Genomic DNA, 57671 nt, shown 5'->3' with positions numbered 1-57671 from the left:
CCATTGCTGGGGCGCGCCGTGAGCCTTCATTTACAACGAGTGTTTTGAGAGGAGACGCTAGTTGCAAGATTCAACACTAAGATCAGTCGGTGATAGATTCTGGAGGTAGCGGCTCAAATACCCGTGCCAGTAATGCAGTGGCATGCCTAATAGCTTTTTCACGGAAAATGCTGCTGACATTAATTCCCTCGGCGTGGATAAAGGTTAGGCCGTGTATGCCAAGAAACAAAAGCACCTGACGTAGATAAGGTTCTTGGTAATCCGAGCTGTCATCAGCATGAATTCCGCCTTGGACGGTTAGGATGATTGCGCGTTTACCGGTTAACAAACCTTGGGCGCGCGCGGGTGTGTATTTGAAAGCCACGCCAGCTCGGATCTCATGGTCTAAACAAGCTTTAAGAGTGCTGGGAAGAGTGAAGTTGTACATGGGTGATGCGATGAACAATACGTCAGCCTTTACTAGCTCGTTAACCAATTCGTTGGAGCGCTCCAAACAAGCCTGTTCACTTTCACTGCGCTGTCCAGCAGGCTTCATCCAACTACCTAGCAAGTTTGCATCCATGTGGGGTATGGGGTTGAGAGCCACGTCACGAATGATTATTTGATCTGTAGGATGGGCGACTCGCCACTGACTAATAAATTTCAGGGTCAGTTGGCGAGAAACTGACTCTTCTTGACGGATGCTGCTTTCGATGATGAGAACATTGGACATGATTTTTATTCACTATCGTCTTAAGTCGATAGGTCGACATTAATCGCTTTCACATCATAAAAAAGCGCAAAAATAGCTGTTACTTATCTACAAATTCGTTTTCATGCTCATAGTTGTTATCCAGTCGTTTGCCCAGGCATCAGAGCATTGGAGAGCGGGGCATTATTAGTTAGCGTCCAGTGAACCCCCCTTTGCTTTCTGGCATTCGAGAGGATGGTATCGGTCTGTGTTGAGTAGGCATTATTCCGTTCAATGTCAGGGTGCCGATGCCACTAGCGAATGGCTATATCTTCACCACGACTACTCCGATTCAAGCGTTACAAATTTACCGGATCTGTTAAATGTGTAGGTGAGTCTTCGCATCAACTCCAGCCTTCCAGGGTGAAGACCATGAATATCAGATCCAAGGAATCAAAACGACCACTGCAATGGGAAGTGCCACCGCTGCAAGCAACGTTTGACTGGCAATTATCCCTGCCATCAGTGGTGCATCCCCGCCTAGCTGTCGCGCCATGATGTAGGACGACGAAGCTGTAGGCAGTGCCTGGAAAAGCAATGCCGCGATTGCTGCTTTGCCGTCCAATCCAAACACATGACATGCGCACAGCGTGGTCAGCGGCATGATCATGAACTTGACCACCGATGAATACGCGACGGGTCGAACCCAGCTGTGCACAGAGCCCAGCTCAAGTGCTGCCCCTACACACAGTAAGCCAAGTGGTAAGGATGCTTGTCCTAAAGCCTTGATCACCGGCTCAATGCCAGCAGGCAGGCCCAATCCTAATGCCTGAAGCAATATCCCTCCGAAACAGGCGAGTACTAGAGGGTTAAGTGCCAACTGCTTGGCAACCTTGCCCAAAGACATCCTGCCACCTGTGCCATAGCGTGCGAACACCAATACGCAAAGGATGTTTACGGTCGGCACTATTGCAGCATTGGCTACGGCAGCCAGAGCGATGCCCTGAGCACCGAACAAACCGGCCACCACTGAGACGCCCACATAATTATTAAAGCGCACCCCTCCTTGGAAGACGGAAGTGAACGCCGCGTCGTTACCCTTAATGATCCGACGGGCGCCGACCATCAGCACAGCGACCATGACCGTCGAGAGTACAAGCGCCATGATCATCCCTTGGACTGGCACGTTGTCCAACTTGGCGGTTGCCAGACCATGCAAAAACAGCGCGGGCAGAAGAACGTAGTAGCCTAGGCGCTCGGCCTGTGCCCAGAAACTGTCTTCCAGAAACCGGCTGCGCTTGAGCCAGGCGCCCATCACAATCAGCACTGCTATGGGCGCAAGCGCAATCAAAAGTTCGGCGGTCACGAGTATGCCTCTAACGCACGAACCAACCGCTTGCATCCTTCAACCAGGGTAGCTTCGTCGGTGGCGAAGGAAAGGCGTAGATGTCCCGGTAGTCCAAAAGCACTTCCGGGAACCGTTGCAACGCCGACTTCGAGCAGATCTAACGCGAGAGATTGATCGTCAATGCTCGTTTTGAACTGAGGAAGCAGATAGAACGCACCCTCGGGGCATGATACCTCCAGTTTATCGCTCGCTTGGAGGACTTGAAGTGCGGCGTCTCGGCGCTGACGATAGATCGCGTTGCGCTCAGCAAGAAAACCTCGTGGCCCTTCAAGCGCAGCGACCGCAGCGAGCTGGCTCAAGGTGCTGGTCTGCGTACAGTTTTGAGATTGCACGGTAGTGATTGCCGAAATCAGCGACCTCGATCCGCAACCCCAGCCTACGCGCCAACCTGTCATGGCGTAGGCTTTGGATACGCCGTCGACGATGAGGATACGTTCTGCCAGGTCTGGCGCTACCGACGCCAATGTCAGACAAGGGCCTTGAGTGAATCGGATTTCCGCGTAAATATCGTCGGACAGCACCATCACATCCGGATACTGGCGCAGAACTTCAGCCAACGCTTGCAAATCGGTTTCTGAGTACAAAGAGCCGGAGGGATTACCTGGTGCATTGAGAATCACCCACTTGGGCGATTTTGCCAGGCGCAGACCTGCTGCCAAGTGCTCCGCTGTCAATCTGAATCCTTCCGAAGCGGTGGTCGGCAGAATGATCGGTTGGGCACCGCACATCTTAATCATGGCGGGATAGCTGGCCCAGTAAGGCGCCGGGACGATAACGTCATCACCGGGCTTAAGGGTCGCTTGGAAGGCGTTAAAGATGATCTGTTTTGCGCCACATCCAACCGCGATTTGATCATCGCCGAAATCTAATCCCCGGTCTTCCCTTACTCGCATACGGATAGCACTGCGGAGGGGCTCGATACCGTTCGATGGGGAATACGTCAGACGGCTGCCTAACGCTAGATGCGCAGCGTCGAGGACATGCTCAGGGGCATTGAAATCAGGTTCGCCGAGCGTTAAGTCAATTACATCCCGCCCCTCAGCGCGCATGGTGGCAGCAAGTTTGGCCATAAGCAGAATGGGCGATTGGAAAGCACTAGTTGGAGTTTCGTTGTTGTGCATGGTGCCCTTCAGAATGCGTTTGGATGGGCACCACGATAAGGAGTCGATACCTAAAGTAAAAACGATTTAAAATTGGTTGTTCAACAAGTTTTACTCATCGGTCGTTACGTGGGGGCGTGCTTTTTGACAGCCTCCGCCAGGGCGGTTGCTAGCCGTGCAAGTGGCCTTTCTTCTTGCTCCAGAAGCACAACACGACGCGTTCTTTGCGGTGATCCGAATGGCTGGACTTCTAGGTGCTTGAGTTGTTCAAGGTTCTGGCTGGATAGCGGAACCACTGACACCCCCAAACCGCTGGCAACCATCTGAATAATCGCATCCTGGCTGTCCAACTCCATACTGGTTTGCACATGCAGCCGCAGCCGGCGAAGCTCCCGATCTATGGTGCGCCCGGCCCAAGCCCTGCGGTCAAAGCGGATAAACGGTAGTTGTTGAAGTAGCTGTCGAAAATCTAAGCCTGCGCATGAACCGGGAGCAATGATCCAAAAGCCTTCCTCGTAGAGTGTTGTACTAACCAGACCATAAGGGTGCGGTTTCACAGGTTCTGTGGTGATTGCGACATCCAGCTCTCCAGCCTCTACGCGCGTGGCCAATTCGGCAGACATGCCCGAGGCTACGTTTATCCTTAGATGAGGGTGCTCGGCGGCCAGGCCGGCCAGGGCCAAAGGCAAGGCACTGGCCAGCGCAGTCTGGATGGCTCCAATTTTCAGTCGACCGCGCAGCTCGTTTTCACCACCAATGTCCGAAGCAATGCTGTCGTAAAGTGCAACGATCTCGCGCGCCCGCTCCACGGCCAAATGACCTGCATCTGTTAATACGGGCAATCGACGCGAGCGGTCAAACAACGAAGCGTTGAACTCCTCTTCAAGTGACTTTATGTGAAGGCTCACTGCCGATTGTGTGAGATGAACGGTGTCTGCGGCTCGCGCAAACGAACCGTGCTGAGCGATAGCGATTAAGGTACGAAGCGCGCGCAATGACATAGTGATCTCTCCTGCGTTGCATTCGGCAAGCAGGTGACTGGATTGATTGGAAAGTTGCTTTTTTAGGCAACTGGTCATGGCCTTCAACGGGGCCCTAGCAACCTTGATCAGCCATCGATGCTATTGGATTGCCAAATCACTTAGTGATGCGCGGTGATGATACACCCGCTAGCATCGTCTCAGACTATTGGTGCAGTGTCAGATAGCTATATGCAGACCGCTCCCCTGCACGTTAAGAATGCAATGATCCAAATGGCCGTGGACTTCACGAAGCAGGCAGAAGCACTTTCTGGGATGGCAAAAGGTTAGAGCCTTTATCTAAGGCACGCACCTTAGTGGGGGCGTGTCGTCCAATATCAACCAGATGGATATTGATCCAGCCTTCATTACTCTTACAGTCAGCAGCCAGTCGAAGATTTCCCCGGCAACATTGCTAGCGCGACACCGCCCAATACGATGCCTGAGATTAATAGTAGGTGCAGTGATATAGGCTCGTTCAGAATCAGTACGCCTGCGAGCGAAGCAATGATTGGAACGCTCAACTGAAGGGTGGCGGCTTGCTGGGAACTGATATGCCTGACAGTGCTGTACCAGAGCGCATAACCGCAGCCTGATGCCAACACGCCTGATGCAAGCGCGTACATCGCCCCAGTAGGGCTCATATGAAGGCCGCTTCCAAAAAACTTTACTGGAGCCAGTAAAAGTAAGAAAGGGAGACACCTCGCAAAGTTGCCTGCGGTTTCCGTCAGCGGATTCACAGCTGCTTTTCCGAGCAGCGAATAGACTCCCCACGCTACCCCTGAAATTGTCATCAGCACTGCGCTACTCAAGGGCGGCGAATTAGCGCTGGGTAGCAATAAGGTAAGTAAACCACCTGTTGTCACTAACATGCCTATCACCACTTTCTTTTGAAAGCGCTCACCTTGCGCCCAAGAAAACATAAACATTGTGATCTGCACCGCCCCGAATAAAATCAGTGCTCCCATTCCTGCGCCTAACTGAACGTAAGCGATAGAGAAGAGATAGGCGTATAGAAAGAGTGAAAGGCCTCCCTTCCAGCTTCCACGGATAGCGGCTTGAGGATTGCGAAATCTGATCAACAGCAGCAAAAATAACCCGCCACTGAACAAACGAATCACGGTGAATGACTCGGGATCGATTTGACCCTCCATCAGCGCCCGCCGGCAAAAAATTGAATTTGCCGCGAATGCCATCAGGCACAAGATTACTTGGAACACCCAGCGTGATCGCCTGGCACAGTCTCGATTAGCGGTTGATTGTATTTTCACCACAGATGAACCTAAGCGATAAAAAACGTTACTGAATCTCAAGGCCGCAGGAAGACAACTGAGAACTACTCACGGTTGGACATTCCAGGCCTGCCTCATTCACCCAAATCAGGTGAGGCGCAGTGGTGACATCCGCGAAGGTTTAACCCACGAATAACCAGAAACCAGAAGGAGCCCGTTCGGGCTCCTAAAAACTAACCGTTACACGTTTATGCCGAGAGGTATTCGTCCACAGATTTAACGGTGGCGTAGCCAAACTCAAATGCGGCCATCATCGCCGCATGCACTTGAGCGGCAGGCACGTTCACCCCGTGAAATGAGAGATCTAAGGTGGCGCAGGCATCATGCACCACAGTAACCGGATAACCCATATCCGCTGCAGCACGCACTACTGCGTCGATGCACATGTGGCTCATAGCACCTATCACCACGATATCCTGAACATCGAACGCATCCAGTTGCTTCTTGAGGTCAGTGTCTCTGAAGGCGTTGATGTGTTTTTTAACAATCACGGGCTCGTCACCCTCAGGAGCTACCTCTGGCTGAATCTGCGCGCCGCTGGATCCTTTGACGAAAATCGGGACATTCGCATCATCGGATTCGTGCCGTATGTGAAAAACAGGAATACCTTTATTTCGCGCATGGTCGATGACCCGACGAGCATTCGCAACAGCTGCCTCGATGCCACTCAAAGGTAATTTGCCAGTGGGCAAGTATTCGTTTTGCAGATCAATTACTACTAGACCTTGTTTCATGAACGATCTCCAATCAACTTTTCAATGTAATGTTGTTGTGAAGGCTGAGACGGCATTTGGGTAAGCAAGATGCCTTTTGCCCATGTCCAGCAGGGTTTGTATCAGTACTCCAGCGAAGCGCCGTCTTCCGGTATATCGACACGACCCTCGATACCTTGCTTATTGACGTAATTGCGTAACTCTTCACGGGTCAGGGACATATGGTTCACAGCGTCCATGTGCACCGCGACAATTTTTGCGTCTTTCGCGGTCTGTGTAGCACGCAGGACATCTTCCTCGCCCATGATGATCGCCCCCTCGAATCCCGTCATTTTTGCTTTCCCTGCGTTGAGCACGATTACTTCAGGGTGGTATTTCTCGATGGCTTGGTCGACCTCTTTACGCCAGATGGTGTCACCGGCGAGATAGAGAGTTTTGTAGCCTGGCGCTTGAAACACTACACCCATGGCTTCGCCTAGCGGTTTTGCGAGGGCTGGTACGGCATACATTTCGTCAGTGCCATGCTGCCCACCGGTCTTGGTTATTTTGACGCCGCCGAACTCAGCTTCGTCAGTCAGCACACGTACATTCTTGAACCCCTGGGAACGAATCAGCTGTGCATCGTCTTCGTGCTGAGTGAACAGTGGGATGTCTTTAGGCAGCGCTTTTTGTGCCGCATCATCCCAGTGGTCAAGGTGTGTGTGCGTGACGATGACAGCGTCCACACCGGAGATAACGTTGTCTGGGGTTTCGGGTAGATCAACCAGTGGATTGCGGAGGTTGCTTCGGTAGGTATTTTCAAACCCGGGGTAGGCACCTTTTTTAGCCAGCATGGGATCGATCAAGAACGTAGTGCCACCGTAGGTGATCTTCACCGTTGCATTGCGAACTTGCTGCAGATCCACTTTATGGGTTGCATCAGCCGTCTGAGGGGCGTTTGAGCCCGCAAATGCCTGTGTGGTGGCCACAGCGCAAGCAATGCTGAGGGCGAGAGAAAGAGGTGTAAAATTCATAGTGTTAATCCAGTAAATGCATCGAATACACCATTCTTGCCCAAAGCGCTAAAGCCTGATAGCGGCCTAAATGACATATTTCGATATAATCGGGCCAAATGTTCGAGGCTGCCAGATGAAACCCATACGTGTAGCTGTTCTAGCTTTTAACGGCGTGAGTCTGTTCCATCTTTCGGTGCCGGGAATGGTATTGGGGACGGCTCAATCCGAACCTGGCGAACCTCAATACGAGGTCAGCTACTGCACAGAGACGCCTGGAATGGTTAGCTGCGACCAAGGCATCGACTTAGCGGTTGCTCATGGCCTGGAACTCATGGAGGCATCTGATTTAATTGTCATTCCATCGTGGGGCGAACAATTGGTCGCGGCCTCGACACCGCTTTTGAGAGCCCTTCAGCAGGCGAATGCACAAGGCAAGCTCATCGTAGGGTTATGTTTGGGAGCATTCGTACTTGGAGAAGCCGGACTGCTTGATGGTAAAGAGGCGACCACTCACTGGGCAGGCAGAGACGAGTTTTCGCGACGCTTTCCTGAGGTTGGCTTCAGGCCCGATGTGCTCTATGTCAGTGACGGCAACATCATGACCTCGGCTGGAACGGTGGCGGCAATCGATTGTTGCCTGCATTTGGTGCGTCAGCGGCTCGGAGCTGATGTGGCGAATCGCACCGCGAAGATGTTGGTTACCCCACCGCACAGGCAGGGAGGTCAGGCTCAATACGTGGAGCATCCTGTGCCGAAACTCTCTAGCGAGACTCATTTGTCCGATGTGTTGGCGTGGGCTCGAGTGAACCTGGCCAGTGATCTATCGCTCGACGTCATGGCAGACAGGGCGAAAATGAGCAGGCGTACTTTTACCCGGCGGTTTCGGGAGGCCACTGGCAGTACCGTCTCTAAATGGTTGAATGCTCAGCGAGTCGTCAGGGCGCAAGAACTGCTTGAAACGACTGATTTACCTATTGAATGCGTTGCCGGCGAGGCCGGTTTTGGAACCCCCTTGTCCTTGAGGCAACAATTTGGCGCTCAGCTTGGAACGTCACCTTCAGAGTATCGACGAATGTTCTCTCGCGAAACGATACCGGGCGGCAAGGCAAGCGGCAGCTAGCATTAGACCTAACCGCTTATTCGCACCAAGGTTTGACGCTCAACGATGTGCTACTGGTCAGGCCGGAGCATTCCTGACTACCGCGAGTAGCGCCTGCAGCGGATGTAGAACAGTTACACTCTCTTTTTGCTTACCTGGCTTCGGCAAGAATAGCCATAAGCTAATAGCCGGCCTGAAACATTCATTTTTGTTACTAGTGGGCCCCAGGGTTGTTTGTAAATCACTTTAGACATCTCAGCATTCGTAGTCTCATATCCATAGGTATGGAAAGTGTATGGCCCAAGCGTAATATGGAGGTGTCTTGTTGCAGGTGCAAGACAAAGTCATGAACACTCTGCGGGACAGTGGCTTCATCGTCCCCGCTGAACCCAATGAGGTTGAAGCCCGATGTGGGTGTTTCTGGAATTTCGGGGAAGTATTCAGCAACGCAGTGCCAGTCGATGTCCTTCATCGCAAGCATCAGGACTTTGGAGTCAACTGTCTCAATCTATAAAGGCTTGAGCTGCATCAGCGCTTTTGCGTCGCGCAAAGCATCCATAAAACCTGCATAGCGCACGTTTACGAGGATCGAATACTTCGTGATAGGCAAGACGTTTAGCTTGGCCTCGACTGAAGCTCAGCGAGCCCTTAGAACCACACAATACGCTGTTAATGTTGAAGCTATCCTCTTGCTCGCGGAGATGTGCAAGGTCATAGCCGGTGAGGCAGCGGTTAAGTTTGGGAAGATTTGCGCAATAAGATAGGCTTGGTTGTCTGCAATACCGACTGCGCAGCGGTATACCTTACCGATCCGATCGCGACGCGCTGTTTCTTGCTCCAAAGAGCCTTTTTCCGATGGCGAGCTGTGGAGTAACTCACCACCCAGCAACACTGTGGGAATCTCTAGCACGTGGTCATGGGTTTTGCCGTAAGTGCCGCTGCCTTGGCCACTGGCATCAGTGTTGATCATCTGCCAATCGCTGCTCGGTTGGAGGTGGATGATTCAGGCGCGAAGAACAGCCCATAAGGTTTGAGCACCGTATTTAATTGATCTTTCATCACGCCACTTTGGACGCGCACCCACCGCTCTTCGGCATTGATCTCAAGAATGGTGTTCATGTGCCGTCACAGGTCTACGACGATGCCATCAGTCAACGACTGACCATTGGTACCTGTGCCGCCGTCGCATGAGATGAGCGCGACCTGCCGAAGCTAACTAACCTAATGCGTGATGCTACAGGGAAAATTGAGAGCTTATTGTCGTTGGGTGTAAAAATTGAATCATGATGTATTGTTTAGTTCTTTGTCGTCGGACTTGACTTGAAACGTGCTCGATACTCACCGGGTGTGACTGAATAGTTTTTTATAAAGCTACGGATTAAAGTTGATTCATTACGAAAGCCACACTTGCTAGCCACTGTTTTGAGTGGGGTGCTTGACGTGGCAAGTAAGTGTCGAACTGCTTCTAAACGGAGCTGTTCAACCATTTTGCTCGGCGTACTGCCTGTGCTTTCACTGTATTTTCTCGCAAAGGTTCTGTCACTCATGTTCATAAAACTGGCTAACGTAGAGACCGATAAGTCGCCACTGAGATTGTTGTTCAACCAAGCGTGAAGGTCTGAAAATTGACTGCTTTTGGATTGTAGGGTCAAGGATGAACTGAACTGATTTTGATCGCCGGGACGTTTCAAAAAAACAACCAAATGACGTGCAACTTCAAGTGCAGCCGAATGCCCCAAGTCGACTTCAACCATTGCAAGAGCCAGGTCGATTCCGGAGGTAACTCCAGCGGAAGTCCATAGGTCTCCATCGTTAATGAATATAGGCCCGCGCTTTACACTGACGGAGGGAAAGTCATGCTCTAGCTTGTCATAGGCAGACCAATGGGTGGTAACGCTTCGACCCTTCAGCTTTCCAGCGGTCGCTAGTGCAAATATCCCAGTGCACACGGAAACGAGACGCTTGGATTTTTCAGCGTGACTCACAAAATGAGTAAAGAACTTAGGATGCTCACAAAATGCATGTATTCCCGGCCCACCAGGGACGATAAGAGTATGTGCGGGAGAGGTGTGTGCGGCTAAAACTTCAGCGTTTAATGAAAGATTTGAGAGTATTTCAGTCGTTGGGCTTAGCGCGAGAATAGAGAAAGAGTAGGGCGGATGATCGGGGTGCGCAAAATGGTTAGCCGCCATAAAAACATCTAAGGGCCCGGCTAAATCGAGCAGGCTAACTTCAGGGTAGGTAATGAATTGTATGGACTTGGCTGGCATTTCAAATGACTCCTCCCAGGAGAGCACCTCCTGGATGACGATGAGTTTGGCAGAAATTGTCAACGTTTTGTCCTGTTTTTTTGTCAATGTAAACTTATTGTAGTTTTAATGTTGAATGCTCCAGGAACGCTCGGTGTGACATTGGTGGATACAGGTGTTGCTGAAAGCGCGCAATGAGCATTTTTACTAATAGTATTAACGTGGAGTTAATGAAATGTCGGGTCTTATGAAAAGCACAATGGGATTCGAAGTTGATATGGACGATGATTTTGAATTCAGGATTTCTAATATCCTTAATCAGGTGGAGCGAAATTTTTCAGGTGTCGCTAGGTGTGAGCTAAGAAGGGTTGCCGAGTCGAACAGCTGGATAATTGAGTGTTTTTGGAACGACCGACAAGCAATGCATGCTCATTTTTCCTCATGCCAACTGCAAGATCTGGTAGGAGTGTTGGTTTCTAGATCCCGTAAAATCGTATTTGAGTGCGATAATGAATAAGAATAAGTGTGTTTTCGGACTAAGTGCGCTTATGTATTCGAAGTCATGGCCGGTACGGGATTCAACATTGCAGGTATCTCTAAAACCACACTATAACTATCCGGTGCTGAATCTGCTGAGGCCAAATTGGCCTCAGCAATATTCCATATCAAAAATCCACTGTCACTCCGGCGTAAAGCGCGCGGCCATCACCTGGAGAGTGCAGTGATGCCTGAGCACCGTCTGGATCGTACCAAACGTATTCATAATATCGGTTTGTAAGGTTTTTTAACTGTAGATCGACGCTCACAGACGGCGTCACCTTGTAGATTGCACCGAGGTTCATTAGCACGTAACCACCATAAGTCCCCGTCGTGTTTTCTCGCTCCAGATAATAGTTGGTTTGGCCATTCATCCATGCGGTGAGTTGTAAGGCAGGTGTTGCCTCATAGCTGATCCCGGCGTTGTAAAGATGATGGGGGATGTGATCGATTTCCTGACCTTTGCTGTTAGGCAAAGAGGCACTCGGCTGGAGTATCTTAGAATACTGCCAAGAGTAGGCCATCCATATTTCAGTGCGCTCGTCCGGATGCAGGTTCATCTGCAAGTCATAACCCCACCGCCGGGTCTCACCCACGTTATCGGATTCGCCACTCGGGTCATTCAGTCTGCGACTGACCTCACCTGATGCCTCTTGCTGCCAATAGGCGACCCGGCCATCAACCCAGTCAGCCGGCGTGAACTTGATACCTGTCTCCCAGCCTTCGTTGATCGAGGGTGCGAGGTTTGCATCCCTAGGCGGGATCTTGTAAGCAGCAGCCCCTGTGCCCACTTGAAAGGTACGCCCCCAGTTTGCGTAGATGCTGGCGACGTCCCATGGGGAGTAGACAATACTGATCTTCGGTTGTTTGATCAGCCCGTAGTTGTTTATGTCGTAGTCCGTGCGGGTCAGTTCATTGGTGAAGTCGCCCTCAATCTTGTCAACCCGGTAGGCCGGCACGATTCTCAGTGACTCGAAAGGTTTGATCTCAGCCTGGACATAAGCGCCATAGGTGTCGAAGTTGAATTTTTGATCGCGAGTAGTAGCCAGACGTGCACGGTCTTTGGTGCGATACCGCTCACTCTTATTTTGCTGCTGTTGTATGTCTGCACCACTTTCTACGGCGAAGTCATAGAGCCAGCTAACTTCTGGCCGCCATGTCAGCGAGGTGAGGGCTCCGTACTGGGTTTCGTAGGTATCACGCTCTTGTTGAGAACTGGTGCTCCAATATTGTGTCCAGCGTCGGTCATCGAAGGTGTTCATGTAGGTCTTCGCTGACCAGGCCAGCGTATCAGTCAGGTCTGTATCGAAATGCAGACTGACTTGATTCATGCGCCGCGTGCCCTTGTCCGTAGCGTTAAAGCTATTGGTCATTTCTGGATGATGATGTGCATCGTCTTTAGCCAGATAACCTGCCTCCTGAGCTTCAGCCTCGTAATGACGGGCAATCAGACCGATACGGTAACTGTCATCATCGGGCGTGTAGAACCACTTGCCGGACATCGAATATCGGTCGGCTTCGGCATGATCCCGATACCCATCGGCCTTTTGGTAAGCGAAGAAGTAGTTTTGCGTCCAATTACTATTTTCGATGCCCTTTGCAAGTTGGGTTTCTCGAGTATTAAAACTGTCGTAACGGATGCGTGCCTTACTGTAATCGCCGCCTGTACGGGTCAACATATTCACGTTGCCAGCGATGTTATAGAGGCCGTAACGAGCATCACTGGTGCCACGCACCACCTCAATGCTGTCCAGCTCCATGGGGAAAATCATGTCCAAGAACGGCATGTTGCCGTCATTGCTGTTGCTCGGAATGCCGTCGATCAGCAGCTTCACTGCGTTGACTTCACCTTCGCCGTTGAAGCCGCGAAAGGAAATCTTGCCGGATGTGGTGCCTTGATTGAACTCAGTCAGCATGACTCCTGGTGCGCGGCTAAACAGCTCCCAACTGTAGTTGACTGGCATCTTTTCGAGGATATCTCCCCCTAGGATATCAACCGAGCTGAGAACGTTGCTTGCGTTCAACGGGCCGCCAGTCGAGCCCTGCACGTTAACCGCGCCCAAGGTTAGGGTTGAGTTTTCGGTTTTGCTGGCTTCAGCCAATGCATAGGACAAAGGGCTTATTGCAAACAGGCCAAGCGACAGCAATGGCCATAGTGAGCGGGACACAGACAAACACTTTGCGTGAGGCAAAGTAAATGGAGCAGGCATAGCACGAACTTCCTGATGATCAAGAAACTTTAAGGGCGTTTAAAGTCCATAGCTGGACGTTAAAAGGATTTAAAGAGGGCGCACCGGACATTGTCAGCGGTGTTGTGATCAGGTAAGGGGAGAGGCTCGTGGGCTTAGGCTGGGCCAGCGAATTCTTGGATGTCGTGTTGGGAAATCAGGATTATCAAGGGTGGTATTTGATGTGTACTGCGGTAGGAAATGCCGATAGTAATTGGAGGGTAATGCTGCTAATCCGGCATGACCACAGCAGCAGTCGCCGTGTTGCATGACAGATTTCGATTGGGCTATCTGCAAGGCATCAATCACCTTGCTGAGATCTTTAGGCAGGAGATTTGATTGTCCACTTGAACAGAACCCCCCCCAAAGCATCAGGCGCACGTCCGGCGTCTGTATCGCATGACTTAGCGGCATGGCGAACATGTTTAGCAAGACGGCCAGGCAGGCAATCCAGTGGCTGGTGCGTTTCAACGAACCCATAAAGGAAATGGCCGCAAAGGGGGGCGCTATTTAGCCCGCGTTAACGAATGATGTAAATTTTTCGAGAGTGCGCTATTTCGCCGCAGGTAAAGGTGGAAGAGGGCCAAAGGGGGCTTGATCTAAGTCTTCAGTCATCGCTCTCAGAGCATCTTAGATTCTTCAAGTCCGAAGGGAGTATCAATCATCGGGTGATGCCTGGCTAAGCTTGAAAAGTTACGTAGTACATCGAACATCTTGAGGAGCCGACTATCATCTTTCGTACTCCAGAGCTCGTTTGCAGCGGTGTCATTTCATTGGTCGTCCCGTCTGAAGCCACTCCAAGTAGGCTTGCAACACCGCTTGTACGGACGATTTTTGAATAAAGGTTCCAAGTACTCCTCCCTGATCACATAGTCAGACAGGTGAATACACCGATGATCATTAATGTTTTTGCTATACGAGGCCATCATACTGCGACAGCCTGTCGCAGGCTGGGCAAGAATTTTTTGGCGTAAATTATCAACGTTTGGGCCGGTTAGCTCTAACGATCTAAATTACAATCATTGCAAGGACTGCCCCAATTAAGTGGAGGCATAGAAGAGGTGTTCCTAGCCGTGTCTACAGCACGCTTCATTAGAAAGTGTATTGCGTCCATCCAGTGCTTGAGCGTCCGAGCGAATGCTCATCAGTCCGTTTTCGAATCTGATTGTCCTAAATACTAACTGATTAACCTTATCTTAATAATTGAACCGACAACTAATATTGCTATCCTAGCGATCAGTTTGACTATATACCCTTGATGACGCCTCGAACCTGAGCCCGGTGCTTTTACGCCTTTCGAGCTTGCTAGATCGTCACCTGAATTTAGCTAGAGGCTCGAAATGCATTCTTGGCAACGCTGGACATTAGGCATCCTTACAATTGGCGGCGGCGTGACAGGAATTGCTCTAGGTATCACATTCCTGGACGTTAGTATTTCTTGGCTCCCCGGGTTAGTTTCGGTCGTTTTCCTCACTCTTTATTTGTGGGGAACTTGGTGTGGCATAAAAATTTTAAAAGGCTCACCAGAAGCGCTACGCAGCAGCATGCCCTTTTGGTCAATCCAGATCCCGGTCATCCAGTCTTCTTTAGCCAGCTACATCTTCTCCAACGGAGCTTTTGCGGGAGTATTGTTGAAGCCAACAGAACACAGGTTCGATCTCCAAGTCTGGATCGGGAGTCAAGCGGAGATATCCGTTATGACTGGCAAGCCGCTAACTCTCGGGATCAATGTATTCGCTCTGTTTGTTGTTGTATGGTTATGGCGTTTGGTACGTGTGCAAGCCTCTACTACTTCATTAAAACCAGAACTGCTTTAAGGTTGAGCCAGCTTAGGCACAACATTTTTACGGGCTGTCCTGTCTGTGCCGATTGGCTCAAGTTGGCCAAAAGCGGACGTTCGCGAGTGACCGCTTTCGACGCACAGCTGCCTGTAATGTTAGGCTGATTTCAATCGATCGCCTTACTAACTGCGGCGCCAATAAGTGCGAACGGCGCCAGCACAACCACGAAGACTGTCATCCAGGCTCCCGTATAAGCCTCGTCGATCTTCTTTCCCAACTCTGATGTCGAGGAAGCAGGCTTTTCACGCTTGGAAACACTCAGTACATAACGATAATGCTCGGCCTGGTCACCATGGCGAACGCGGCATGGTTGTTGACTCACGTTTACATAGCGTCCTCTCGCTTTGTCACCTTCTCTTACCGACTGGTCGATTGTACTGTTATAGCTGTCGATGTCTTGTTGCAGGTTCTTCATCTGCGCCTTGAGGTCGGATTCACATTCGTCCTCGCTGGTGAATACGTGGCTATCCTTGTTGATCACGCTGGGACGATTTTGGCTATCCAGATAAACGTTAATTTCACCGCCGTACCCATCATCGCGTTGAAACACCCTGGCCCCCTGGAGTGTCTCGAAACCAGTTTTGGTGAGCGCGTTGAGTTCATCGCCGGAGAGCGGCTTATGCAAGGTATAGCCGTAGACCTGTGGCCCGATGATTCCCGTCTTCTTTGAAGGTGTGGAACACGCCGTTAATGATGAAGCAATAATCGAAAAGCATAGTGCGACACAGATCATCCTGTTCATGAATTCATCCGTTGAATTTTTGTATCACCAATAATCAGGGGTAGGGTACCTGACGTCTACACCAGCATGGTATGTACGAGTTGTTGGTTAGGGCATTATTATTCCAATAATACTGGGCGACGAGCTTGGACAAAATGATGGTGTCGGCGTTGGTGGCCTGCGAGCGCGAGTTTATCAACGCTCGCCACTGACTACTTAGCGTGTGAAATTTTGGGCAGCAACACTCCTGCGCCTCCTTTACACCATAGGGCCCTGCTAGCTAGGCAGGGCGATAACGCACTCAACCTGGCTACCGTTTCTCGAAATTGGTAGGTTCATCTCTGAGGTAGCGATGCAATTTTGCCGAGACCTCGGATAGTCCATGAACAGGATCGCTCATTACAACGTCCCCATTGGACGGGCGGATCATGAAGTTGGAAATGGACAGATCGAAATCAATGTCATGCAGATACTCAGGGAGTAAGCTACGCTGAACGACGCAATGTGCTGGCCGAGCGCGTGTTCAAACTACCCGACCAAAACCTCGACTCTGCAACCGCCGCCGGCGCACTGTTTCGTGGACTCACAGCCTGGTATCTCGCCACACGTTTGAAAGACATCAAGGCCGGTGATTGGGTGCTGGTACACGCAGCAGCGGGTGGGGTAGGTCTGATTTTGACCCAGTGGCTCTCTCATCTTGGGGCCAATGTGATCGGCACCTGCGTGGGTGACGAGAAGGCCCACATCCTCAAAGAGTACGGCTACGCCCATCCCATCAACATCGAAAAGCTCGATTTCCTCGAAGAAACCAAACGATTGACTGATGGCAAGGGCGTCAGCGTCGTCTACGAGTCCATCGGCAAGGACACCTTCGAAAAGTCTCTAGATTGTGTGCAACGCTTCGGTCTGGTGGCCTCCTTCGGCTGGGCGTCCGGTGATGTACCGCCCATAGATCTGGCCTACCTGCGCAACAAGGGTTCATTGTTCATCACCCGACCCACCATCTCGCATTACGTGGCAGAGGCGGCTGACTTCCAGCACGGCGCAGGAGAGCTGTTCGACCTGGTGAAGAAAGGTGCTTTACGCATTCGCATCGACAACGCTTATCCGTTGAAAGAAGCGGCTACTGCGCACCAAGACCTGGCGGCTCGTAAAACCAGCGGGTCGGTGATTCTCACTGTGTGACCGCGACGCTTTCTCCACAAAACAAGAACAAGGGAGAACACCATGTTACTTAAAGGCAAGACCGCCATCGTTACCGGTGGCGCCTCGCTGAGAGGCATCGGCTGGGCAACTGCCAAGTGTTTCGTCGAAAACGGTGCGCGTGTTGCACTTATAGACCTTGATCAGAGCGCGACCGACGCGGCGGCTGCTGAGCTCGGGAACGGTTGTATCGGATTGCAGTGCGACGTCCGTTCCGCGGACGCCTGCCAGCAAGCCGTAGATGCGGTTATCGATGTCTTCGGCCATGTAGACATCCTGATCAATAACGCCGGCGTAAGTCAGCCGTTCAAGCTGATGGCCAGCACGCTTGAAGACTACGACTTGGTCATGGATGTCAGCCTGCGCGGGGCATTCAACATGTCTCGAGCTCTTGTTTCACATCTTCGGGCCCGGCGCAGCGGTGCGATCGTCAACATGGGGTCGGTAGCTGCTCAGCGCGGTGGCGGGGTGCTTGGTGGGCCGCATTACGCCGCAGCAAAGGGTGGGGCGCAGACTTTGGCAAAGGCCATGGCGCGGGAACTGGCCATCGACGGTATCCGAGTCAATGCGATCGCCCCCGGCTTGGTCGATACCGAGCTGCTCATTGGAAAGCTCACTGATGAGGGGCGCCAGGCTGCATTGAACGCGACGCCTCTTGGCCGTCTGGCCATCCCCAAGGATATTGCCGACGCCTGCCTGTTCCTCTCGTCTGACCTTTCGAGCTACGTGACAGGCGTAGTTCTGGACGTCAATGGCGGGCTGCACATCCACTAGGTTGATGCCGCCATTGACGGCTTATATGGGAGATACCGATATGTTGCTCAAGGATAAGGTAGCGGTTGTCACGGGTGCGGCATCGCTCAATGGCATTGGCTGGGCCATCGCCAGTCGATTTGCGGAGGAGGGCGCAAAAGTAGTCTTGCTCGATATCGCAGCCGACAAACTCGAGATTGCCAAGGAAAACCTCGGTGATCCACATCAGGGATTGGTATGTGATGTCCGCCAACCGCCCTAGCAATTCCAGCTTTTAAAAGGCCATTTGTTGTCACCCCCTAAAAAATCCCCCCCCCCGCCTCAAGCTTAAGCCGAACCTTAACAGTATAGCTTTCTTGTACTCACTCCTTAAATTTACGATCTGTCAATAGAAAGCCCAAATAAATACGACGATCGGTCGTTGACCTCTCCGCAAAAAACAATGAGCATGTATTGACACCAGACAGCCCCAGGACGTGCGAAAGGTGAAACCTATTGACTTTAAAGGGTATTTTTATGCGCTTGCCACAAAATAGCGATTACGTCCCGGCTAAAGAAGCTGCCGCAATTCTCGGCCTGTCTCCTGAGACCCTTCGCTTTTGGCGGTACACCGGCAAGTACAAAGACATGCTGCCACCATTTATGCACATCAGCCGGAAGATCTTTTACAAAAAAGCTGATGTACAGCGATTTTCCGAAAAAAGCATGAGCGCCGCCTAACACCAGCCTGGTGTTTTACTCGCGGTAGAAAATAAGGTGCACCGTCTTTGGTTGAGGCGGTGCGCCTTTTCTTTTGCGCGATCACCTCTCCTACCTCATCACCAAAGATCCACTTGGAAGCCGCTTGGGAGCTGCTCGCTTGCCGCTTGCCAATAGAGACTGGCGATCAATCAGGAGCTTCTGTGGCTGGCGGGAGCTTATGTGGGCGGTGCGTAGCTTGCTGGAGATTGGACTTTTGAGCGCTGCGGCTCCCTAATAGCTCCCAAGCGCTGAGCTGTATGGACTTGGAAAGTATTTTACAGAGAGGAAATCGCTTCAACAGGCTGATTTAATTGAGGTTTTTTTGATTTTTTGTAACGCGAAGGGATGATGGGGGTTGACCCCCGGGGGATTTTAAGTCCCATGCGTCTACCAATTTCGCCATTCGGGCGGTAGCGCTGTAAAGCGGGTCAGGAAGGAAGGTGCTTTAACCAGTAAAGTACTCAGTGCCTGCGTGACAGGTGGACGAATATATAGAGCCTGCGCCGATGAGGCAAGTTCGATAGCGGTCATTTGTACACATTTTTTTGCTCGGTGACGGGATAAAACCGTCGAAAAATCATAGATATATGGAACGGGCTTGGTTTAATCCCGATAAATCGACCGTTTCGTGGGAGTCATGCCTATTGCTGTTTCGGCTTATGTTGCCGGGCTGGGCTAGGATGCTTGCACGACTGTTACAGAAGTGGGTGTGATGAATACAAGTGTGATTTACGCATTGGCAGCTGCCGCGCTGTTTGGCGCCAGTACTCCGTTGGCCAAGGTGCTGGGCACTGAAGTGCCGCCTGTGATGCTGGCCGGGTTGTTGTATTTGGGCAGTGGCTTGGGCCTGCTGCTGGTGCGTTGCATTCGCGACCGCGGCTGGTCAGCGTCTGGCTTGAGTGCAAGTGAGTGGCCCTGGCTGGTCGGTGCGATTGTATTTGGCGGAATTCTGGGGCCTGTGGCCCTGATGTTCGGTTTGACGCTCACCAGCGGCGCGACGGCTTCGCTGATGTTGAATCTTGAGCCCGTGCTGACTGCATTGTTGGCGTGGGTGGTGTTCAAGGAAAACGCTGACCGGCGGATTGTGCTGGGGATGTTGGCGATCATTGCCGGGGGCGTTGTGTTGTCGTGGCCCTCGGAGGCGGCAGCGGGGGAGTCGCACTCCTGGTTGGGGCCGCTGGCGGTTGCCTTTGCCTGTTTGTGCTGGGCGGTTGATAACAATCTGACGCGCAAGGTGTCTGCCTCTGACGCGCTGTTTATCGCCGGGGCCAAAGGCTTGTTCGCGGGGCTGGTGAACTGCACGATTGCATTCACGCTAGGGGCCAAGCTTGTGCCGCTAGCCGTGCTGAGCCCGACACTGCTGATCGGGTTTTTAGGCTATGGCGTGAGCCTGGTGCTTTTTGTGCTGGCATTACGCGGCCTGGGGGCTGCGCGAACCGGAGCGTATTTTTCGACAGCGCCTTTTTTGGGCGCGGCGATTGCCATTCTGGTGCTGGGGGAGTCGGTATCGCTGCTGTTTTGGCTGGCAGCAGCCTTTATGATTTTCGGGGTCTGGCTGCATCTCACGGAACGCCATGAGCACGAACATGAGCATCTGTCGCTCGAGCACACTCACCGCCATACCCACGACGAGCATCATCAGCATGAGCATGCCGAGGATGTTTCTGTGGATGGGCCCCACAGTCATGCGCATCAACATGTCGCGATCAGGCACAATCACCCGCATTTTCCGGATATTCATCATCGACATCGGCATTGAGTCGCGGTGTACAGGACTGCACCAGATGGACGCTTAACCCACTGATTTAAATGGAGCTATAGATCACGCATGTTTGAGCACATCGACTTCAATTACTTGCTGGCAACCTATGGCTATCTGGCCGTCTTTATCGGCTGTTTGCTGGAGGGTGAAACCATTCTGATCCTGGGAGGGATGGCTGCGCACCAGCATGTGCTCAAGCTCTTGCCAGTGATCGGTTACGCCAGCCTGGCGGGGATGCTGGGCGACCAGTTGCTGTTCTGGGCTGGCCGATATTTTGGTGCTCGACTATTACCGCGGCTGCATAAACAGCAGGCTGCCATTGATCGTGTGACGCAACTGATCAACCAGTACCCGACCGTGTCGATTTTCTCGGTGCGTTTCTTGTATGGCATGCGTCTTGTTGGGCCTATGGTGATCGGTGCGTGCAAGGTCTCGCCATTGAAATTCACCTGCATCAACGCCTTGGGCGCTGCCGCATGGGCAACGCTGTTTGCCAGTGCCGGGTATTGGGCCGGGGAGTTTTTGGAAGGTGTGCTGGGCGACCTGAAACCGTATCGTTTGCCTATTGCACTGGGTGTAATTGTGCTGATGGCGGTTGTAGCAATGGCCCGTTACTACAGAGCGAAAAACCGCACCGTCAAATCACTCTGACATGGCTGCTCAAGCATTTTGCGTTCATCTTTCCATGAGCGAGCGATCTGGACCGCAGTTGCAAAAAACAAACATGGAAGGCAAAGTCCGAGTACCCGGTTGCGTGACTGGGCCCTTGGCCTAAGCTCTGAATGACAGGCTCAACGCCAAGGGTTTCAAGGCATTGGCAATACGCTCGCGAAGCCGGTCCGATAATAAAAGGAGGTCTGGATGTTTATCCGTTTATTGATCCTCGCCAGTGTGCTGGTGACTGGCACAGTGCAGGCCGTTGAAGTTCCCAACCCCCTTGAGCAGGACCGCGGCAAGTTTCGCCCGCTGGTCATCGTTGCCCGTGCAGATGCCGATCCAACGCTGGTGACCCTCAAAAAAGCGCTTGAAGACCCCGCCACCAAGCAGGCGTTTAACGAGCGCAATATGGTGCTTTATACGATTGTCGGGATTACCGGCAAGCGTGATGGCAAGGACCTTGAACCCCAGAGCACGATGTCGCTGATTCGCGGGCTCAAGCCGGGGATGATCATTGATAAGGCCAAGGTGATCCTGATCGGCAAGGATGGTGAGAAGAAGGTCGAGACGGTCGGCGACGTTGACCTTAACGAGCTGTTTAAAACCATCGATGCCTTGCCAGTGGCTGAAAAGGAAACGCAGGCCCCGGTGGCTGTTGAGACTCCAGCCAAAGGCGTTGCGGCGGGCAAGTCGGCCAAGCCGGTAAAACCGGCGAAACAGGTCAAGTCCCTGGACGATTGAAGGCCATTAAAAAGCGCTCAAAAAAAGGCCCGCTGGGGGGAGCGGGCCAAATGGGATTCATTAAAGGAGTGGGGCCAATCTAGACTTGATGATGTGAACGTGACGTGAAAAGGCTGTCGTAAAAACGCAATCCACTTTCAATGTGTGCGGTAAAAATAGAGCCCATCTGTAGCGCTCTGCCAAGCCGGTAATCCTATAGGGTGAGTTCACCGCTCCTCTGACTGCCGGATAATCCCATGCCGTTTTCCCTCGAATTGATTTCTGCCTTCGCACTGTTTGCGTTTGTGTCCTCCATCACCCCCGGCCCCAATAACACCATGTTGCTGGCCTCCGGGGTCAACTTCGGATTCCGGCGCACCATTCCCCATGCCCTGGGTATCAGCTTTGGCTTCATGTTTCTGGTACTGGCGGTTGGTCTGGGGCTGGGCGGGGTGTTCAAGGCCGTGCCCATGGCCTATACCGTGCTGCGATACCTGGGAGCGGCGTACTTACTGTATCTGGCCTGGAAAGTTGCGACCTCGGGGCCGGTTTCCGAGTCGGATTCGGCCCAGGGCAAGCCTTTGGGCTTCTGGGGTGCGGCGGCTTTTCAGTGGGTCAACCCCAAAGCTTGGGTAATGGCCATCGGTGCAATTACCACCTACACCCCGTCCCAGGGTTATATCGCCAATGTGTTCATCATTGCGCTGGTCTTTGCCATCATCAATTTACCCAGCGTGTGCGTCTGGGCGGGCTGCGGCAGTGCGCTACGCAACGTGCTGACCAAACCCAAATGGTTGCTGGCTTTCAACCTGACAATGGCGATTCTGTTGGTGGTGTCGCTGTATCCGATTCTGTTTGAGGTTCATTGAGCCATTCCTGGCTAAGGGTGGCCGTATCGCCAAGATACTCCAGCAGCCAGCTCATGGCCGGGGAATGATTTTTTTGCGACCAGGCTATGCAGGAAGGACTGGCCGGGAAGGGGCGTTGCAAGTTCAGGGCAACCAGTTTGCCTTGCTCGATCAAGGGCTGCGCCAGATGGGCAGGCACCATGCCGACACACAAACCATCGCTGAGGCAGGCCAGCCCCGCGCTCCAGTCGGGCACCATCATTCGGCGCTGGTTGTCCAGGGTCCAGGTGTCACGTTTGGGCAGGTTGCGTGAGGTGTCATCCATGCACAGCGCGGGGTAGGGACGTAGATGATCATCCCCGAGCAACCCGGCAACCGAGGCCAGCGCATGCTGTGGGCTGGACACACACAGCCAGTGCATAAAGCCCATGTCGCGAAAGGCGAAGCTGCCCGTCACTGGCACCGCGCGCGTGGCACCGATGACTATGTCGGTACGACCGTCGACCAGCGCATCCCACACTCCGTTGTACACCTCGTACTGAACGATCAGCTCCACATCCGGAAAGTGACGATAGAAGTCGATCACCATTTGCTGGCATCGCGGATGCTTGATGATCGAGTCCACAGCCACTCGCAACTGGCCGCTCCAGCCGTTTGCAACCTGCTGGCACAGGCGCCGGGTGCCGAGCATTTTTTTCATCACGTCGCGGGCTTCCTTGACAAACATCTGCCCGGCGGGCGTCAGCTCCACATCGCGATGACGACGAACAAACAACGGCACCGCCAACCACTGTTCCAATTGGCGCACGGTGTAGCTGACGGCGGAGGGCACGCGATGCAGCTCCTGAGCCGCACCACTGAAACTGCCGTGGCGAGCCACGGCATCAATTACATCCAACGAGTATTCAGACCACATGGGTTTGCCTTCAAAATATTTGATGCTAGTTGGCAATTATTATCGCTTCACAAGCAAATCCTCAGCCGGATAATACGCGCCAGTCAACAAATTGTTTGATGGCAAGTTTTTGGGTGCACATGAAGAACTCTTTTGGTTTTACCTGTTATCTCGCGGGGCTCAGCATGCTGGGCTATCTGGCGATGGATATGTATCTGCCGGCATTCGGCACGTTGCGCAGTGAATTAGGGCTGTCCGCCGGTGCAGTGGGGGCGAGTCTAAGCATCTTTTTGGCCGGTTTTGCCTTTGGCCAGTTGCTTTGGGGGCCGCTGTCGGACCGCCTTGGGCGCAAGCCGGTGCTGCTGGCAGGTTTGTCGCTGTTCGCGTTGGGGTGTGCCGGGATGTTCTGGGTCGATAACACCGTGCTGTTGCTCAGCTTGCGGTTTATCCAGGCCATTGGTATTTGCGCGGCGGCTGTGACCTGGCAAGCGCTGGTGATTGATCGCTATCCGGCCGATAAAGCCAATCGCGTGTTCGCCGGGATCATGCCGCTAATGGGGCTATCACCGGCCTTGGCCCCTCTGCTGGGCGCCGTGGTGTTGAGCCACTTGGGCTGGCAGGCGATTTTCGCGGTGTTGCTGGGCCTGGCGGTGTTGCTGATCGTGCCCACGCTGCTGCTCAAGGAAAGCCCCCGTTCAACGCCAAAAGCTGTTGCACAGTCGAAGGTGAGCTATTGGCAGATCCTGCGCTCGGCAAATTTCAGCGGTAACGTGATGATCTTCGCTGCGTGTTCGGCCAGCTTCTTTGCCTGGTTGACGGCATCGCCGTTTATTCTCGGTGACATGGGCTACAGCCCAAGCGATATCGGCTTGAGCTACGCGTTGCCGACTCTGGCGTTTATGGTGGGTGGTTACGGCTGTCGCAGTGCCTTGCAGCGGATCAGTGGTCGCACACTGTTGCCCTGGTTGCTGGTTGCCTACTGCGCGAGCATGGTGGGGCTGTACCTGGTCGCGACTCAGACCGAGCCAACGTTGGCCACCTTGCTGATTCCGTTCTGTCTGATGGCGCTGGTGAACGGTGCGAGCTATCCGATTGTGGTCGCCAATGCACTGATGCCGTTTTCGCAAAACTCCGGTAAAGCAGCGGGTTTGCAGAATACCTTGCAGCTTGGGTTGTGCTTTCTGGGCAGCCTACTGGTGTCGACCTTTATCAGCCAGCCACTGTTGATCACCGTTGAGGTGATGCTGGCAACTGCGCCACTGGCGGTACTGGGGTACTTGATTCAGCGCCGCAAGGCCAATGCCCAGGCATTAGCCACCTCCTGAATGTAGCCGCTGGGGGCCGCAGCGGGGTCGCTGCGGGGTCGCTGCGGACCCCAGCGCAGCCAGCGGCAGCGGCGACAGGTGAAGGGGGATCAGGCGATGTCCACCAGCACGATCTCGCTGTCTTCAATCGCCGTTACCCGCAGCACCGACTCGTCTACTGCGGCCACGCCGTCCCGGGCGCTGGCTCGCAGGCCGTTGACCTCGATCACCCCTGTGGCAGGCACCAAATAGGCACGGCGACCGCTGTCCAGTTGGTACTCGGCGGTTTCTCCGGCTTTGAGGTTGGCTGCAACCAGTCGGGCGTCAGCGCGGATGCGCAGGCTTTCATGGTCGCCATCCTTGCCGCTCGCCAGGGTCACGAAGCCTTCGCGCTGACCTTTGGGGAAAGGCTTGGCACCCCACGCCGGGGCATCGCCTTGCTGATTCGGAATGATCCAGATCTGGAAGATTTTGCTCGGCGACGACTCCAGGTTGTATTCGCTGTGCGCAATCCCGGTACCCGCACTCATGACCTGAACATCGCCTGCTTCGGTGCGGCCCTTGTTGCCCAGGTTGTCTTCGTGGCTGATTGCGCCTTCGCGGACATAGGTAATGATCTCCATGTCGCGGTGCGGGTGCTTCGGGAACCCGGTGCCAGGGGCGATGATATCGTCGTTCCATACCCGCAGGTTGCCCCAGTTCATCCGCGCTGGATCATGGTACTCGGCGAACGAAAAGTGGTGATGGGCGTCCAACCAACCGTGGTTTGCGCCGCCCAGGGTGGCGAAGGGTCTGAGTTCAAGCATGATAGGTCTCCTGCGTGGGTCGTGAACGGCTACCCGGTTGATGATGGAATGATTCTCCAGCATCAACATATCGATAAAAAGCTTAAAAAATGCGTTAAACCAATCTAGTTAATGGATGTATTCGAGCATCAGTAAATCGCTATTTACCTTCACTGCATGCTCTAAACGGCTGATGCTCAAGCAATTAGCTAGATCTCAACGCACAATGCGGCGACCATAGCCCATCCGCCCGGACAGCCTCACACCCTGGAGTCAGCGTGCCGCAACACAATCCCGATCTGCCTGATGAACTTGCCCCCATTACCCAATTGCCCTTGCTCAAGCGTCTCGCGGCGCGATTGTTTGGCAGTGGTTTAAGCCGCTTGCGCGCACAACATGCGGCGTCCTGGCTACAGGGCCAGGCTGACGGGTTTCGCAGCGGGCATAGCGCCGGGGTTGATTACGGCTATGCCGAGGGCCATGTCGAAGGGCTGGAAGAGGGCCGCCAGGTGCTGTTTATCAGTGACACGCGTGCGCAGGAACTGCGTGCCCCCGGTATTGATGACAACCTGTTCGATGACTGGCGGCTGCCGCTGGGCCCCGAGCTGAAAAAACAGATCAAGGCCGATGTTGCCGCGATCCTGCCCGAGCACGCTCAGCCCAGCGCGGCGCAGTGGAAGATGATTTTCAGCGATACGCCGTCGACCTCGGTGGTTGCCGGCGCTGGGGCAGGCAAGTCGACGTCGCTGGTGTTGCGGATCTTGCTGTTGACCCACTACCTGGGTTTTGAACTCGATTCGATGACCGTAGTGACCTTTACCCGCGAGTCGCGCAAGGACTTCATCAAGAAGCTGCAGGAAATCTTTGCTCTGTGGGGCCGTACGCTGTCACTCAAGGAAGCACGTGATGTGGTGCGCACGTTCCACTCGCGGATTCTGCCCATGGTGCGCAGCTTGCCCGGATACGCTCAATTGCAGGCATTCGAGACCCTGAATACGCGCAGCTTGCTCAACGACGACGATACCGACAGCAACCCGTTTGACTTGCGCATCAACGATGCTCAGCGTCAGCAGCTCAATGCCTGCTTTCACGAGCTTTACAGTGGCGATGAGCGCTTCCGCCAGACCCTGGCACCGCTGCGCATGCACGCCTTGCAGCTCAAGGAGCTGGAGCGCGACCACCCCGATGTGCAAAAGCGCATGGCCGTGACCGAACTGGCCGCCAAGCGTGACGAAGAACTCTGCGATACCCTCGAAGACCTGTGGTTTGCCGCCGGGGCGTGGCCGATCAAAGGTATCGAGCCCAATCGCGAAACGGTCGAGATCAATGGCTCGCAGTTCCATTGTCACGGCTATATTGCCGAGCTGGATGCGTGGGTGGTGCTGGGCTTCGACCCGCGTGAGAATCCGCAGATCTGCCGTCCCGGAGCCAAACTCAGCGTGCGCGCCGAGTGGGCGGTCAAACGCACCCTGTTTCAAGCTTTCTGTAATAAGCCATTGATTTGGTTGGAAAATTACGATTCTGCAAAGCGTGTTGTAGGCTCGCTGGCCGGTGATGCCAGCGCCGGTCCGGGGTTTGATTACAAACTCAAGGGCGAGTTGGGTTCGGCGCCGTTGCTCGACAGTTTTGTCGCGGCGGCAAGTTTTATCGAAAACCTGGGGCTCGACGTGGCAGCTGCCGTGGCCGATATGCGCTTTGCCAAGGATGACCCAGATCGCTTTTTCTTCGAGGCCCTGAGCCTGTACTGGCGGGCGCTCGAAGCTCACCTGCTGGCACAGACCCCGCCGGTCATGACTTACAACCGCATGTTCTCGTTGTTTGGCGAGAACACCCCGCAGAACTTCAAATTGCTGAGCCATGCACAACTGCGCCCGCTGTCGCACTTGATGATTGACGAGTTTCAGGACGTCTCGCCGCAGATCGTATCGTGGCTGCGCGCCAGCTTGCGCGAGATCCGCAGCCGTGGCCCGGCGATGCATGTGGGGCGCGGGGCCCAACGCTCGTCGTTGTTGTGTGTAGGGGATGACTGGCAATCGATCTACGGCTGGCGGGGCAGTTCGCCCAAGTACTTTATGGAGTTCAACAAAGAGTTCCCGTCGCCTGCCACCACTAGGGTGATGCTCAGCGACAACTTTCGTAGCCATCAACACATCATCGATGCCGCCGAACATATCGTCCGTGCTGCGCCATCGATCCCTGGTAAACGGGCCAAGGCCAGCGGCGAACCCAAGACTCCAGTTCCGGTGAGTGTCTTGCACCGCGACGATCAGGGGTTGGCTGCGCGCTTGATCGAGCATTACAACGCAGGCGATAGCATCTTAATGTTGTATCGAAAAAGCAGCGATAAGTTATTGATAGAAAAGGATATACAGTCTGTAGTTAATGTAGATTCGAGATTGGCACCAGAAGACCGCAGGTTAAAACAACTGACCTATCACAGCTCCAAGGGCTTGCAGGCGGATGCTGTTTTCCTGTTGGGTGACTGTCAGCATCTGACATCGTCCCCGTACAAGAATCAGGTGTATCGCATGGCGGGCCTGGGCAAGGACGGTGACCCCGAGCCGTATGACAATGCGCAGAAAGACGAAATCCTGCGCCTGGCCTATGTGGGTATCACCCGGGCGGTAAAACATTGCTACTGGTATCTGGAAAGTCAGGATGCCCAGGGACCGAATATCCCCAAAGCCTCGGACCGCGTGCCCCAGGGCAAAGCGTTTTTTGATGATTTGCGGCTAAATAACAACAATCAGTAGAAGGAACTCGTTTTGATTAACACCCTGCTTACCAAAAACAATAGTGCCCGTGTGATCGGTTTGGCAGCGCTGGCCCTGTGGATGGGAGGGTGCAGTAACGAGCAGCCGCCGCAGCAGAAAACCGCCGAATTGCCACCTGCGCCCGAGATATCCTCGGGTTTTCGCTCCGACATGATCCCTGTACACGCAACCCGACACATGGCAGCGGCAGCGAACCCTCTGGCAACCGCCGCCGGGCAACAGATGCTGCGAAAAGGCGGGTCTGCGATTGATGCAGCAATAGCCATGCAAGCAGTACTGGCACTTGTAGAGCCCCAGGCCAGTGGCATTGGTGGCGGTGCTTTTATTCTGTACTGGGATGGCGAGCGGGTGCAGGCCTTTGATGGTCGTGAGACGGCCCCGGCAGGTGCCGGCACCGGTATGTTTCTCGGGGCAGATGGCCAGCCAATCCCCTTTGCGGATGCCCAGATAGGCGGGCGTTCAGTCGGGGTGCCAGGGGTGCTCAGAGCACTGGAAATGGCCCATCAGCAACATGGCAAACTGCCTTGGCATGACCTGTTCCAACCGGCTATTCAATTGGCTAGCCAAGGCTTTCCTGTGTCCCGCCGATTGCACGGCCAAATCGCCGCCGACAAATTCATTGCCGACTCCCCGGAAATGGCCAAGTACTTCCTGACCCCTCAAGGGCAAGCTCTGCCAGTCGGTACATTGCTGAAAAACCCGGAACTTGCACGTACCCTGCAAGCCATTGCCACTCAGGGCGCGGACGCGTTTTACCAAGGGCCAGTCGCCCAGGCAATGGTGGACAAGGTCAGGTCCCACGCCCGTCCCGGTACACTGTCCCTGGCCGATGTGAGTGGTTACCAGGCTCAGGAGCGCAAGCCTGTCTGTGGTGACTATAAGCAGTGGCAAGTTTGCGGCATGCCGCCGCCGTCTTCGGGTGGTGTCGCCGTGTTGCAGACCTTGGGCATTCTCGAAGCCCTGCAGAATAAATCGCCAGCGCTGGATCTGGCTGCGATGCCGCCCGTGCCAAGCAACTCTGGCGCAGGTCTGGAGCCTTCGGTGTCTGCGGTGCACCTGATCGCCGAGGCAGAACGTCTGGCCTACGCGGATCGGGCGCTGTATCTGGCGGACAGCGCTTTCGTGCCCGTCAATGTGAAAGGGCTGACTGATAAAGCCTATTTCAAGACACGGGCTGCCCTGATCGGAGACAAGAGCATGGGGCGCGCCAAGGCGGGGGTTCCAGCGGGAATCAACCTAGCACTGGCTCCCGATCGATCCCCATTGCGTATATCCACCTCGCAGATAGCCGCGGTCGACGACCAGGGCGGGGCCATATCGATGACCACCTCGGTTGAAGCTGCGTTTGGTTCCCATGTGATGACCAATGGTTTCATTTTGAACAACCAGCTGACTGATTTCTCGTTTGTGCCTGAGGAAAATGGCAAGCCGGTGGCCAATCGCATCGAACCAGGCAAACGCCCACGTTCTTCAATGGCCCCGACCTTGGTGTTTGACCGTAAAAGTGGCGAGTTAGTCGCAACCATTGGCTCGCCTGGCGGCTCTCAGATAATCGAATACGTCAACAAGGCGGTGGTAGGCCTGCTGGACTGGAAACTGAACCCGCAGGACGCCATCAGTCTTGCCAACTTCGGCAGCCGCAATGTCGGTACGGAGCTCGAGGCGGGTCGTGTCAGCCCGGCGCTGGTGCAGCAGTTGCAGGACCGCGGGCATGAGGTCTCGCTTATCGAGATGACCAGCGGTACGCAGATCATTGTGCGGGATAAAGATGGCTGGGCAGCCGGCGCTGATCCGCGCCGCGAAGGCACTGCACTGGGGGATTGAATACAGCGCCTGTAGCAGCTGCCGAAGGAACGAGGCTGCGTTCGGCGGCGAAGCAGTCGTAAAACCTGAGTCCGCGATTTTACTGATAAGCCACGATTTCAGGTTTTACGACGGCTGCGCCGCCGAACGCAGCCTCGTTCCTTCGGCAGCTGCTACAGGACTTATGTATTCAGGCCTGCGCCTGCCACGTCATCGGCGGCACAAAGCTTTCGAGTTCGTCTTCAACGGACTGGATGATGCGGCCCACTTGGCCGGGCGTCATGACCACCGAGCAGGGGATGCCGGCGACGGCAATCAGGGTTTCACCACTGGCGCGGTCAAACAGCCTGGCGACCATGCTGCTCGGTGCGTCCATGGTTGCCTCGAAGCCCATCGGATGGAAATGCCAGCGCATCAGTTGGCAGGCGTTCGGGAAGGTGACCTTATTGATGTTGCCTTGAGTATTCATAGAGCGATTCCTTTAGCTCAAATTGTGTCAGCGGCTTGATTCTGGCCGCGTGTGTTGACGACTCCTTCGTGATCCAAGCTAGCATCCAAGACTGATAGCGCTAAGCCTTTTTTTGCCCCGCCCTCGGTTGTTTGTCCAGACTTTGATGTGAATCATGTACTTAGGCTGTTTATCTACTGCACGTGCCCATTGAAGGTAGCGCACAAACTCGGCACTCTCTGTTTTTTGCCTTCGAGCGTTCCATGTCAACCCCAGACGACGGCCCCGAGCACACCCGCGCCACTGGCGAAACCGTGATGCGATATCACCTGTGCTGGAAGCATCGGGATCTTGACGGGGTAATGGCGCTTTATCACCCGGATGTGACCTACAACGACTTCTTTCAGAATCGGATCATGCGCCTTGATGAACTCCGCGAGTACGTGCAGTCGTCCATGCCCAGAGAACCGGACGAAGCACTGGAGCACAGTGATCGCATTCGTCTGGATGGCAATACCGCGTTTATTCAGTACCGCATGACCTTGCGCGGCAGTCAGGGACTGGTGGCTTTCCGCGCCAGCGAGGCCATTACCGTGCGCGACGGCCTGATCTGGCAGGTCAACGAATACGCCTCGCTGGTACACGAAGTTGCCGCTAACCCGGCGCGTCAAGGCCCGCTGCGGCCTGCAGTCAGTCGTCTTGGGCTGTCGGCCCGGCAACTGAGTTTTATGGCGCAAGACCTGCAAACCTACTTCGAGCGCCAGCAACCCTGGCTCGACCCCGAGTTGGACTTGCAGCAAGTGGCCAAGGCCTGTGGCTATACGCGCAATCAGATGTCGTATTTGTTCAATCAGGTGCTGGGACAAAGCTTCTATCGCTATGTGAATCAAGCGCGGCTGCGCCATGTGCTGGCCGCGATGGATGTAGCCGAGGTCCAGGTCAAAGTCGATGAAATGGCTTTTTCGGCGGGCTTTAACTCGATATCGGCGTTTTACAGCTGTTTTCGCCAACACACGGGGCAATCGCCCAAGGCTTACGCCAAACAAATTTCTTTGCGGGCACGCACGCAAGACGCGCCATAACGCTAACGACTAGGATCGAGCCATTCTTGGATCGGTGTGGAGTCGGTAATGCCAGCATGGCGCTCAATCAGTTTATGGATGGACCAGCTTGGGGAGGAGCTTGCGCCCCGGCCGTCCCTTGAGCACGATTTGGATGTCGATGTGGTCATTATCGGCGCCGGTTATACCGGGCTGTGGACCGCGTACTACCTCAAACGACATGCGCCTGAACTGAGTATCGCCATCGTTGAAGCGCAAACGGCGGGCTTTGGCGCGTCAGGGCGCAACGGTGGCTGGTTGATGGGCAACCTGCTGGGCGAGGATCGCTTGCTTGCCGGCTTGTCTGCAGAGCAGCGCCGCGAATCCTTCGACTTGCTGCACGGTATTCCCGATGAAGTGAAGAACGTCATCGATCGTGAAGGCATCGACTGCGATTACCGCAAAGGTGGTGCGTTATATTGCGCTGCGCGCTATCCCGAGCAAGAGGTCAGCTTGCGCAGCTATCTGGCCAGTCTTTATGGCGAAGGCTTGAACGAATCTGACTACCGCTGGCTGAGCCCGTCCGAACTGGCGCAGCAAATCCGCGTCGCCAAGCCTTATGGCGGGATTTTCACCCCGCATGTCGCAACCATTCACCCCGCCAAACTGGTACGCGGATTAGCCTGCGCCGTTGAGCGCATGGGGGTGAAGATTTACGAGCAAAGCCCGGTCACAGAGTGGCGTGCCGGTTATGCCCGCACCGCCAAGGCTCAGGTGCGCAGCCGTTGGGTGGTGCCTGCCGTGGAAGGTTATGCCAACACCCTTGCGCCTTTGGGGCGTTATCAATTGCCTGTGCAGAGCCTGATAGTGGCTACAGAGCCATTATCCCAGGCCATTTGGGATCAAATAGGCTTGTCCCACGGCCAGGCCTTCAGCGAAAGCAGTCGTCAGGTCACCTATGGCCAGCGCACCGCGGACAATCGCTTGGTATTCGGGGCTCGGGGGGGGTATCAGTTTGGCGGACGCCTGCGTGAGAACTTCGACCTCAGTACTGACGAAATCGAACTGCGCCGCTACCTGTTTGGTGAACTGTTCCCACAACTGAAAAACGTCGAAATCAGCCATGCCTGGGGCGGCAACCTGGGAATGTCGCGACGCTTTCAGCCGCACATGCTGTGTGATCGCCAACAGGGGATAGCGCTGGCCGGTGGCTACGGTGGAGAGGGCGTAGGGGCCAGTCATTTGGGCGGGCGCACCCTGGCCGACCTGATTTTGCAGCGCGACACCCTTGAAACAAAACAACCATGGGTGTTGACCGAAGGTGGCCTGGGCGCGCTCAAGTCCTGGGAGCCTGAGCCGTGCCGCTGGCTGGGCTACAACGCGATCATTCGTAGCTTTGTGTACGAAGACAAAACCCTGGCCAATCCGGACAGCCCGCCCTGGCGTCGGCAATTTGCCAGCCGCATGGCGGGGTTTATGGAAAGTTTTATGCACTAACCCAACACTTGCGCTTAACAGGAAGCATTCCATGAGCATCACTCAGTTCAAGAACACCGCCCACGTGACCTTGCAAGAGTCTTTCCCGGTGGCCGTACCGCTTGGTACGCCGGTGGCAGTGACGTCGGTGACCTGCGTCGAACGTAACGACGGCGTCGAGACCGGCATCTGGGAATGCACCCCAGGGCGTTGGCGTCGGCAGATCATGCAGCAGGAGTTCTGCCACTTTATTCAAGGCCGCTGCACCTTCACCCCGGATAATGGTGAAACCCTGACCATAGAAGCAGGCGACGCACTGATGTTGCCTGCCAACAGCACCGGAATCTGGGATATCCAGGAAACCGTGCGCAAGACCTATGTATTGATCCTTTGATCGCCGAAACCTGCCAATAAAAACAGCTGCCCAAAATATGCAAGGAATCGACTCATGATCCGTATGACCCTGTTGCCCCTGATGCTGGCCGGTACGCTGTGTCAGGCCGCCGAAACTGTGAAGGTCTATAACTGGTCGGACTACATTGCCCCCGACACGATGAAGAACTTCCAGCGCGATACCGGTATTGCTTTCAGCTATGACGTGTTTGACAGCAACGAGACGCTGGATGGCAAGTTGATGACGGGTTCGTCCGGTTATGACGTGGTGTTTCCATCCAACCACTTTATGGCGCGGCAGATCCAGGGCAAGGCGTTGAAGAAACTCGACAAGAGCCAACTGCCGAACTGGAAAAACCTCAACCCGGTGCTGCTCAAGGCATTGCAGGTCAATGACCCGGGCAACGAACATGGTTTTCCTTACCTGTGGGGCAGCACCGGGATTGGTTACAACATCGCCAAGGTCAAGGCCGTGCTGGGCGACAACGCACCGGTGGACTCCTGGGATCTGATCTTCAAGCCCGAAAACATGGAGAAGCTCAAGTCCTGCGGGGTGGCGATTCTCGATAATGGCCCGGAAATCTTGCCGGCAGCGCTCAACTACCTGGGCTTGCCCCATCACAGCAAGAACCCGGCCGACTACAAGAAAGCCGAAGAGCTGCTGCTCAAGGTCCGCCCTTATATCAGCTACTTTCACTCATCGAAGTACACCAGTGATCTGGCCAACGGCAATATCTGCGTAGCAGTCGGTTTTTCGGGAGATATTCTGCAAGCCGAAACCCGGGCCAAAGAGGCCAATAACGGCGTCGAAATCGGCTATGCGATTCCCAAGGAAGGTGCGGCCATCTGGTTTGACATGGTTGCCATGCCCGCCGATGCGCCAGACGAAAAAGCCGCTTACAGCTTTATGAACTACCTGCTGCGCCCGGACGTGATGGCCGGGATCACCAACCATGTGCATTACGCCAATGGCAACGAGCAGGCCGATGCCTTGGTCAGCCCTGAAATCAAGGCTGACACCAAGGTCTACCCAACCCCCGCAATGATGGACAAGCTGTTTGCGCTGGAGGCCATGCCGCTGAATATTGATCGGGTCCGCACGCGGGTGTGGACCACGATCAAGGCCGGCCGCTGATCAGCGCAATGCTTGCGGGTTAACCAGGTTGGCCGGGCGAGCACCGGCCAATGCCGCCAGCAGGTTCTCTACGGCGCAGCGGGCCATGGCTTCACGGGTCTCAAAGGTGGCCGAGCCGATATGCGGCGTGGCCACTACATTATCCAGTTGCAGCAAGGGCGAGGTCAGCTCCAATGGCTCGCGCTCGAACACGTCGAGCCCGGCGCCGCGAATCTGGCCTTGTTGCAAGGCGTTAATCAGCGCCGCTTCGTCCACTACCTTGCCGCGAGAGATATTGATAAAGATGCTCTCGGGGCGCATCAAGGCAAATTGCTCGGCACCGATCAAACCTTCGGTTTGCGCGGTCAGGGGCAGGGTCAGGCAGATAAAGTCAGCTTGCTGCAACAGCTCATCCAGGCTGCGGTACTGCGCGTTGAAGCGTGCTTCGACCGCAGGCTTGGGTGAGTTGCTGTGGTAAATCACCGGCATCCCGAAGCCAAAGTGCCCGCGTTGGGCCAAGGCCTCACCAATACGGCCCATGCCGATAATGCCCAGGGTTTTGCCATGCACGTCGGTGCCGAAGTGCTCGGGACCGACGTTTTTTTGCCATTTGCCGTTACGCACCATATTGGCCAGCTCCACCACCCGGCGGGCGCTGGCCAGAACCAGGGCAAAGCCTGTGTCTGCGGTGGTTTCGGTAAGTACGTCGGGGGTATTGGTCAGTTGGATCTTGCGCTCGGTCAGGTAGTCGATGTCGTAGTTATCGACACCCACCGACACGCTAGCCACCGCCTCCAGATTTGGCGCCAGATCCAGCAACTGGGCATCCAGCTTGAGGCTTGCACCCAGAATGCCCTGGGCCTGGGGCAGGGCAGCACGCAGTTTGTTCATGCCCTCGGCGTCAAGGCGCTCGATCAGCGTGACATTGGCGTGAGCTTCAAGGCGCTGCATCAGCGCCGGGGACAGTTCTTTGTAGAGCACGACATTCTTTTTCAAGGGAATCACCAACGTTGAATTCAAGAGTGGGCCAGACGTTGCGAAGTGCTGTGTTGCGGCGCAGCAGGGTCTTTGGCAGCGGGTTTGAGCATCAGTGTCAGGAGTACCGAAATCATCAGGGCGCCGCTCATCAGCAGGAAGGACGCGGCTGTTGAGCCGGTCGAGCTGTTCAGATAACCGACCAGGTACGAGCCGGCAAAGGAACCCAACGCGCCCATGCTGTTAATCAGCGCCATGGCGCCACCGGCTACGTTGGATGGCAGGATTTCCGGGATGATGGCGAAAAACGGGCCATAAGGTGCGTACATGCAGCCACCGGCAATCACCAGCAAGGCGTAGGACCACCAGAAGTGTTCGGCACCCAGCATGTAGGATCCGTAGAAGGCGATAGACGCGATCAGCAACGGCGGCCAGACGAAACGTTTCCGCTTTTGCAGTTTGTCCGAGCCCCAGGACACCGCCAGCATTGCGATCACTGCAGCCAGGTAGGGCAGGGCCGAGAGCCAGCCGGCTTCGATCATGTCCATCTGCGCGCCTTGCTTGAGAATTGACGGCAGCCACAGCACAAAACCGTAGACCCCGATGCTCCAGCAAAAGAACTGCAGGGCCAGCAGGATAACGGCAGGGGTACGGAACGCTGCAGCGTAGTTCTTCACCGGCTTGAGGCCCACTTGCTCGGCATCCAGCGCACTTTGCAGGTCCTGTTTTTCCTGGTTGCTCAGCCATTTGGCTTCGCTTGGGCGGTCATCGGCCAGACGCCACCAGATAAAGGCCCAGAGCACAGCAGGCAGGCCCTCGACGATAAACATCCAGCGCCAGCTGTAGTGCTGCACCAGATAGCCCGAAACGACGGACATCCAGAGCATGGTCACGGGGTTGCCCAAGATCAGGAAGGTATTGGCGCGGGAGCGTTCGGCACGGGTGAACCAGTGGCACAGGTACACCAGCATCGCAGGCATCACGGCAGCTTCAACCACCCCGAGCATAAAGCGGATGACGATCAGCCAGTAAGCACTGGAGACCACGCCGGTCAGCGTGGCGAGGCTGCCCCAGAGGATCAGGCTGACAAAGATCAGTTTTTTAACACTGTTTCTCTGCGCATAAATCGCCCCGGGCACTTGAAAGAAAAAGTAGCCAAGAAAGAACAGCGCCCCCAGCAACGACGACAGGCCGGGAGTGATATTGAGGTCTTCGGCCATCCCGGAGGCGGCGGCGAAGCCGTAATTGGCACGGTCAAGGTACGCCAGGCTGTAGGTGATAAACACGATCGGCATGATGTACCACCAACGACGGGCGGCGAGTTTTAGCGATTGCATAGGTGGTGCTCCTGAGCTTGTTTTTGTTTTTACGCAGCAGGTGACGGATCAAGCAGATAAAGGGATTTCAAGGGACGCGGGCAGCGCGTGGTAGGCGTTGAGTTCGGCGCGGGTTGGCAGGCCCTCCATATCGCCACGGCTCTGTACGGCACGACTGCCGATCCAGTTGCCGCGCTCCACGGCCTGGGCAAAACCGAGGTTTTCCAGCAAGGCACTGACCACCCCGACGGCAAAGCCGTCCCCGGCGCCGACGGTGTCGATGACGTTGGCGACCGGCACGGCCGCAACGAACTGTTCAATCTGGGCCGTGCGATAGAACGCGCCTTTGGCCCCCAATTTAATAACCACCGCCTCAGCACCTTGGTCGAGGTAGAACGCGGCGATGTCGGATGGGTCGTCGTAACCGGTCAGCAAACGGCCCTCGCTCAACCCCGGCAATACCCAGTGGGCATGGGCGGCGAGGGCGTTGATGTCGCGAATCATCTGTTGTTCGCTGGCCCACAGTGAAGGGCGCAGGTTGGGGTCGAAGGACACGCTGTTGCCCGCGGCGCGCATCGACTTCATCAGCTCAAAGGACAATTCGTTGCAGCTTGCCGAGAGCGCAGGCGGGATGCCGGTAGCGTGCAAATGCCGGGCACCGAGCAACTCCGGGGTAAGTGCAGAGCGGTTAAGGTGGCTGGCGGCAGAGCCGCGGCGGAAGTACTCCACCTGTGGGTCGCTGCCATCGTCAACCCGGGATTTGAGCTGGAAACCGGTCGGGTGTTGCGGGTCGACTTCGACATGCTGGCAGTTCAGCCCTTCGGCTTGCAGCGTATTGAGTATAAAGCGGCCCAGGGAGTCCGCACCCACGCGACTCAACCAGGCCACATTGAAACCCAGACGCGCCAGGCCAATGGCGACGTTGCTGTCAGCCCCGGCGATACGTTTGTGGAATTGCTCGACCTGCGCCAGATCGCCAGTGTGTTCGGCGACCAACATGGCCATGGTTTCGCCAAACGACAACACATCAACTTTAGACATGGCTCAACTCCTGCTGTTGTTGGCTCAAGCGGGCCAGCACGGCAACGTGTTCCAGGGTCAGTACGTCGAGGTTCGACCCCTGCAACGGATATTCAATTGCGCGGGTCAGGCCATGGGGCATATGGGTCATCAGGTGTTGCCACTGCTGCAAGTCGGTGGCAGTCGGTGGCGTGGCAATCAGTTTGCCGTCCGCGCGACGGCTCACGCCTTTGCAGTGCAGGTAAGTGACGTAGCGGCCCAGCAGGCGGGCGGCGGTGCTGGCCGATTGGTCTTGCCAATGCCAGTTGCCGATATCGAAGGTCATGCTGATCGGCGCTTGCTGCTGCTCGACCTGATCAAAAAAGCGCTGCATCGGCTCGATGCGACCGCCGTAGGAGGTCTGGTCATTTTCCACCAGTAACTGCACCGGCTGCTGGTTCAGGCAGGCCGCCAGGTTTTGCAGGTCACAGTGTTCGGTGAAATAGCCCAGGGATACTTTCAGCCATTTGGCGCTGAAGGCGTGGGCTCGCTGCAACGTAGCCTGCAGTTGGGTATTGGGCCGCGATTGTCCGGCTTCCCACAGTTCCAGTGGCGACGAAAACACACATTCAAGCCCCTGTTGCTGAACGGCCTGGCTAAAGGTGCTCGGGTCTTCGCTGGTCAACAACTCTTCGCGCAGTTCGATACGGGTCACACCGGCCTTGGCCAGCAATTCAATGAAGCTGGTTTGTCCGCGCTGGCGAACCAGATCGGCGCCGTAGCTCGAGAGGCTGATGGAAACGGGGAATGTAGTCATTGTTATTGATCTCTGAAACCGGTTTCATTTTATTGTGCGTTAAACGGCTGGCGACCGGTTCAAGGGTTGTCAGCCGGTAAAGTGTCAGGTAGTCAGGGGTTGTGTAGAGCCGCGGACGATCAACTGCGGGGCAAAGTTCAGCGCCCGAGCAGCCGACTTGTCGCCGCTCAGGCGCTTCAACAGGCAGTCAAATGCACTGGCACCCATCTGTTGCGTAGGCTGGGCCAGGGCAGTGATGCCGCTGCCAACCAGCGGGAACCACTCCAGGTCATCGAGGGCAATCAGGCCCACGTCTGCAAACAACTGGCAGTTCAACTCGCGCAGCACCTGGGTGCAGGCCAGCGCGGCGAGGCCGTTGGCGCAAAACAGAGCCTTGGGGCCGTGGCCCGGGGTGTGCAGGAAAGTCTGGATATCAGCGTGCAGTGCCGAGCCGGTTTTCACCACGGTTCCGCGCAGGGCGGGGCGTGCGGCCAGCTGGCTGGTAAAACTGTGGATGCGCTCGATCCGCGAACTGGTGCCGTCGACCGGCTCGCTGACCATCAGCAAGTCGCGATAACCCTGCTGCTCAAGATGCTCAAGGGCCATGCGCACCGCATCAGCGTTATCGAGGCCGACCAGATCGGTGTGCAGTTGCTCGACTTTACGGTCAATCAGCACGATGGGCATTTCCTGATGCAGCTCAAGCAGCGCGTCAGGGTCATGGCCAAGGGTGTTAAGGATCAGGCCTTCGATATTGTAGGAGCGCAGGGCTGCCAGATGCTGACGCTCTTGCTCGTCATTGCGGTCGGTGTTGCACACCACCAGGTTGTAACCGTGCAGACGGCAGGCGGTTTCTACGCCATGCATGACCGCAATCGAATAGGGGTTGCGAATATCGGCCACCAGCATCCCGATCAGCCGCGTACGTCCGCGTTTCAAGCCACGGGCCATTTGATTGGGGCGATAGCCCAGGTCATTGATCGCACGCTCGATACGCTCGGCAATGGCTTCGGAGAGCAAGGCGCGGTCTTCGCCAATAAAGCGCGACACGCTGGCCTTGGACACACCGGCCCGCTGGGCAACATCGAGCATGGTTACGCGGGTGCGCTGGGCTGCTGAAAAACTGTTCACGGCCTGAAACCTTTTATTTGAGTTATCGCAGGCGGTTTCGCGTGAGGGCGCTGAAACCGGTTTCATGGGAACTCAAATAGCCTGCTCTCGTCAAGTGTCACACGCATGGTTTTTTGCCATCGCTGTAACGTCAGGTTCATAAACTGGCTTCATGATGAAGGTTTTGGTGGGCGCGGTAGACCTGACTATTGATGGCGCGCAATTGAACCGGATCCTGGAGTAAGTCACCTCGCAAGGCCTGGATGCACAAGATCAACAAGACACGGAGTCGAGCATGATATTCCTTGAACACCCGGTGCACCACGGTGCCCCCCATGACCGAGAACACCTTGAGTTGCCAGCAGCGCTATTGGCCCCGGCAGCCGTGGACCCCGATGTGGCCAGTTACTTTCTGGCATGTGCACGCTCGGGTTGCTTCACCCAAGCCGCACGCAGCCTGAATATCAAGACCACGCTGCTGCGTAAGCGCCTGGCCGAGCTGGAAGAGCAGGTACACGGCTCACTGTTCAATCATCAGGGCAAGGCGTTGGTACTCAGCGAAGCAGGCCAGCAGCTACAGGCGCAACTGATCGCTCAGGACCGGCGCTTGCCGCAGATCGAGCAACCGCTGATCCGCTTGGCCGTGGCCGAACCGATCCTGCACGACATTCTCGGTCGCGACTTGATTGCCTTGCTGCGGCGCAATGCCAGCGTGCGGCTGGACATTATCTCCCTCGATGGCCAGCAATCATTGCAAGGCGTAGAGGCCGACCTGGTGTTGTGGCTGTCGGACGTCGACTCGCCAGGGCCCGGCCCCAGCTTTCGCATCCAGCCAGCGAGACCGCTGGCTCGCCTGCATTACCTGCCCCATATCGCCAAACGCTATTCACGCTCGATCACCCGCCCGGAGAACCTGGAAGACCTGATCGACTACATGCTGGTGCAGTGGCGTCCCGACCAGCAGATCGAAGCCCTGCGCCCCTGGAACAACCTGGTGCAACAGCGGCTGAGTTCGGTGGTACACGTGCACGACTACTCATTGATGCTGGAAACCATCCGCTGCGGCGGCTGCATCGGCCTGCTGCCGCACTATATGAGTCACTTCGACCGCGAACTGATCGCCTTGCCAGGGTTGTTGCCTGATAGCCTGCAGCGGGGGGCATGGATGGCAGTGAATGCAGATGTGCGCTATCCAAAGGAGGTGCAGATGCTGGTGGACTTGATTGTCAGTACGTTTGAGGGGCGCAAGGATTGGTTTGCCGGTTAGATTCGACCTTGCTAGCAAAACTCGTGCCCCCTGAACTTCATCAGTAACTCTGTGGCATCTCGCCCCGTGCCAGTCGTGCGTTGATATCTTCGACCACGCCCGGCAACTCGCAAATGGTGTCGATCAGGTAATGGGGGCGTGAACCCTCGAACATTTGGCTGATGCGGGCACGCTCTTCAGCCAGTTTTTGCTCCGGTAGATCCCTGTACTGTTCGTAGGTCAGGCCAAGGGCGTTGCCCGAGCAGGTGAGGGCGACTGTCCACATTCCCGCACTGCGGCCCTCAAGGATACCGGGCCAGGTGTCATCGACCTTGACGCATGCGGCGACGTCGCTCACCCCAAGGGCGATCACGTTGGCCAGCGCCTGGGCCGGGTGTGGGCGGCCGTTGGGAACTTCGTCGGTGGCGACCACATGGTCGGCTACGTAGCCATTGGCCCTGGCCAGTTCCACGACCTTGGCCATGACCACTGCCGGATATCCCGAGCAAGAGCCGATTTTCAGACCCTGGTCGCGCAATGCAGCGATGGCATCCAGGGCGCCAGGGATAAGGGCTGAATGCAGGGCGATTTTCTCGATCTGCAGGGGCATAAAGCGTTCATAGAGCGCGGTGACGTCAGCATCACTGGGCAGGCGGTCGAAGACCGCGCGATAACGTTCGGCGATCTGCGGTTGATTGCACAGGGTGCGAATGTGGTCCCACTTGCCCATCCCCATCGGACCACGGGCTTCTTCGAGGCTCACGGCTACGCCGAACTCGGCAAAGGCTTCGACAAAAATCTGGGTGGGAGCGAAGGAGCCGAAATCGACTACGGTGCCAGCCCAGTCCAGAACGACTGCTTGCAGACGGGTCGGTTGTTGGTAATTCATGGTCAATCTCCAGTGTTGATGGGTTCAAGGGGTTTTGTGTTCAGGGTTCAGGCGTCTATTGCACGGCGCTGGTGTCAAACAGCTCGGCGATCATCGGGCGATTTCTGCGTATGCCCAGGCAGCACAGGTGGTAGTCGATAAACAGTGGGTGATCGACAAAGGTGATGGGGACTGTGCCCGGGGTTTCTGCATACTCGACGGCCGACACAAAGCCGATGCCGATGCCCCGTGCGATGGCATGCACAATCGCTTCGCGGCTGTTGAGTTGCATCACGCAGTTGAGCGCGACGCCCTGGCGCTTGCAGCTTTCTTCCACCAATTGCCGGGTGCGCGAGCTTTGTTCGCGCATTACCCAGCGTTCATGGCTGATTTCAGTAAAGTGAACCTCGGCCTGACGGGCCCAAGGATGGTCATCGCGCACCACGGCAATAATCGGATAGCGCCGATACAGCTGGGTATGAAAGCGCTCATCGAACTCGGACAGCGCGAGGATTGCGACATCGATATCGAAGTTGAACAGCCGTGCCAGGGTCTCGCGTTCCGTGGAGAACGAGGTCTCCAGTTCGATATCCGGATGGCGCTGCATCAATGCGTAAGTCATGTTCATCGCAATGGGCGGCGAGACCGCTCCCAGGCGCAACATCCCGGTCTTGCGCTGTTTGAAGCTTTGCAGCAGTTGCACCGCTTCATCTTCCTGGCCGAACAGGCCCTGGGTGATGACATAGAGTTGATGCCCGGCCGAACTCATTTCTATAAAGCGCCCGCGACGGTGGAACAGCTCCACGGAAAACTTTTTCTCCAGCGCGTTGACCTGCTCGCTGACGGTTGGCTGACCGACGCACAGGTACTCAGCCGCGAGAGTAAAACTGCCGGTCTTGGCCACCGCGTGAAAGGAGCGTAACCACTTGTGGTACTGGTACATAAAAGCTTCCTGTTGCCGGGCTGTCGGGTTAATTCAAGCAGCTAAATGACATGTTCAGCGCCTGATAAACAACGCGACCGCGGCGCTGCACAGGCACGCAGTGGTCACTACGACGAAAATCAATGAGGTATTGCCCGTGCTATCAAGCATGCTGCCGATCAGGGGTTCTGCCAGGCCGGCAAACAGGTAAGACGAAAAGTTCATCACTCCGGTGGCGGTGCCCGCGCGTTTGGCACCCACCAGATCGGGACACAGGGCCCAAAAACTGGAAGCCGGGCCGTAGACGAAGAAACCGCAGAGGAACAGCGCTACCAGGCCGATTGCGCTATGGGGCGGCAGGACCCACATCCACAAGCTGGTAGCAGCGCCCAAGACCATATAGAGCATGATCGCCAGGTAGCGTTTGGAGCCGAACAGCTTGTCCGAGACCCAGCCATTGCTCAGCGCACCGATGGCCATGCCGACCGGCAAGGCAACGGTGATCCACTTGGGATCGACCATGCTGTCACCGCTTTTCCAGTCAGCACCCAGAAAATGCACCGGCACCCACACGATCAGGCCATAGCGAGCGGCGTTCTGAAATCCCAGGGACACGGCGGCTATGATCAGGCGAAAGTTCTTCAATACTGCGGAGTAACGCTGCAACGAGGTTTCGACTTCACCCTGCGCCACTTCATGGTTTTTATCGTCGGCATTAGCCACGCCGGTGTCACCCAGAGGCTCAAAGCCCAGGTCCTGGGGGCGCTCACGGGCAACCAGATAAAAAATGATGCCGCCTGCCAGCATCAGCAATACGGGCAAGCGGAAGATCCAGCGCCATTCCAGTTGCAGCACTTCGAGCACAACGATGGACGTGATATACGAAAGTACCGACGCGCAACCGGCGGCGAACACATAAAAGCCGTAGACCTTGCCGCGTTCGCCGGCACTCCACCAATTGGAAATCAGGCGACTGCCCGGTGCCCAGCCCAGCGCCTGAAAGTAGCCGTTAATGCCCCAAGGCAGGATCAAGCTGGTAAAACCGCTGGCAAAACTGGTGACCCAGTTGGCGGCGCATGACAATACGGCGCCCAAGGTCATGATGCGCCGCCCACCGAATTTATCAGCCAAGTTGCCGTTGATAGCCTGGCCTACGGCGTAAGACCAAAGCATCGCGGCAGAAATCCAGCCCAGGGTCTCTTTGGTCAAGCCAAATTCTGCCTGGATGCCGGGAATGGCGAAGCCGAAGGTCTGGCGGCCAGTGTAGAAAAACAGATAACAGAACATGGCGGCCAGCAGCATGCGCCACTGAGCCACGCGAAACGATGGACTGGGGACGGCGAGATCAGACAGGGTTTGGGCACGATTCATGATCTTTTCCTTATTATTGTTCGTCCCCTTGGGCCAAGGTCCAAGGGTGGCACTCTGTATGGGAGCAGCAGGAAATTACCGTGGGGCGGCTACGCAGCTTGTGAACCGATAAAGTTTTTGCCGCGTGCGCCCTGCATGGCGAACTGGACCAGTTTCTCGGCCTCGACCGCCGTCACCCCGTAATCGGTGAATTCGGTTTTCACGTCGAGGTTGTGCAGGAACTCTCGCAGCTGGCGCTGGGCATGGTGCACGTCAGTGCCAAACACTCGCTGCAGGGTCCGGTCGCGTGCTGCGTCGTGCCCCCATGCCATGCCCAGCACCAGCGGCAAGGTGAACGAGCAGGCAATGCCATGGGGCAAGCCGTAGCGCAGGGTCATTTCATAAGAAATAGAGTGGGCCAGCGCGGTCTTGGTATTGGAAAACGCCATCCCGGCCTTGAGCGCGGCAAGGGCCATGCGCGAACGAAGTTCCGGGTTGCACAGGTCGTGGCGCAGCAGCGGCAGGCATTCGAGGATGTCTTCGATGGCAGCAACGGCAAAGGTGTCTGAAACCGCGTTGCCGTTGATATTCCAGATCGATTCCAGGGCATGGGACAACGCATCCAGCCCCGTCGAAACCGTCACTGAAGCCGGCACAGTGAGCATTAATTGCGGGTCGATAATGGCCACCTTGGGCCAGGTACAGTCCAGGTGCAGGGAGTATTTTTTCTGGCTGAGTGAATCCCAGATGGTCGCCCAGGGCGTTACTTCGCTGCCGGTGCCTGCGGTGGTAGGCGCCGCGATAAGAACTTTGCTGCGAGCCGGGGTAAAGGGTTGGCCGGTTGCCAACAACGTCAGCAACTCATCGAAGCTGCCGGTTTCGGTGCCGACGATCAGAGCCTTGGCCGTATCGATCGCGCTGCCACCGCCCACGGCGACCACCACCTCGCAGTCACCGGCTTCGCGCCAGAAACGCTCGTAAGTGTTACGCAGTTGCGCCACGTCCGGGTTGGGCTGCACGTCTTCGATCACATACACCAGGCGCTCGCCCAGCAAGTCCTCGATACGCTGCACCAACCCCAGCGCCCGCGCCTCGGGAAACGTCACCAGGGCAACGCTCTGGTGTTCGGTGATATCGGCAAGTTCCAGCAAGCTGCCCCAGCCGAAGCGGGTTTCAACCGGGTTGTAGAATCGGGATGTCATGGTGGGTCCTTTTTTTGTTGTTGTCGCAGGTGGCCCCATACTCGGGGGCAAGCGAAAACAGCTCAAATCGATAAATCGCAGGTTTGAATCGGCTCAGCCGATACAAGGACGGCCGTTAATGGCTCGAACCACGCTGAATGGCACTACGCAGTCGGCTCGACGCGGCATCGGCGATGATCACCATGACCGTAATGACGATGATGCAGGTGGCGGTTTCCTGATACTTGAACAGCTTGAGGCTGCTCACCAGCTCAAATCCCAACCCGCCAGCACCCACCATGCCCAGCACGGTTGCCGAACGCAGATTAACCTCGAAGCGGTAGAGCACCACGGCGATCCAGGCGGTGATGACCTGAGGCAGCACGCCAAACACAATCACTTGCAGAGGTCGGGCACCGGTTGCCTGTAGCGCCTCGATGGGCCCCTGGTCGATTTCCTCGATGCTTTCGGCAAAAAACTTGCCGAGCATGCCCAGGCCATGCAGCGCCAAAGCCAGAACCCCGGGAAACGGTCCAAGGCCGACAGCCGAGACGAAAATCAGCGCCAGGATCAACTCATTGATGCTGCGGGTAAAATTAAGGAACTGGCGTGTCGCGTGAAACACCAGGCGGTTGCGGCTCAGGTTGCGGGCCGCCAGAAATGACAACGGGATAGCCAGCAAAACACCGAGCAGCGTGCCCCAGATTGCGATTTGCAGGGTCTCAACCGCTGGCGCCAGCAACCGCGGCAGAATGCTCAGATCCGGTGGCACGGTACGGGCCAGAAAGTCGCCGATTTGCGGCAAACCGTCGGCCAGCTCGCCGATACTCAGTTGCGCGCCCTGAGCGCTCCAGTGCAGGGTCATGATCACCGCCAGGGCAATCGCCCCGGTGCTCAGCCAACTGCGCGTGCCACGGGGCAGGTCCACGGTCCAGTGATAGTTATGCGGTTTCATCTTCAGCCCCTCAGTTCAGCGCAGTAGCTCATGGCAGGCAAGGGGGCAGTGCAGGTTGCTTGCTGCCCCGGATAGATACGCTGCAAGTCGGCCTCGCTCAGGCCTTCGGCGCTGCCGTCATACACCAGACTGCCGTGAGCCAGCCCCACAATCCGGTCACCGAACTCGCGGGCATAATCGACCTGATGCAAATTGCACAGCACGGTGATACCCAGTTCACGGCTGGCGTCGCGCAGGTATTGCAGCACCAGGCTGGCTGTCTTTGGATCGAGGCTCGCGACCGGCTCATCAGCGAGAATTACCTTGGGTCGTTGCGCCAATGCGCGGGCGATGCCCACCCGCTGCATCTGCCCACCGGACAGCGAATCAGTACGCTGATGGGCCTTGTGATCGAGTTCGACACGGGCCAGGCATTGCATGGCCAACTCGATATCGTCACGGCGAAACAGTTGCAGCACCGATGCCAGGGTCGAAACAGCGCCAAGACGCCCGGTCAGCACGTTTTTCAACACGCTCAGGCGCGGCACTACATTGTGGTGCTGGAAAATCATCGCCACCTGCTGGCGCAGGAGTCGCGGGTCGCTGCAGCCCAGCGCGTCGATACCCGCCACTTCAAGGGTGCCGGAGTCGGCCTGAGCCAAGCGGTTGATGCAACGCAGCAGGGTGGATTTACCTGCACCGGACTGGCCCAGAATCACCACGAATTCGCCTGCGCCCACTTGCAGATCGATACCGCGCAACACCGGGTTGCTACCGAACTGCTTGGTCAGATTACCGATGCGGATCATTTCATGCTCCGCAAGTCGAGGTTAAGCACCTTGGCCGTGTCGCGAACCACGTCATAGGCCGAGTCCGTGGTGGGCTGAAAGCCATCCAGAACGCCCTGGTCACCCCACGGCACATCCTTGATCGAGGCCAGGGCCGCAGCGACTTTGAGCTTGAGCGCCGGGTCCAGCTTTTTGCGCCAGACCATCGGCGACTCAGGAATTGGCCGCGAACTCCATACCACTTGAAAATCGTCCTGCTTGATCATTTGCTTGGCCGCGGCGCTGCTGAAAATACGATCGGCCACTGCAGCGGCATCCACCTTGTGGTTTTCTACCGCGAGGATGCTGGCGTCATGCGAGCCGGAGAAAATTACCCGTGAGAACAGCGTGCCAGGATCGAAACCCGCCTGTTCCAGTCCTGCTTTGGGGAACAGATGGCCCGACGCCGAGCTTGGATCGACAAATGCAAAAGTGCGCCCCTTGAGGTCAGCCAGTTCGCGAATTCCACTGTCCTTTCTCGCCAGAATCACGCTGTGGTAAGCGCTTTGTCCGGTCTTTTTGGTAACCGCCACCGCAAAGGCCTCGACATCGGCCACGGATGTCGCCAGCACATAGGAGAAAGGCCCCAGGTATGCCACGTCGAGCTTGCCTGAGCGCAACGCTTCGATGATGCCGTTGTAGTCGGTTGCGACATAAGGCACGACCGGCATCCCCAGAGTGCTTTCAAGACGACTCAACACCTGCTTGCTGGCTTCGATCATGGCCTGTGAGTCTTCGGACGGAATCAGGCCGATGGTCAATTTATCACTGGCACAAACTTGGCCAACTGTGCCGATGGCGAGAAGCGAAAGGCTGGCGACACGCAGAAATCGAGAGAGGGTTTTCATGGCATTCCAGGAGGTCTGATGGAGTTGCCACAGGCTAGGAATGTCACGTGACAGTCATGTGATCAATTCAATATGGGTTTAAGCAGTTAACTATTGATGGAGTCTATGGATGTCGACCTCGCGGATGCGCGCTTTTCTCGCAGTGGCCCGCCACGCCAGCTTCAGTGCTGGCGCCAGAGCGCTGGGGCTCAGCCAGCCGACGCTGACGACCCAGGTGCAAGGGCTTGAACGCGAGCACAATGTCGAGCTTTTCCACCGCCGTGGCCGGCGCATCGAGTTATCCGATGTGGGCCGCCAACTGCTGCCGATTGCCCAGGCCATGGCCGCCCTCGACCTGGAAGCGCATAACCTGTTGCGTGACTCCGGTCGGCTTGACAGTGGCCAATTGAAGCTGGGGGCCGTGGGACCGTTTCATGTGATCGAAATGGTCGACGGCTACCACCAGCTTTATCCGCGTATTGATGTATCGATACGGGTCGGCAACTCGGCGCAAGTGCTGGCGGACCTTGAAAACTACACCACCGACATTGCCGTGCTGGCCGGTCTGCACAACGACCCGGCACTGTGCTCCGTACGCTATGCGCGACACGCGATTGTGTTGTTTGCCCACCATAAGCACCCGCTGGCGCGTTATGAGAGCGTGCCGTTACAGGCACTCGAAGGCCAGGCCATGTTGCAGCGCGAGCGTGGCTCGACCACGCGCCTGGTTATGGAGCGGGCTTTGAGCGAAGCCGCTGTCGAACCGCGAATTGCCATGGAAATCGGCAGCCGGGAAGCCTTGCGTGAAGCCGTGGTGCGCGGCATCGGTCTGGGTGTGGTATCCGAAGCCGAGTTTATCCCCGACCCACGGATTCGCATGATACGTATCGAGGGCGAGCCGCTCTTCACCGAAACGTACCTGTACTGCCTGACAGAACGCCGGGCCAGCCGGTTGATTTCTTCTTTTTTTGACAGCGTTCAGGGAGCAGCGAGGGCCGGGTAGAACAGGGTGCAGGTCTTTGCGGACATCGGGTAGGATCACTCAGAGTTGCAATGGACCCTTTCGATCACAGGACGCGACATTTATGCCAACCGCTTTTTCTCCAGTTAGCGAACGTTTGCACAATCGCCGATTTATCGTCGCGGGCAACACCCAGGGGCTATCCGGTGCAGGCACGGTTTTTCATTACCTTGTTGAGGAACATGCTATTTCGGGCACTTACCAGGGCGGCCGGATTCGCACGGGCAATCAAGTCGGCCGGGTAACGGGCCCCGATTCCATTGAACTGCTTTTCCAGTGTTTGACCCTGGACGGCGAGCTTCTCTGTGGCTGGTCCCGTGGCACTGTAGGTGTTGATCAGGCAGGCCGTACCACCCTGAATTTCGTATGGGGCTGGTTATCGGGCGCAACGGGTGGTGGAGAGTCAAGCTACGTAGAGCTTGGCGCGTAACGGGCATTTTTTGAAATGGACCTCAGGGGCAGGCGATGAAATTTCAACACAGGCCAGTACAGGCTGATGATATCAGGACGATTTGTGGCTTTCCTCTTGGTGAGCGGGAACTGTTTTTCATGTTCCCAAAAGCGCAATACCCTCTGACTGAAGCCCAGTTGTCGGGGGCCATTGCTCAGCGTTTCGACTCGACGGTTGTCGAAAGCGGGGGCAGGGTAGTTGGTTTCGCTAACTTTTATCGGGCTGACACGGGCGGGGTTTGCTGTATCGGCAATGTCATCGTCGCCAAGGAGGCGCGAGGTCAAGGTGTGGCGAGCTTTCTTGTGGAGACCATGACTGCCCTGGCGTTCGAACGTCATGACGCGACAGAAGTGCAGTTATCGTGCTTCAACGAAAATACGGCAGGTTTGCTGCTTTATCCAAAATTGGGCTTTGTGCCCTTTGCTGTCGAAGAACGAGCCAGCTGGGAGGGTGGGAGAACAGCACTCATTCACATGACTCGCCGCAGAGCGGGCCAGTCATAAAACTCTCGACCGTGCCCGCAGGTGATACCTGCAACGCTGGAAAGGGTACTCTTTGCCCTTTTCAGTGGCTCAAGCATTGTGACTGACGGACAGTTGCGGCTCATGGCTGACTGGAAAGTTGACCGAGCGTGCGATAAAGCATTTTTCGTGTGCGGCAGAGTGCAGTGCACGCGCTTTCTCGATGTCAGCGCCTGAAGCCAGAACCACTTTGGGTCTTAATACAACTGAGGTGAACTGACCCGCGCCATCGCTTTGCTCGACCATTGCTCCTTGTGCATTGTCCTCGTAGGCCAACACGACAATTGAGGCTTCGGCACACAGCCCCAGGTACCACAATTTATGGCATGCGGATAAGGATGCAACCAGCAGTTCCTCCGGGTTCCAGCGTGTTGGATCGCCCCGAAAGGAAGGGTCGGATGAGCCGTCGATAGGTGTTTTGTCGGCTGCCCGGATTACATGTGCCCGGCTATAACCGCGATAAGAAGATGTCCCTGTGCCCTGATTGCCAGTCCAGCTTACCTGGACTTCGTAGCGGTGCATTTTGTCTGCCATTCGATCATTCCTTGGGGGCTGAATCCAGCGGTTTGCGGCAAGTCAGCCTATATCAAACGGGCGCTACCACGCAGTAAATACTGCAGTGCTTTTGTAGCCGCTTCGCTCTTCAGCGCCTACGCAGGGTGCGTCTGCTCGGTCTGGTGCGAGGTGCCAATAAACATGTACATCGCCGGGACCATCAGCAGCGTCAGCAGGGTGCCGATCGACAGCCCGGCAAAGATCACCAGGCCCATGTCATGACGCCCCGCAGCGCCTGCACCAGAGGCCCAAACCAATGGCACCACGCCCAATACCATCGCCGCCGTGGTCATCAGGATCGGGCGCAGACGAACGCCGGCTGCCTCTTCAATCGCCTCGCGCTTGCTGCGATCTGCGCGCTGCAACTCGTTGGCAAACTGCACGATCAGAATCCCATGCTTGGTGATCAGCCCCAGCAGCGTCACCAGCCCGACCTGGGTGTACACGTTGATCGAGGCGAATCCCATGGTGATAAAGGCCAGCGCACCAAACAGGGCCGGAGGTACCGAGAACAGAATCACTACCGGGTCGCGGAAACTCTCGAACTGGAAGGCCAGAGCCAGGTAGACGATAAGAATCGAGAACAGCAGTAAACCGACGAACCCGCCTGATTCCTGCATGAACTGGCGCGATTCACCCGAGAAGTCTGATGTGTAACCCGATGGCGCAACGTTGCTCAGAATCGTATTCAACTTCGCCAGCAGTTCGCCCTGGGCCACGCCACTGACGCCTGAAAGGGTCGCCGAGTTGAGTTGCTGGAAGTGGTTGATCGATTCCGGCTGCGTCGAGGTCTCGATATGCGCCACCGTGCGCGCCGGAATCATGGATCCGGATGGCGTGCGAATGTAGTAATCGAGAATTTGTTCCGGGTTCAGGCGGTCAACCTGCAACACCTGGGGAATGACTTTGTACGAGCGCCCGGCTGTCGAGAAGTAGTTCACGTAGTTGCCACCCAGTGCGGCTGAAAGAGCAGCACCGACGTCTGCCTGGGTCATGCCCAGTGCGGCGATTTTTTCCCGGTCAACCACCAGCCTGGCTTGTGGCTTGTCCAGTTTCAAATCCATGTCGGAGAACCAGAACAGCTGTTGTTTCTGCGCCTCGGCCATTACCGCTTGAGCGACTTCGTTGAGGTTTTCCACCGAATCGGTGGTAGTGATCACAAATTGCACCGGCAAACCCTGAGCGCCCGGCAGTGATGGCAGCGGGAAGGCCGCGATGGTTGCGCCCGGCACCTGATTCCACTTCTGCTGCAGATCTTTCACCACATCGGCTTGTGAACGCGTGCGCTGGCTCCAGGGCTTGAGCAGCACCCCACCCAGCCCCTGGTTGAGTGCGGGCAGCCCGGTCAACTGGAACATCTGGGCATATTCGGGTTCTTTGTTGGCTATCTGGAAAGCCTGGTCGGCAATGCGCTCCATCTGTTGGGGCGATGCCGTCGGCGGGCCTTTGATTTGCATGAATACCAGGCCTTGGTCCTCGGTCGGGGACAGCTCGCTTTTAGCGGTCATGCCGCTGGCGGCGACCAGCAGGAACAACACGAAGCCGAATGTCACCAGCACCGGCCAGACATCCAGACCGGCTGACAGCACGCGACGGTAGCGCCCCCGCAGCCAATCAAAGTACTGATCGAGCCGGCGGGCGAAGCGACCTTCTTCCTGCCCGGACTTGAACAGGCGTGAGGTCATCATCGGCGAGAGGGTCAACGCCACCACGGCCGATACGGTCACGGCACCGGCCAGGGAGAAACAGAACTCCTTGAACAGAGCTCCCGTGAGACCGCTGCGCAACCCGATGGGCACGTACGCGGCAATCAGCACCACAGTCATCGCAACAATCGGACCACCCAGTTCCCGCGCCGCGATCAGCGCGGCTTCCATCACACCTTTTCCTTCCTCCTTGATATGGCGGTCGACGTTTTCAACCACAATAATCGCGTCGTCCACCACCAAGCCTATTGCGAGCACCAGGGCGAGCAAGGTCAGCAGGTTGATGGAGTAACCCAGCAGGTACATGACGAAGAATGTCCCGACCAGGGACAGCGGTATCGCCACCAAGGGCACAATCACCGCCCGGAACGAGCCGAGGAACAGGTAGATGACCACCGACACAATGATCATCGCTTCTGCCAGGGTCTTCACCACCTCAACAATCGAGGTGTTGATGAACTCCGTGGAGTCATAAACGATTTCACCGCGCACCCCTGCGGGTAACTGCGATTGCAGCTCGGGGAATGCGTTGCGCACACTGGTGGCGACGGTCAGGATGTTCGCATTGGGTGCCGCTTTGATACCGATAAACACCGAGCGCTTGCCGGAAAACGCCACGCTGCTGTCGTAGCTTTCTGCGCCCAGGGTGACGTTCGCCACATCCTCCAGGTAGACCAGTGCATCGCCTTTTTGCTTGATCACCAGTCGCTTGAATTCATCCACCGTGTGCAAGTCGGTCCCGGCCGTCAGATCAATCGTGACCATTTGACCTCGGGTCGAGCCCACGGCAGACAAGTAGTTATTGTTTGCCAGAGCTGTGGACACGTCCTGCGCCGTCACGTTATGCGCTGCCAGTTTGTCCGGGTCCAGCCAGGCGCGCAGGGCAAACTGACGCCCGCCAAGAATTTCTGCGGTCTGCACGCCCTGGATCGAGTCCAGCTTGGGCTTGACCACCCGCACCAGGTAATCGGTGATGTTATTGGTGGGCAGTGTGTCGCTGTAGAAACCCAGGTACATGGCGTCCGTGGTCTGTCCGACTGCGACCGACAGCACTGGTTCCTGGGCCTGTGCCGGTAGCTGGTTCTTCACCGAGTTGACCTGGGTATTGATTTCGGTGAGTGCCTTGCTGGCGTCGTAGTTGAGCCGCAGCGTTGCGGTAATGGTCGATACGCCGGTGATACTCGACGAGGACAGGTAGTCGATGCCCTGGGCTTGTGCGATGGCCGATTCAAGCGGCTGGGTAATAAAGCCCGCAACCGTGGCAGCGTCAGCACCGTAGTAAGCGGTAGTGATGGTGACGACGGTATTTTCAGTCCGTGGCCATTGGTTTACCGGCAATTCAAAGATCGAGCGCAGCCCCAGGATCAAGATGAACAGCGAGACGACCACGGCCCAGACCGGTCGCTGAATAAAGGTATCGGTAAATTTCATGGGACACCTTTAGTGTTCTTGTGGGGTCGGTGCGGGGTCGTTCAGCGGGGCGGCGTTGTTATTGATCTGCACCGGCGAGCCGTTTTTGAGCTTCATCTGGCCGCTGGTGATCAACAGGTCGCCTTCCTTCACGCCGGACAGGATGGCGACCTGGTCGCCACGGGTAGGCCCGGTCTTGATGAAGGCTTGTTGCGCCGTCAGCACTTCTTCACCCTTGTCGTTGGTGTGCGGTGTGGCGATAAAAACCGTGGTGCCGTAAGGGTTGTAGGTGACCGACGTCTGCGGAGCGGTGAGGTAGCGCTGTGGCGTACCGGACTCGACGATGGCCCGGGCAAACATTCCGGGCACCAGGCTTTGTTTGGGATTCTCGACGTTCGCTTCTACGGTGACGTTGCGCGTGGTTGAGTCGAACTGAGTGTCGATGGTGCTGATTCGCCCCGTGAAGGTTTGATTGGAGAGGCCATCAGCGGTCACCGCGACCTTTTGGCCAATGGCAATTTCCTCCAGCTGGGTCTGTGGCACGGTGAAGTCGATGTAGATCGGATCAAAGGTTTGCAGCGTGGCTATTTTGTCGCCGGGGTTAAGGTATTGACCGGGGTTGACGCTGGTAATCCCGATACGTCCGGCAAACGGTGCGCGAATGGTTTTTTTCGCTACTAACGCCCGTTGTTGTTCCGCAGCGGCGAGCTTGGCCTTCAGGTCGGCGCTGTCAGTGTCAACTTGGGCTTGCGACACGGCGTTCACCGCGAGTTGGGCCTTGTCGCGCTTGAGGACGATGACTGCCAGGTCGGCAGTGGCCTCAAGCGAGTGCAGTAGCGCGATGTCCGAGTCGGCGTTCAACTGCACGAGCAGCGTCTGTGCCGCAACTTCTTGTCCGGGCTTGAAGCCGATGGTGCGCACAATGCCGCCCACTTCGGTGGTTACATCAACCCCTCTTACTGCCTTCATCGATCCCACGGCAGAGACACTGGGTTGCCAGTCGTCGAACGGCACGTGCATGGCCGTCACCACGGAGGCGGGCAAGGGCACCTTCGACTGTGCGATCAGCGCTGAAATCTGGGTGAATTTGACCCCGGCAATGATCGCCACAATCACCAGTACCACTCCGACCATGATCAGCATCGGCCGCCACAACCGACGTTTACGTGGCCCGCCCGGTGCGCTGGGCTCGGGTGGCAGGGGAGAGGCAGTCTTGACGTCAGCCATGGGGTGTTCTCACTGTTTCAATCGTTCAATTCAGTCCAGCCGCGCTGCATTGGCAGGTGCAGCCTTTTTGTTGGCAGGCGGCATGATCTCTTGCCAAGACGGCAGGCCGAAGCGATCGGGACTGCCAGCCGTGGCAGGGTCCACGTCAGCGCGATTCCACCAGCCGCCACCCAGTGCCTGGAACAGGGCGGTGGTATCGCTGTATCGAGCAGCCTGGGCCTTGACGCGCGCAAGCACGGTGTTCTGGTAGGTTTGTTGGGCCGTGAGCAGGTTGATGTAAGCCACCGCCCCGAGTCGGAACTGTGCTCGTACCAGGCCGAGGTTAGCTTGCGCTGAACGTTCAGCCACCACCTGCTGGTTGAGCGCATCAGCGTCGGCTTCAAGCGCTCGCAGTGCATTGGCCACATCCTGGAATGCGGTAATCACCGTGCCGCGGTACTGGGCCGCCGACTCGTCATAAGCGGCCACGGCTGCGCGTTTACGATGCTCGAGTGCGCCGGCATCAAATATTGGCTGGGCAATCGACCCGGCGAGGCTCCAGACGCCACTGCCTGCCGAGAACAACCTGGTTCCGCTGGCCACGGTAGAGCCCAATGATCCGGTGATACTGAACTGTGGCAGCTGGTTGGCGACAGCCACGCCAATATTGGCGCTGGCCTGATGCAGTTGAGCTTGCGCAGAACGCACATCCGGCCGCTGGCCGACGATTGCCGAGGGGAGACTGAGTGGCAGTTGTTCCGGCAAGTGCAAAGAAGCCAGGTTGAAACGCTCGTCCTGATCCTGATTGGGAAACCGCCCAAGGTAGGCCATCAACTGATTGCGGGTCTGCGCCAATTGCTTTTGCAGGGGCGGCAAGGTGGCGCGTGTTTGTGCCAGCGCGGTCTCCTGCGTGAGGACGTCAGTATCGCCAATCGCGCCCAGTCGCCGCTGCGCGTGCAGAAGGTCGAGCTGGTCGCTCTGCAGCCGGATGATTTCTTCGGTGGCTGCCACCTGATCGCGTACAGACGCCAGGCTGACCGCGGTATTGACCACGTTGGAGGTCAATGTGAGGTACGTCGCCTCCAGTTGGAAACGCTCGTACTCGGCTTGCGCCGTAGAAGATTCGATTTGCCGCCGGGTGCCGCCAAACACGTCCGGGGCATAGGAAATGCTCAGCGACGCAGAGTTCAGCGTGAGAATGGATGACGACGGTGCCCCTGTCGTGCCCCCCGATATTTTCTCGCGGGTTTTCGACACATTGCCGGTTATGGAAGGGAACAGCGACGCTTGGTCGGCATAAACCAGTTCGTTAGCCTGGCGCAATGCCGCTTGTGCGGCGCTGACATTCGGGTTGGCGTGCATCGCTTCTGCCACCAGGGCATTGAGTGCCGGTGAGCGGAACAACGTCCACCACTGCCCAAGGATATCCATCCCGGCAATCAGCTGTTGTGCCGCGCCGCCAGCGTCGACATCAGCCTGGGCGGTGGTGGTGAGCTGCTTTCGGGAATAGTCGGCATTTGCGGCCACATCAGGGCGAACAAAGTCGGGCCCCACGGTACAACCCGCGAGGGCAATGCACAGCAGACTCAACGGCGCCAGAAAATGTGACTGTCGAAAAATCGCGCAGATGTGCATCACCTGTCGCGAACCCGATGCACACTGGCGAGGCAGCTCTTTCATAATCACTCTGATTAATCAGTGGGTTAACTACTTTGATGAGCGATGCGCGCGCGTGCACCAAGCCGCCCCCTGAAACAGCAGCGGATGACTGGATCCAAGTCACGATGAACAGATGGGATAAACGTTAATTCAAGAGTGGCGCAACCGCCAATAGAGGAAATCTTTATCGAACGATATTGAGCGAGGTTTCTTGCTATGTTGCAGAGGAACAACTCAGTGTCGAAACAGCGCCCAAGTTATCGATGTGGCAGCCTGTGCAGCAGGCATGGGGCCTATCATGATATTCGCGTTTTTCGGCGTTGCACGTATTCAAAAACCGGTGGTCGTACATAGTCAGTGCAATGCAGTACATCCAGCATAAGCCCAAGGCAGATCGCGTTGCCAAAGGCCAAACCGCAGCAATGAGGGCTATGACATGAAAGTTCTGATGGTTCTAACGTCCCACGATCAACTGGGGGACACGGGCTTGAAAACAGGATTCTGGCTTGAAGAGTTCGCAGCGCCTTACTACGTCTTCAAGGATGCCGGGGCCGAGGTGGTGTTGGCGTCGCCAGCGGGTGGTCAGCCACCGCTGGACCCAAAGAGTGAACTGCCGGATTTCCAGACTGACATGACCCATCGATTTAACGCTGATCCTGCCGCACAGCAGGCCTTGGCGACCGCCGTCAAGCTGGATACGGTGAGCGCTAAAGACTTTGACGCCGTGTTCTACCCGGGTGGGCATGGCCCTCTGTGGGATCTGGCCGAGTCGAAGACGTCTATCCACCTGATCGAATCCTTCGAGCGCTCTGGCAAGCCCATTGGTTTTGTCTGCCACGCACCGGGAGCGCTACGTCATGTGAAGGCCGCGGACGGCGCACCGCTGGTTAAAGGGCGCCGGGTCACCGGTTTCACCAATGGTGAGGAAGCGGCAGTAGAACTGACCGATGTCGTGCCATTTTTGATCGAGGATGAGTTCCAGAGCCTGGGTGGGCATTATGAAAAAGGGCCGGACTGGGCCCCCTTCGTGATTGAAGATGGCAAGCTGATCACCGGTCAGAACCCGGCGAGTTCTGAAGGTGTTGCCAAAGCACTGGTCGCCCAACTGAAGTAACCACTGACAGCGTCCGGGCTTGTAGAGCAGTCCGGGCGCCGCGGGTGTCCCCCCTCATTAAAGAGAGCCGTCATGATCACACTTCACCA

Annotated in this window: 53 protein-coding genes and 1 pseudogene (1 of these 54 only partly in view); 23 read left to right on the top strand and 31 right to left on the bottom strand. The window is 56.1% G+C overall.

What is annotated here, in order from left to right; all coding sequences use genetic code 11:
• Positions 1-82: 82 nt before the first annotated feature.
• The 7 genes from V6L79_RS16000 to V6L79_RS15970 form a co-directional block, all read right to left on the bottom strand.
• A complete protein-coding gene (locus V6L79_RS16000) occupies positions 83-712 on the bottom strand; it encodes an FMN-dependent NADH-azoreductase (protein ID WP_169916623.1) in 630 nt (209 codons plus the stop codon).
• Positions 713-1109: 397 nt separating this feature from the next.
• Positions 1110-2072 carry an AEC family transporter gene (locus V6L79_RS15995; RefSeq protein WP_186348285.1) on the bottom strand — a complete coding sequence of 321 codons (963 nt, stop codon included), beginning with the start codon at positions 2070-2072 and terminating at the stop codon, positions 1110-1112.
• A complete protein-coding gene (locus V6L79_RS15990; protein WP_169916625.1) occupies positions 2033-3199 on the bottom strand; it encodes a pyridoxal phosphate-dependent aminotransferase in 1167 nt (388 codons plus the stop codon). The genes V6L79_RS15995 and V6L79_RS15990 overlap by 40 nt, the downstream gene beginning before the upstream one ends.
• Positions 3200-3303: 104 nt before the next feature.
• Positions 3304-4179, bottom strand: coding sequence for a LysR family transcriptional regulator (locus tag V6L79_RS15985; protein WP_169916641.1), 876 nt, complete (start codon positions 4177-4179; stop codon positions 3304-3306).
• 398 nt (positions 4180-4577) lie between these two features.
• The gene (locus tag V6L79_RS15980; protein WP_315246439.1) at positions 4578-5417 is read right to left on the bottom strand and encodes a DMT family transporter; all 840 of its coding nucleotides are present in this window, start codon (positions 5415-5417) and stop codon (positions 4578-4580) included.
• Between the two features lie 260 nt (positions 5418-5677).
• Positions 5678-6223 carry a cysteine hydrolase family protein gene (locus tag V6L79_RS15975; protein WP_169917310.1) on the bottom strand — a complete coding sequence of 182 codons (546 nt, stop codon included), beginning with the start codon at positions 6221-6223 and terminating at the stop codon, positions 5678-5680.
• A 101-nt stretch (positions 6224-6324) separates the two neighbouring features.
• Positions 6325-7215, bottom strand: a complete 891-nt coding sequence (locus V6L79_RS15970) for an MBL fold metallo-hydrolase (RefSeq protein WP_169917309.1) — start codon at positions 7213-7215, stop codon at positions 6325-6327.
• Between the two features lie 115 nt (positions 7216-7330).
• On the opposite strand from V6L79_RS15970, the gene V6L79_RS15965 reads away from it, so the two are divergent.
• The gene (locus tag V6L79_RS15965) at positions 7331-8317 is read left to right on the top strand and encodes a GlxA family transcriptional regulator (protein WP_169917308.1); all 987 of its coding nucleotides are present in this window, start codon (positions 7331-7333) and stop codon (positions 8315-8317) included.
• A gap of 265 nt (positions 8318-8582) precedes the next feature.
• On the opposite strand, the pseudogene V6L79_RS15960 reads toward V6L79_RS15965, so the two are convergent.
• From V6L79_RS15960 to V6L79_RS15945, 4 genes and pseudogenes are all read right to left on the bottom strand, one after another.
• A pseudogene (locus V6L79_RS15960) lies at positions 8583-9505 on the bottom strand (FAD-binding oxidoreductase); the annotation flags it as partial.
• Between the two features lie 86 nt (positions 9506-9591).
• Complete coding sequence (locus V6L79_RS15955; RefSeq protein ID WP_262372769.1) at positions 9592-10629, bottom strand: GlxA family transcriptional regulator; 1038 nt, start codon at positions 10627-10629, stop codon at positions 9592-9594.
• A 581-nt stretch (positions 10630-11210) separates the two neighbouring features.
• The gene (locus V6L79_RS15950) at positions 11211-13292 is read right to left on the bottom strand and encodes a TonB-dependent receptor (RefSeq protein ID WP_169917307.1); all 2082 of its coding nucleotides are present in this window, start codon (positions 13290-13292) and stop codon (positions 11211-11213) included.
• Positions 13293-13400: 108 nt separating this feature from the next.
• Positions 13401-13790: a DUF2946 domain-containing protein gene (locus V6L79_RS15945; RefSeq protein WP_169917306.1), complete on the bottom strand. Its 390-nt coding sequence runs from the start codon at positions 13788-13790 to the stop codon at positions 13401-13403.
• 860 nt (positions 13791-14650) lie between these two features.
• On the opposite strand from V6L79_RS15945, the gene V6L79_RS15940 reads away from it, so the two are divergent.
• Positions 14651-15127: a hypothetical protein gene (locus tag V6L79_RS15940; RefSeq protein WP_169917305.1), complete on the top strand. Its 477-nt coding sequence runs from the start codon at positions 14651-14653 to the stop codon at positions 15125-15127.
• Positions 15128-15257: 130 nt separating this feature from the next.
• On the opposite strand, the gene V6L79_RS15935 is transcribed toward V6L79_RS15940, so the two are convergent.
• Complete coding sequence (locus tag V6L79_RS15935) at positions 15258-15893, bottom strand: hypothetical protein (RefSeq protein WP_169917304.1); 636 nt, start codon at positions 15891-15893, stop codon at positions 15258-15260.
• Positions 15894-16376: 483 nt separating this feature from the next.
• On the opposite strand from V6L79_RS15935, the gene V6L79_RS15930 reads away from it, so the two are divergent.
• The 8 genes from V6L79_RS15930 (at position 16377) to V6L79_RS15895 (ending at position 22577) form a co-directional block, all read left to right on the top strand.
• Positions 16377-17057, top strand: coding sequence for a quinone oxidoreductase (locus tag V6L79_RS15930; RefSeq protein ID WP_169917303.1), 681 nt, complete (start codon positions 16377-16379; stop codon positions 17055-17057).
• 42 nt (positions 17058-17099) lie between these two features.
• On the top strand, positions 17100-17849 hold the full coding sequence (locus tag V6L79_RS15925) for an SDR family NAD(P)-dependent oxidoreductase (RefSeq protein WP_315246419.1): 750 nt from the start codon (positions 17100-17102) through the stop codon (positions 17847-17849).
• A gap of 40 nt (positions 17850-17889) precedes the next feature.
• Positions 17890-18090, top strand: a complete 201-nt coding sequence (locus V6L79_RS15920; RefSeq protein ID WP_169917301.1) for an SDR family oxidoreductase — start codon at positions 17890-17892, stop codon at positions 18088-18090.
• 254 nt (positions 18091-18344) lie between these two features.
• Positions 18345-18548: a helix-turn-helix domain-containing protein gene (locus V6L79_RS15915; RefSeq protein WP_169917299.1), complete on the top strand. Its 204-nt coding sequence runs from the start codon at positions 18345-18347 to the stop codon at positions 18546-18548.
• A gap of 733 nt (positions 18549-19281) precedes the next feature.
• The gene (locus V6L79_RS15910) at positions 19282-20328 is read left to right on the top strand and encodes an EamA family transporter (protein ID WP_321833206.1); all 1047 of its coding nucleotides are present in this window, start codon (positions 19282-19284) and stop codon (positions 20326-20328) included.
• Positions 20329-20397: 69 nt separating this feature from the next.
• Positions 20398-20982: a DedA family protein gene (locus V6L79_RS15905; RefSeq protein WP_261738344.1), complete on the top strand. Its 585-nt coding sequence runs from the start codon at positions 20398-20400 to the stop codon at positions 20980-20982.
• Positions 20983-21192: 210 nt separating this feature from the next.
• Positions 21193-21729, top strand: coding sequence for a DUF4174 domain-containing protein (locus tag V6L79_RS15900; protein ID WP_338579152.1), 537 nt, complete (start codon positions 21193-21195; stop codon positions 21727-21729).
• Between the two features lie 236 nt (positions 21730-21965).
• Positions 21966-22577: a LysE family translocator gene (locus V6L79_RS15895; protein ID WP_261738342.1), complete on the top strand. Its 612-nt coding sequence runs from the start codon at positions 21966-21968 to the stop codon at positions 22575-22577.
• Here V6L79_RS15895 and punR read toward each other — a convergent pair.
• The gene (punR, locus tag V6L79_RS15890) at positions 22513-23472 is read right to left on the bottom strand and encodes a DNA-binding transcriptional activator PunR (protein WP_321833203.1); all 960 of its coding nucleotides are present in this window, start codon (positions 23470-23472) and stop codon (positions 22513-22515) included. The two genes, V6L79_RS15895 and punR, sit on opposite strands and share 65 nt — an antisense overlap.
• Before the next feature lie 119 nt (positions 23473-23591).
• Here punR and punC point away from each other — a divergent pair, with 119 nt between their 5' ends.
• The gene (gene punC, locus V6L79_RS15885; protein ID WP_261738340.1) at positions 23592-24776 is read left to right on the top strand and encodes a purine nucleoside transporter PunC; all 1185 of its coding nucleotides are present in this window, start codon (positions 23592-23594) and stop codon (positions 24774-24776) included.
• A gap of 89 nt (positions 24777-24865) precedes the next feature.
• Here punC and V6L79_RS15880 read toward each other — a convergent pair whose 3' ends face one another.
• Complete coding sequence (locus tag V6L79_RS15880) at positions 24866-25561, bottom strand: pirin family protein (protein WP_321833200.1); 696 nt, start codon at positions 25559-25561, stop codon at positions 24866-24868.
• 257 nt (positions 25562-25818) lie between these two features.
• Between V6L79_RS15880 and V6L79_RS15875 the strand changes: the two genes are divergently transcribed.
• Both V6L79_RS15875 and ggt read left to right on the top strand, forming a co-directional pair.
• Complete coding sequence (locus tag V6L79_RS15875; RefSeq protein ID WP_338579151.1) at positions 25819-28293, top strand: UvrD-helicase domain-containing protein; 2475 nt, start codon at positions 25819-25821, stop codon at positions 28291-28293.
• Positions 28294-28374: 81 nt separating this feature from the next.
• Positions 28375-30138 (top strand): gamma-glutamyltransferase, encoded by a 1764-nt coding sequence (gene ggt / locus V6L79_RS15870; RefSeq protein ID WP_261742433.1) that lies wholly within the window; start codon positions 28375-28377, stop codon positions 30136-30138.
• Positions 30139-30307: 169 nt separating this feature from the next.
• Here ggt and V6L79_RS15865 read toward each other — a convergent pair whose 3' ends face one another.
• Entirely contained in the window at positions 30308-30586 is a 279-nt protein-coding gene (locus V6L79_RS15865) for a DUF1652 domain-containing protein (RefSeq protein ID WP_261738337.1), read from the bottom strand.
• A 242-nt stretch (positions 30587-30828) separates the two neighbouring features.
• Between V6L79_RS15865 and V6L79_RS15860 the strand changes: the two genes are divergently transcribed.
• The 4 genes from V6L79_RS15860 to V6L79_RS15845 are packed head-to-tail and all read left to right on the top strand — an operon-like array spanning position 30829 to position 34609.
• On the top strand, positions 30829-31647 hold the full coding sequence (locus tag V6L79_RS15860; RefSeq protein ID WP_321833196.1) for a helix-turn-helix domain-containing protein: 819 nt from the start codon (positions 30829-30831) through the stop codon (positions 31645-31647).
• A gap of 48 nt (positions 31648-31695) precedes the next feature.
• A complete protein-coding gene (locus tag V6L79_RS15855) occupies positions 31696-33102 on the top strand; it encodes an FAD-binding oxidoreductase (protein ID WP_261738335.1) in 1407 nt (468 codons plus the stop codon).
• A gap of 31 nt (positions 33103-33133) precedes the next feature.
• Complete coding sequence (locus V6L79_RS15850; protein WP_261738334.1) at positions 33134-33475, top strand: cupin domain-containing protein; 342 nt, start codon at positions 33134-33136, stop codon at positions 33473-33475.
• Between the two features lie 54 nt (positions 33476-33529).
• Positions 33530-34609, top strand: coding sequence for a polyamine ABC transporter substrate-binding protein (locus V6L79_RS15845; protein ID WP_261738333.1), 1080 nt, complete (start codon positions 33530-33532; stop codon positions 34607-34609).
• Here V6L79_RS15845 and V6L79_RS15840 read toward each other — a convergent pair whose 3' ends face one another.
• The 5 genes from V6L79_RS15840 to V6L79_RS15820 all read right to left on the bottom strand — a co-directional run bounded on the left by V6L79_RS15840 (position 34610) and on the right by V6L79_RS15820 (position 39805).
• On the bottom strand, positions 34610-35584 hold the full coding sequence (locus tag V6L79_RS15840) for a D-glycerate dehydrogenase (protein ID WP_261738332.1): 975 nt from the start codon (positions 35582-35584) through the stop codon (positions 34610-34612).
• Positions 35585-35604: 20 nt separating this feature from the next.
• On the bottom strand, positions 35605-36900 hold the full coding sequence (locus V6L79_RS15835; RefSeq protein ID WP_261738331.1) for an MFS transporter: 1296 nt from the start codon (positions 36898-36900) through the stop codon (positions 35605-35607).
• Between the two features lie 48 nt (positions 36901-36948).
• Positions 36949-37920, bottom strand: coding sequence for a sugar kinase (locus V6L79_RS15830; protein ID WP_261738330.1), 972 nt, complete (start codon positions 37918-37920; stop codon positions 36949-36951).
• Positions 37913-38695, bottom strand: a complete 783-nt coding sequence (locus V6L79_RS15825) for a TIM barrel protein (RefSeq protein ID WP_338579150.1) — start codon at positions 38693-38695, stop codon at positions 37913-37915. Before V6L79_RS15825 ends, V6L79_RS15830 begins: the two co-directional genes overlap by 8 nt.
• 84 nt (positions 38696-38779) lie before the next feature.
• Positions 38780-39805: a LacI family DNA-binding transcriptional regulator gene (locus tag V6L79_RS15820; protein WP_338579149.1), complete on the bottom strand. Its 1026-nt coding sequence runs from the start codon at positions 39803-39805 to the stop codon at positions 38780-38782.
• Positions 39806-40079: 274 nt separating this feature from the next.
• Between V6L79_RS15820 and V6L79_RS15815 the strand changes: the two genes are divergently transcribed.
• Positions 40080-41051: a LysR family transcriptional regulator gene (locus V6L79_RS15815; protein WP_338579148.1), complete on the top strand. Its 972-nt coding sequence runs from the start codon at positions 40080-40082 to the stop codon at positions 41049-41051.
• Positions 41052-41091: 40 nt separating this feature from the next.
• On the opposite strand, the gene phnX is transcribed toward V6L79_RS15815, so the two are convergent.
• The 7 genes from phnX to V6L79_RS15780 all read right to left on the bottom strand — a co-directional run bounded on the left by phnX (position 41092) and on the right by V6L79_RS15780 (position 47960).
• Entirely contained in the window at positions 41092-41919 is an 828-nt protein-coding gene (gene phnX / locus V6L79_RS15810; RefSeq protein ID WP_261738327.1) for a phosphonoacetaldehyde hydrolase, read from the bottom strand.
• Between the two features lie 55 nt (positions 41920-41974).
• A complete protein-coding gene (locus V6L79_RS15805; protein ID WP_261738326.1) occupies positions 41975-42841 on the bottom strand; it encodes a LysR substrate-binding domain-containing protein in 867 nt (288 codons plus the stop codon).
• A 54-nt stretch (positions 42842-42895) separates the two neighbouring features.
• Positions 42896-44191: an MFS transporter gene (locus tag V6L79_RS15800; protein ID WP_261738325.1), complete on the bottom strand. Its 1296-nt coding sequence runs from the start codon at positions 44189-44191 to the stop codon at positions 42896-42898.
• An 89-nt stretch (positions 44192-44280) separates the two neighbouring features.
• Entirely contained in the window at positions 44281-45372 is a 1092-nt protein-coding gene (psrA, locus tag V6L79_RS15795; RefSeq protein ID WP_338579147.1) for an iron-containing alcohol dehydrogenase PsrA, read from the bottom strand.
• Between the two features lie 115 nt (positions 45373-45487).
• On the bottom strand, positions 45488-46306 hold the full coding sequence (gene phnE / locus V6L79_RS15790; protein WP_261738323.1) for a phosphonate ABC transporter, permease protein PhnE: 819 nt from the start codon (positions 46304-46306) through the stop codon (positions 45488-45490).
• A 2-nt stretch (positions 46307-46308) separates the two neighbouring features.
• Positions 46309-47094: a phosphonate ABC transporter ATP-binding protein gene (gene phnC, locus V6L79_RS15785; protein ID WP_338579146.1), complete on the bottom strand. Its 786-nt coding sequence runs from the start codon at positions 47092-47094 to the stop codon at positions 46309-46311.
• On the bottom strand, positions 47091-47960 hold the full coding sequence (locus tag V6L79_RS15780; protein WP_321833179.1) for a phosphate/phosphite/phosphonate ABC transporter substrate-binding protein: 870 nt from the start codon (positions 47958-47960) through the stop codon (positions 47091-47093). The genes phnC and V6L79_RS15780 overlap by 4 nt, the downstream gene beginning before the upstream one ends.
• Positions 47961-48069: 109 nt before the next feature.
• On the opposite strand from V6L79_RS15780, the gene V6L79_RS15775 reads away from it, so the two are divergent.
• The 3 genes from V6L79_RS15775 to V6L79_RS15765 all read left to right on the top strand — a co-directional run bounded on the left by V6L79_RS15775 (position 48070) and on the right by V6L79_RS15765 (position 49914).
• Positions 48070-48942 (top strand): LysR substrate-binding domain-containing protein, encoded by an 873-nt coding sequence (locus tag V6L79_RS15775; RefSeq protein WP_321833177.1) that lies wholly within the window; start codon positions 48070-48072, stop codon positions 48940-48942.
• 82 nt (positions 48943-49024) lie between these two features.
• Positions 49025-49390, top strand: coding sequence for a hypothetical protein (locus V6L79_RS15770; protein WP_321833176.1), 366 nt, complete (start codon positions 49025-49027; stop codon positions 49388-49390).
• A gap of 35 nt (positions 49391-49425) precedes the next feature.
• Positions 49426-49914: a GNAT family N-acetyltransferase gene (locus V6L79_RS15765; RefSeq protein ID WP_261738318.1), complete on the top strand. Its 489-nt coding sequence runs from the start codon at positions 49426-49428 to the stop codon at positions 49912-49914.
• Between the two features lie 69 nt (positions 49915-49983).
• Here V6L79_RS15765 and V6L79_RS15760 read toward each other — a convergent pair whose 3' ends face one another.
• From V6L79_RS15760 to V6L79_RS15745, 4 genes are all read right to left on the bottom strand, one after another.
• Entirely contained in the window at positions 49984-50466 is a 483-nt protein-coding gene (locus V6L79_RS15760) for an OsmC family protein (protein ID WP_321833172.1), read from the bottom strand.
• 116 nt (positions 50467-50582) lie between these two features.
• Positions 50583-53624: an efflux RND transporter permease subunit gene (locus V6L79_RS15755; protein ID WP_338579145.1), complete on the bottom strand. Its 3042-nt coding sequence runs from the start codon at positions 53622-53624 to the stop codon at positions 50583-50585.
• 9 nt (positions 53625-53633) lie between these two features.
• Positions 53634-54830 carry an efflux RND transporter periplasmic adaptor subunit gene (locus V6L79_RS15750; RefSeq protein ID WP_338579144.1) on the bottom strand — a complete coding sequence of 399 codons (1197 nt, stop codon included), beginning with the start codon at positions 54828-54830 and terminating at the stop codon, positions 53634-53636.
• A gap of 30 nt (positions 54831-54860) precedes the next feature.
• Complete coding sequence (locus V6L79_RS15745) at positions 54861-56489, bottom strand: efflux transporter outer membrane subunit (protein ID WP_338579143.1); 1629 nt, start codon at positions 56487-56489, stop codon at positions 54861-54863.
• A 415-nt stretch (positions 56490-56904) separates the two neighbouring features.
• Between V6L79_RS15745 and V6L79_RS15740 the strand changes: the two genes are divergently transcribed.
• A complete protein-coding gene (locus tag V6L79_RS15740) occupies positions 56905-57582 on the top strand; it encodes a type 1 glutamine amidotransferase domain-containing protein (RefSeq protein ID WP_338579142.1) in 678 nt (225 codons plus the stop codon).
• Between the two features lie 72 nt (positions 57583-57654).
• A protein-coding gene (locus V6L79_RS15735; protein WP_338579141.1) for a glutathione S-transferase crosses the window boundary here: on the top strand, positions 57655-57671 show its start. 613 nt of this gene lie beyond the right edge of the window; the window shows 17 of its 630 coding nt (coding positions 1-17); its start codon is at positions 57655-57657; its stop codon lies off the right edge, out of view.

This window comes from Pseudomonas sp. ML2-2023-6, assembly GCF_037055265.1.
GTDB classification, from domain to species: Bacteria; Pseudomonadota; Gammaproteobacteria; order Pseudomonadales; family Pseudomonadaceae; genus Aquipseudomonas; species Aquipseudomonas kulmbachensis.
Note: the sequence above shows the minus strand (reverse complement) of the source record. Positions and strands in the feature narration are given on the sequence as shown.

Excerpts from the sequence above, each read along its gene's own strand:
- V6L79_RS16000 (WP_169916623.1), bottom strand. The coding sequence starts at position 712 with ATGTCCAATGTTCTCATCATCGAAAGCAGCATCCGTCAAGAAGAGTCA.
- V6L79_RS15995 (WP_186348285.1), bottom strand. The coding sequence starts at position 2,072 with ATGCAAGCGGTTGGTTCGTGCGTTAGAGGCATACTCGTGACCGCCGAA.
- V6L79_RS15990 (WP_169916625.1), bottom strand. The coding sequence starts at position 3,199 with ATGCACAACAACGAAACTCCAACTAGTGCTTTCCAATCGCCCATTCTG.
- V6L79_RS15985 (WP_169916641.1), bottom strand. The coding sequence starts at position 4,179 with ATGTCATTGCGCGCGCTTCGTACCTTAATCGCTATCGCTCAGCACGGT.
- V6L79_RS15975 (WP_169917310.1), bottom strand. The coding sequence starts at position 6,223 with ATGAAACAAGGTCTAGTAGTAATTGATCTGCAAAACGAATACTTGCCC.
- V6L79_RS15970 (WP_169917309.1), bottom strand. The coding sequence starts at position 7,215 with ATGAATTTTACACCTCTTTCTCTCGCCCTCAGCATTGCTTGCGCTGTG.
- V6L79_RS15965 (WP_169917308.1), top strand. The coding sequence starts at position 7,331 with ATGAAACCCATACGTGTAGCTGTTCTAGCTTTTAACGGCGTGAGTCTG.
- V6L79_RS15950 (WP_169917307.1), bottom strand. The coding sequence starts at position 13,292 with ATGCCTGCTCCATTTACTTTGCCTCACGCAAAGTGTTTGTCTGTGTCC.
- V6L79_RS15945 (WP_169917306.1), bottom strand. The coding sequence starts at position 13,790 with ATGGGTTCGTTGAAACGCACCAGCCACTGGATTGCCTGCCTGGCCGTC.
- V6L79_RS15940 (WP_169917305.1), top strand. The coding sequence starts at position 14,651 with ATGCATTCTTGGCAACGCTGGACATTAGGCATCCTTACAATTGGCGGC.
- V6L79_RS15935 (WP_169917304.1), bottom strand. The coding sequence starts at position 15,893 with ATGAACAGGATGATCTGTGTCGCACTATGCTTTTCGATTATTGCTTCA.
- V6L79_RS15925 (WP_315246419.1), top strand. The coding sequence starts at position 17,100 with ATGTTACTTAAAGGCAAGACCGCCATCGTTACCGGTGGCGCCTCGCTG.
- V6L79_RS15920 (WP_169917301.1), top strand. The coding sequence starts at position 17,890 with ATGTTGCTCAAGGATAAGGTAGCGGTTGTCACGGGTGCGGCATCGCTC.
- V6L79_RS15915 (WP_169917299.1), top strand. The coding sequence starts at position 18,345 with ATGCGCTTGCCACAAAATAGCGATTACGTCCCGGCTAAAGAAGCTGCC.
- V6L79_RS15910 (WP_321833206.1), top strand. The coding sequence starts at position 19,282 with ATGAATACAAGTGTGATTTACGCATTGGCAGCTGCCGCGCTGTTTGGC.
- V6L79_RS15905 (WP_261738344.1), top strand. The coding sequence starts at position 20,398 with ATGTTTGAGCACATCGACTTCAATTACTTGCTGGCAACCTATGGCTAT.
- V6L79_RS15900 (WP_338579152.1), top strand. The coding sequence starts at position 21,193 with ATGTTTATCCGTTTATTGATCCTCGCCAGTGTGCTGGTGACTGGCACA.
- V6L79_RS15895 (WP_261738342.1), top strand. The coding sequence starts at position 21,966 with ATGCCGTTTTCCCTCGAATTGATTTCTGCCTTCGCACTGTTTGCGTTT.
- punR (WP_321833203.1), bottom strand. The coding sequence starts at position 23,472 with ATGTGGTCTGAATACTCGTTGGATGTAATTGATGCCGTGGCTCGCCAC.
- punC (WP_261738340.1), top strand. The coding sequence starts at position 23,592 with ATGAAGAACTCTTTTGGTTTTACCTGTTATCTCGCGGGGCTCAGCATG.
- V6L79_RS15880 (WP_321833200.1), bottom strand. The coding sequence starts at position 25,561 with ATGCTTGAACTCAGACCCTTCGCCACCCTGGGCGGCGCAAACCACGGT.
- ggt (WP_261742433.1), top strand. The coding sequence starts at position 28,375 with ATGGGAGGGTGCAGTAACGAGCAGCCGCCGCAGCAGAAAACCGCCGAA.
- V6L79_RS15865 (WP_261738337.1), bottom strand. The coding sequence starts at position 30,586 with ATGAATACTCAAGGCAACATCAATAAGGTCACCTTCCCGAACGCCTGC.
- V6L79_RS15860 (WP_321833196.1), top strand. The coding sequence starts at position 30,829 with ATGTCAACCCCAGACGACGGCCCCGAGCACACCCGCGCCACTGGCGAA.
- V6L79_RS15855 (WP_261738335.1), top strand. The coding sequence starts at position 31,696 with ATGCCAGCATGGCGCTCAATCAGTTTATGGATGGACCAGCTTGGGGAG.
- V6L79_RS15850 (WP_261738334.1), top strand. The coding sequence starts at position 33,134 with ATGAGCATCACTCAGTTCAAGAACACCGCCCACGTGACCTTGCAAGAG.
- V6L79_RS15845 (WP_261738333.1), top strand. The coding sequence starts at position 33,530 with ATGATCCGTATGACCCTGTTGCCCCTGATGCTGGCCGGTACGCTGTGT.
- V6L79_RS15835 (WP_261738331.1), bottom strand. The coding sequence starts at position 36,900 with ATGCAATCGCTAAAACTCGCCGCCCGTCGTTGGTGGTACATCATGCCG.
- V6L79_RS15830 (WP_261738330.1), bottom strand. The coding sequence starts at position 37,920 with ATGTCTAAAGTTGATGTGTTGTCGTTTGGCGAAACCATGGCCATGTTG.
- V6L79_RS15825 (WP_338579150.1), bottom strand. The coding sequence starts at position 38,695 with ATGACTACATTCCCCGTTTCCATCAGCCTCTCGAGCTACGGCGCCGAT.
- V6L79_RS15815 (WP_338579148.1), top strand. The coding sequence starts at position 40,080 with ATGATATTCCTTGAACACCCGGTGCACCACGGTGCCCCCCATGACCGA.
- phnX (WP_261738327.1), bottom strand. The coding sequence starts at position 41,919 with ATGAATTACCAACAACCGACCCGTCTGCAAGCAGTCGTTCTGGACTGG.
- V6L79_RS15805 (WP_261738326.1), bottom strand. The coding sequence starts at position 42,841 with ATGTACCAGTACCACAAGTGGTTACGCTCCTTTCACGCGGTGGCCAAG.
- V6L79_RS15800 (WP_261738325.1), bottom strand. The coding sequence starts at position 44,191 with ATGAATCGTGCCCAAACCCTGTCTGATCTCGCCGTCCCCAGTCCATCG.
- psrA (WP_338579147.1), bottom strand. The coding sequence starts at position 45,372 with ATGACATCCCGATTCTACAACCCGGTTGAAACCCGCTTCGGCTGGGGC.
- phnE (WP_261738323.1), bottom strand. The coding sequence starts at position 46,306 with ATGAAACCGCATAACTATCACTGGACCGTGGACCTGCCCCGTGGCACG.
- phnC (WP_338579146.1), bottom strand. The coding sequence starts at position 47,094 with ATGATCCGCATCGGTAATCTGACCAAGCAGTTCGGTAGCAACCCGGTG.
- V6L79_RS15780 (WP_321833179.1), bottom strand. The coding sequence starts at position 47,960 with ATGAAAACCCTCTCTCGATTTCTGCGTGTCGCCAGCCTTTCGCTTCTC.
- V6L79_RS15775 (WP_321833177.1), top strand. The coding sequence starts at position 48,070 with ATGTCGACCTCGCGGATGCGCGCTTTTCTCGCAGTGGCCCGCCACGCC.
- V6L79_RS15770 (WP_321833176.1), top strand. The coding sequence starts at position 49,025 with ATGCCAACCGCTTTTTCTCCAGTTAGCGAACGTTTGCACAATCGCCGA.
- V6L79_RS15765 (WP_261738318.1), top strand. The coding sequence starts at position 49,426 with ATGAAATTTCAACACAGGCCAGTACAGGCTGATGATATCAGGACGATT.
- V6L79_RS15760 (WP_321833172.1), bottom strand. The coding sequence starts at position 50,466 with ATGGCAGACAAAATGCACCGCTACGAAGTCCAGGTAAGCTGGACTGGC.
- V6L79_RS15755 (WP_338579145.1), bottom strand. The coding sequence starts at position 53,624 with ATGAAATTTACCGATACCTTTATTCAGCGACCGGTCTGGGCCGTGGTC.
- V6L79_RS15750 (WP_338579144.1), bottom strand. The coding sequence starts at position 54,830 with ATGGCTGACGTCAAGACTGCCTCTCCCCTGCCACCCGAGCCCAGCGCA.
- V6L79_RS15745 (WP_338579143.1), bottom strand. The coding sequence starts at position 56,489 with ATGAAAGAGCTGCCTCGCCAGTGTGCATCGGGTTCGCGACAGGTGATG.
- V6L79_RS15740 (WP_338579142.1), top strand. The coding sequence starts at position 56,905 with ATGAAAGTTCTGATGGTTCTAACGTCCCACGATCAACTGGGGGACACG.